This is a genomic window from Haloarcula amylolytica JCM 13557 (genome assembly GCF_000336615.1).
Taxonomy (GTDB): domain Archaea; phylum Halobacteriota; class Halobacteria; order Halobacteriales; family Haloarculaceae; genus Haloarcula; species Haloarcula amylolytica.
This window is the reverse complement of sequence record NZ_AOLW01000019.1, coordinates 112,798-154,856: the sequence shown is the minus strand read 5'-3', so window position 1 is coordinate 154,856 and position 42,059 is coordinate 112,798. Positions and strand designations below refer to the sequence as shown.

The following is a 42,059-nucleotide window of genomic DNA, read 5'->3' as shown; positions in this document are numbered from 1 at the left end:
CACGGCCCGCCCGGCACCGGGAAGACGATGCTGGCGAAGGCCGTCGCCAACGAGACCGACGCGACGTTCATCAAGATGGCCGGCTCCGAGCTGGTACACAAGTTCATCGGCGAGGGCGCGAAGCTCGTCCGCGACCTGTTCGAACTGGCCCGTCAGGAGGAGCCCGCCGTCGTCTTCATCGACGAAATCGACGCCATCGCAGCCAAGCGAACGGAGTCAAAGACCTCCGGCGACGCCGAGGTCCAGCGGACGATGATGCAGCTGCTCTCGGAGATGGACGGCTTCGACGACCGCGGCGACATCCGCATCATCGCGGCGACGAACCGCTTCGATATGCTCGACCGCGCCATCCTCCGCCCCGGCCGCTTCGACCGCCTCATCGAAGTCCCGAACCCCGACGTCGAGGGCCGCGAGCAGATCTTCAAGATCCACACCCGAAGCATGAACGTCGCCGACGACGTAGACTTCGAGGCGCTGGCCGAGGAGATAACGGACGCCTCCGGTGCTGACGTGAAGGCTATCTGTACCGAGGCCGGGATGTTCGCCATCCGCGACGACCGCACTGAGGTCACGATGGCGGACTTCCACAACGCCTGGGAGAAGATCCAGCAGGAGGAGACCGACGACGAGGACGTCTCCCGGACCTTCGCCTGATTCGGCCACGCTTCTATTGCAGTTCTTTTCTGTTTTCCGAGTCAGCAGCCACTGCTCCGGCCCGCAATCGCGCTGTCGTTCTCGTCCGTTTCAGAACACAGTTACCACTCCGGTCCTGAACTGTTGCTATGGCCGTCGCAGACACACTCCAGTCGCGTGCCCGCGCTCGTCCGCGGCTCGTCACCGCTGTCGTCTCGGTCGTTGGCTACGCGCTCGTGTTCGGCGCGTTCGGTGGCGTATTACCCCTCCCCGAGTTCTCGAACGACACCGTCATCCTGCTGGGTGACGCAATCGCCGTCGTCAACAGTATCGCCTTGCTCGCAATCGTCGCCGGCGTCTACTTCATCAAGAACGACCAAGTACAGAAACACCGCGCGGCGATGCTAACCGCCTTCACCCTCATCATGGTGTTTCTGGCCCTGTACATCCTCAAGGTCGGCGGCGGCTTCGAGAAGGAAATCGTCGCCGAGGGCTTCGTCTGGACGGCGTACATCGTGATGCTCGCCATCCATATCCTGCTGTCCGCGGTGTCCGTGCCCGTCGTCGTTCACGCCGTCGTCCTCGGGCTGACACACTCCCCTGCGGAACTCAGGGAGACGGTCCACGCCCGCGTGGGCCGCATCGCCGTCTCCGCCTGGGGGCTGAGCCTCTTTCTCGGGCTCGTCACCTACGTCATGCTGAACCACATCTACGGCTGGGTTCCCCGGTAGCAACAGGAGTCGTGGCGCGTGTTCGAGTTGTGTTTCGTTTAGCAGGACTGGACGCAAAGAGCCAGAAGACCCCCTTTCAACCCTACCCATACCGGCTGACCAACCGGCTACGGGTGGGACTGAAAGGGGCGGCTGGCTTCGGGAAGACGGCCGAAGTAAGCACCGCAACGCAGTGAGGAGCACAGCGAGGCCCTCGACCGAAGCCAGCCGGGGCTTTCTGACTGTCCACACACTGATTTGCTTAACAAACACTACACGCGTTCGGTGGCGAACGATTTTGCCGGCCGCCGTCGTAGGCCACGGCAATGACCACAATCAAGGACAGCGTCCACGACCACATCGAGGTTCAGGGCGTCGCGGCGGCGTTGCTCGACACGCCGCCGGTCCAGCGGCTCCGGCATATCTCACAGCTCGGCACGGTGACGCTCGTCTACCCCTCGGCGAACCACACCAGATTCGAGCACTCGCTTGGGGTGTACCACCTCGCGGACCGGGCGCTGTCGCATCTCGGAATCGAGGGCCAGCAGGCCGAACGGGTCCGCGCGGCGGCGCTCCTCCACGACGTGGGACATTCGCCGTACAGCCACAACGTCGAGGCGCTTATCCACCGTCGGACAGGCAAGTACCACGACGACGTGGACGAACTGCTGGGCGACGGTCCGGTCGCGCGGGTTCTCTCGGAGCACGGCCTCAACCCCGACCGCGTGGCCGGTCTGGTCGCCGGCGAGGGCGAACTCGGCCAGCTCGTCTCCGGCGAACTGGACGTCGACCGAATGGACTACCTTGTCCGTGACGCCCACCACACGGGCGTGCCCTACGGGACGATCGACCACGAGCGGCTGGTCCGGGAGCTGTGTTTCGTCGACGGCGAACTCGTCCTGGACGAGGGGAACGTCCAGACAGCCGAGTCGCTCCTGCTCGCGCGGGCGCTGATGAACCCCACCGTCTACCAGCACCACGTCGCCCGAATCGCCAAGTCGATGCTGCGCCGGGGGACGGAGGAACTGCTCGCCGCGACGGACGCGACGGCCGAGACGCTGCGCCGGTGGGACGACAGCGACCTGCTCGTGGCGCTCCGGCAGTGTGACGCGACGGCGGCGTACGCGCGGCGGCTGACCCAGCGGGACCTGTACAAGCGCGCCGTCTGGGCGGAGTGGGGGGCCGTGCCCGACGAGGTTCTGGCGGCCGACCACGAAGCGGTCGGCGCGATGGAGCAGGCTATCGCCGACGAAGCGAACGTCGACAGCGACGCTGTTGTGCTCGATATCCCGCCCGAACCGTCGATGACCGAGTCGAGCAGCCGCGTCCTCGTCAACGGCGACGTCCGCCGGCTCGGCGAGCAGTCGACACTGGTCAACGCCATCCGCGCCGCCCAGCGCGACCAGTGGCGGCTCGGCGTCTACGCGCCGGCGGACGAGAGCGAGCGGGTCGGTGCGGCGGCGATCCGCGAACTCGGACTCGATCTCGACGGGGCCAGAGTCCGGGACGTGCGGACGGGCATCCATGCCACCCTCGATGAGTTTAACTGAGAGAACAGGCGAACGGAGAGTATGATTCTCGAAGGGACGATTCTGACGGGACGGTCGTTCGAGGCTGTTGAGGGCCGTGTCGTGGTCGAAGACGGGGAGATAGCCGCCGTCGAGGAAACCGCGGTCGACAGCGACGACATCGTGGTGCCGGCGTTCGTCAACGCCCACACGCACATCGGCGATTCAATCGCCAAGGAGGCTGGGGAGGGACTCTCGCTGGAAGAACTGGTCGCGCCGCCGGACGGTCTGAAACACCGGTTGCTTCGCGATGCCAGCCGGGACGAACTGGTGGCCGCGATGGCACGGACGCTGTCGTTCATGGAGCAGTCCGGGACTGGCGCGTTCATCGAGTTCCGGGAGGGCGGCGTCGAGGGCGTCCGCGCGATACAGGACGCGCTGGCGGGTTCAGACCTCGACAGCGTAATTCTCGGGCGCGAGACGACGGATGCGATGGAACTGGCCGACGGGTTCGGCGCGAGCGGGGCCAACGACGGCGAGTTCGGGGCGGAGCGGCGCACGACCCAGGAGGCCGGGAAGCTGTTCGGCATCCACGCGGGCGAGGTCGACAGCTCCGACATCAACCCCGCGCTCGATCTGGACCCGGACTTCCTCGTCCACATGGTTCACGCCGAGTCGCTGCATCTCGAACGGGTCGCCGACAGCGAGATCCCCGTCGTCGTCTGTCCCCGGTCGAACATCGTCACCGACGTTGGCCGTCCGCCGGTCGAAGAACTGGCCGACCGGACGACAGTCGCGCTCGGGACGGACAATGTCATGCTCAACAGCCCGTCGATGTTCCGCGAGATGGAGTTCACCGCGAAGCTGTACGACATTTCCGCCCGAGAGGTGTTACGGATGGCCACGGTCAATGGGGCCGAAATCGCTGGGCTTGGCGGCGGTCTGGTCAAGCCCGGGCAGCCAGCACGCCTGCTCGTTCTCGACGGTGACTCGGATAACCTCACCGGGGCGCAAAATCCCGTCCGGGCTGTCGTTCGCCGGGCGGAGACGGCCGACGTTCGGCGGGTCGTCCACCCCAAGACTGAATAATTCTTATCACTGCGGGAATAGTATCCTTGGACGATGCCCTCCACCACCGACCGCGCCCTGAGCACACCGGCGAAGATACTCCTGTACGGCCTGCTCGGCGTCGTCTCGCTGATCGTCGTCCTCACCGTCGTGAGTTTCGTGTTCGAACTGCTGTGGGGCCTTATCGGGCTCCTGTTCGGTATCGTTGCTCTGGCTGCCACCATCGGCGTCCTGGCGGCTATCGGCTACGCCGTGTACTGGCTCGCTTCGAGCATCACCGGTCAGGACGAGGCGACGCCGTCGACCACCGATGTGTCAGAGACGCGGGCTACCGACACGGCAGGTGTGACCAGCGCCGACGAGACAGACTCCGTCGAACGACTCTCCGAACGCTACGCCAACGGGGAGATAACCGAAACCGAACTGGAACGCCGGCTCGAACAGGCCCTCGACGAACCGGCGCTGGATGGCTCCGGGGCAACAGAGTACGAACGGGACCGAGAGCTGAACTGAGCTCTATCCTGCTCGGTTGTTGTATGTTGTCTGTTACCAAACTATATCACCTCAGCCAGACAATAGTACGGCATGTACGACAGGATACTGGTGCCGACAGACGGCTCGCCGGGGTCGGAAGCGGTACTCACACACGCTGAAACACTCGCGACGACCCACGACAGCGAGATTCACGCGCTGTACGTCGTCGACACCGGCCGGTTCTCGACGCTCCCGCACGAACCGACGTGGGAGAGCGTCACCGACTCGCTCCACCGCGAGGGCGAGATGGCCCTGGACATGGTGGAGCGTCTCGTCGCCGACGACGTGACTGTCACGCGAGCCACAGCCGAGGGAAGCCCGAGCCAGGAAATCGTCGACTACGCGAACCAGCACGGTTGTGACCTCATCGTGATGGGAACCCACGGGCGTGGCGGCATCGACCGCCTGCTGCTGGGGAGCGTCGCCGAACGGGTCGTCCGGTCGGCCCACGTCCCGGTCGTTACCGTTCCGGTGGAGACAACGCTGCAAGATATCTCGGAGGACGAACAGCCTACCGGCGTCCCACAGTGACGTGTCTCCTGTCGTCGCCCTCACTCCGTAACCGGACGGAGATGTTCGCAATCTCCCGCTGAAACGACTTCTGTACCGGATTCTGTCTCGATGACGAGCGCGCCCGGGAACTGGATATCAACAGCTTCGCCCTCGATGGGGCCGCCCGGCGTCTCGACCCGGACCTGTTGTCCCAGCGTCGTCGCGTACTCCCGCCACGCCTCGACGACCTGCTCCGTGTCCTGGCGCAGTGAGTCGAACTCCTCCAGCAATCGCTGGGTGAACAGCCGTCTGTCGACCGGTTCGCCGCGTTCGGCCGAGAGGCTCGTCGGGTTCGCCTCGTCGGGTAAGTCCGCGGGGTCGACGTTCGCGTTGACGCCGATGCCCACGACGACCCACGAGACGCGGTCGGCCTCGCCTTCCATCTCGGTGAGGATGCCGACTAGCTTGCGTTCTTCCTCGCCGCGCCGGACGAGCACGTCGTTTGGCCACTTGATGCTGGCCTCGACACCGGCCTCGCGAGCGGCCCGCGTCACCGCCACGGCCGACGCAAGTGTAAACACCGGCGCGTGGGCCATCGGGACGTCGGGCCGGAACAGCACCGAGAGCCAGACCCCGCCGCTCGGCGAGTGCCAATCGCGGTCGAGTCGCCCCCGGCCGCCGGTCTGCTCGTCGGCCAGCACCACGATGTCCGACGCGCCCTCCGCCGCAAGGTCTCGGGCGCGTGCGTTCGTGCTGGGAATGCTGTCGTGGTACTCGACCGAAAAGGGCGCATCGAGGCCGTATTCGACCGCGCTTGCCCCGAACTCAGGTACCGAATCGAGGACGTAACCCGCGTCGTCGCTCCGGACCTCGAACCCCTCGTCGCGGAGGGCTTCGACGTGCTTCCAGACCGCGGAGCGCGAGATATCCAGTTCGTCGGCGAGGGTCGGCCCCGAGACGGGGCCGTCCGCCAGTGCGTCGAGCACCCGGTGGCGTGTCTCGTTCATATGCGGGGCTTCGACCGGCCGGAATAAAAGGCGTCTGCAGAAGCGATTCGGAATGGGGCGGCGTGATGCCCGGCCCCGACCTCACCCAATCACGAACAGCAGGTCGCCCATGTCGACGGACTCGCCCTCGCTGACGGCCACGTCGTTGATCGTGCCGCCGCGTTCGGCGACGATGTCGTTCTCCATCTTCATCGCTTCGAGCACACAGAGGACGTCGCCGGCCTCCACTTCGTCGCCTTCCTCGACGTTGACCTCTAGAATCGTCCCCTGCATCTCCGCGGCGACCTCCTGGCCCTCAGCGGCGGTGGCACTGCCGCCCCCGCCGTCGGAACTACTGCCGCCCTGTGGCCGCTGTGGCTGGCTCCCGCCGTCGGCGTCCACGTCGCCGACGTTGATCGGGGGTGCGCCGCGCTCTTCGAGGTCGACCTGGAACCGCTTGCCGTTGACCTCCACGGTAAACTCGCGCTCGACGACTTCCTCGTCCTCGTCGCCGTCGGATTCGGTGACGGTGCCCCACTTCTCCTGGGCCTCCTCGACACGCGTCCGGTCGAGTTGCTCGTCGAGGTACTTCGTGGTGTGTGTGCCGCCGACGAACTTCTCGTCGGTGAGCATCAGGCGGTGGAACGGGATGACGGTCGGAATGCCGTCGATGTCGAAGTCCTTGAGCGCCCGTTTCCCGCGCTCGATACACTCCTCGCGGTCCCCACCGTAGGTGATGAGTTTCGCGATCATCGAGTCGTAGTCGGTGACGAGGTCGTCGCCCTGCCGGAGCGCGTCGTCGAGGCGGACGCCGATACCGCCCGGCGGGTCGTAGGTGTCGAGGCTGCCGCCGGTCGCGGGCGCGAAGTCGTCCGCGGCGTTCTCGGCGTTGATGCGGAACTCCATCGCGTGACCTTCGATCTCCACGTCGTCCTGTGCGAAAGTGATCTCCTCGTCCATCGCCACCCGCAGTTGCCACTTGACGATGTCGATGTCGGTGATCTCCTCGGTGACGCAGTGCTCGACCTGAATACGGGTGTTCACTTCGAGGAAGTAGAAGTTCGCGTCCTCGCCGAGCAGTTCACCCGGCTCGCGGTCGGTGTCCTCTTCGACGAGGAACTCGACGGTCCCGGCGTTGTAGTAGTCCGATTCGCGGACGCCGCGGCGGGCGGCGTCGCCGATTTTCTCCCGGAGAGCGTCGTTCAGGGCCGGCGATGGCCCCTCCTCGATGACCTTCTGGTGGCGGCGCTGGAGCGAGCAGTCACGCTCGCCCAGATGCCGGACGTTGCCGTGGTGGTCGGCGATGATCTGGACCTCGATGTGGCGGGGGTTCTCAAGATACCGTTCGAGATACACCGAATCGTTCGAGAAGTACGCCTCACCCTCCCGCTTTGCGCTTTCGAGTTGCTCCTCGGCTTCCTCGGGATCGTGGACGATCTTCATCCCACGGCCGCCACCGCCGCCCTCGGCCTTGATGGCAACCGGGAAGCCGTTTTCCTCGCCGAACTCGACGACCTCCTCGGGGTCCTCGACCGGGTCGGTCGTTCCCGGGACGATTGGCACGTCGGCCGACTGCATGATCTTGCGGGCCTTCGTCTTCTCGCCCAGCGCCTCCATCGACTCGCTCTCGGGGCCGACCCAGGTGACGCCGTCCGTCTCTTGGACGCGCGCGGCGAAGTCGGCGTTCTCCGCGAGGAAGCCGTACCCGGGATGGATGGCGTCGGCGTCGGCCTGCTTGGCAGCGTCGATAATCGCTTCCTGATCGAGATAGGAGTCCGCAGCACGGGCCGGACCGACGTTGTACGCCTCGTCAGCGTATCGGACGTGGCCGGCGTGCTTGTCGGCGTCAGAGTAGACGGCCACTGTGCCGATGCCCAACTCCTCGCATGCGCGCATCACGCGCACCGCTATCTCCCCGCGATTAGCGACGAGCACCTTATCGAACATACGCCCTCATACTGAGAGTCGGCCCATAAAACTATGCGCAGATAGCGGCCAAACTTACATATATAATCATGTTAGTATGGGACATGGCCGCAAATCCAGATAGGGCACCGCCAACTGATACGGATTGGTGTAGATTATTTCCGGATAGCTCCGACACCGGGGTCGGAGCATACCAATAAATCGCTCCACCAATCCGTATAACAGAAGAACTGTCCGTGGTCAGAACCGTTCGGTGCGGCCGGCGGCGCTCCAGGGGTCGGTCGGCGCGTCCGTGCGGACTCGAACGGACCGTTTCTGCGTAGCTTCGACGCGCCCGGAGAACGACCACTGTTTGCCGTCCCAGGAGTCCTCGTCGCCTGCCGCCGCGGCCGCCGCGGCCGCTGCCGCCGCGCGCTGGCGGTCGGTGAGGTGCGCGCCGACAGCGACGGCAATGGCGGCCGCCTCGTCCGTCGAGGCGTCGTCGAGCTGTGCGGCGATCTCCGCGACCAGTTCGGCGTCGACAGCCGAGTCAGTGTCTGCCGCCATCGTTACAGTGGGATGTTGCCGTGCTTGCGGTCAGGCTGGTCCTTGCGTTTCCCCCTGAGGAGGTCCAGGTCGTCGATGAGCCGCGGGCGGGTCTCCTGCGGTTCGATGACGTCGTCGACGAAGCCGCGCTTGGCCGCCGTGTAGGGGTTCGCGAAGGCGTCGCGGTACTCGTCGATGAGTTGCTGCCGGCGGGCCTCCACGTCGTCGGCGTCTTCCAGTTCGTCGTCGTAGAGGACGTTCACCGCGCCCTTCGGCCCCATCACGGCGATTTCGGCGGTCGGCCAGGCGTAGTTCATGTCCGCGCCGATGTGCTTCGACGCCATCACGTCGTAGGCCCCGCCGTAGGCTTTCCGCGTGATGACGGTCACCAGCGGGACGGTGGCCTCCGAGTAGGCGTACAGGAGCTTCGCGCCGTGGTTGATGATGGCGTTGCGCTCCTGGTCCTTGCCGGGCATGAACCCGGGCACGTCGACGAACGTGAGAATCGGGATGTTGAACGCGTCACAGAACCGGACGAAGCGCGCGCCCTTCCGCGAGGCGTTGATGTCCAGCGTCCCGGCGTTGACCCGCGGTTGGTTGCCGACGACGCCGACGCTGTGGCCGTCCATGCGGGCGAACCCGATGACGATGTTGCGCGCGAAGTCCTCGGCGACCTCGAAGAAGGAGTCCTCGTCGACGATGTGCCCGACGACGTCCGTCATGTCGTAGGGCTTCTGCGGTGCGTCGGGGACGGCCGTCTTCAGCCCCTCGTCCCGGCGGTCAGGGTCGTCCCAGGGCTCGACCCGCGGCGGGTCCTCGACGTTGTTCTGGGGGAGATACGAGAGGAGATACCGGATATCGTCCATCGCGTCCTTCTCGTCGGCGGCCGTGAAGTGGGCCACCCCGGACTCGGAGGCGTGGGTCTTCGCCCCGCCGAGTTCGTCGAAGCCGACCTCCTCGCCGGTCACCGTCTCGATGACGTCCGGCCCGGTGATGAACATGTGGCTGGTCTCCTCGACCATGTAGACGAAGTCCGTAATGGACGGCGAGTACACCGCGCCGCCGGCACACGGCCCCATGATGGCCGAAATCTGCGGGACGACACCGCTGGCCTGCTGATTGCGGTGGAAGATGTCGGCGTAGCCCGCCAGCGAGTCGATGCCCTCCTGAATCCGCGCGCCGGCGGAGTCGTTCAGGCCGATGATGGGCGCACCCGTCTCGATGGCCTTGTCCATCACTTTACAGACTTTCTGTGCGAACGCCTCGCCCAGCGACCCACCGAAGACGGTGAAGTCGTGGGCGAAGACGTACACCCGGCGGCCGTCGACCTTTCCGTAGCCGACGACGACGCCGTCGCCTGGTACCTTCTTGTCTGCCATATCGAAGTTCGTCGAGCGGTGTTCACGGAGCGAGTCGATCTCGACGAAGGTACCGTCGTCGAGGAAGTAGTCGATGCGCTCACGAGCGGTGAGTTTCCCGCGGTCGTGTTGCGCCTCGATCCGTTCCTCGCCGCCGCCCCGCTCGGCCTCGGCTTTTCGTTCTCGAAGGTCCTCGACACGGTCATCGTGGCTCACGCGATATCACTTCTCCCGGACCGGAGCATATCCGACTCCTTGCGGGCATCCGAGAAAAGCGTTATCAAACTTCACCATTATTTCTCGTATTCGATAACCGAAACCGGCGGAGTTTTGAGCGATGGCCCGTTGAGTTCGCGCGTGAAGAACGTCACGGCCCGCCAGCACAACCCCTTCGGCTTCGACGCACCGTGTGAGCCGTTCGTGCCCGGGTACGGCGACGCCAACGCCCACTTCCACGTCATCGGCGACCATCCGGGTGTCCACGGTGGCGAAACGTCCGGCATCCCCTTTACCGACAACGCCGCGGGCGAACGTCTCCAGCGGGCGCTCGTCGAGGCCGGACTGCTGGCCGAAGCCGGTACGCCACCGACCGTCGAAAAGACGTATCTGTCGTATCTGTACATGTGCGGCGGCGAACCGCCGACCGAGTCGGACTACGACGACCTGGAACCGCTGTTCGACACGGAACTCCGGGCCATCACCGCCCACGTTCTCCTGCCCGTCGGCGAGCGCGCCACGCGACATGTGTTCGCGAACACGACATCGGAGCCGACCGAGTCCATAGACATGGACGCGCGCCACGCCACGGAGGTCGTCGGGAGCGGCTGGCTCGTCTACCCCATCAAAGAGCCCGCGGAGTGGACCGCTGACGAGGAGGACGCCCTCGTCGACGCGCTGACCGCGCTGCTGGAGACGGACTACCGCCGCGAGGCGGACCTCGGACGGTTCATGCCGGGCGAGGACCCGTATCTGGTGCGGTAGCTGCGCCTCGACTGATTTCTCTGGCGGTCGCGGTTCCCGGTGACTCGAAACAACGGAATTACAGCGACCACTCGTCCGAGAGCGGGTCCGCGGACGCCCAGTACGTGTCGAACGTCTCGATAGCCCACTCGCGGACGGCCGGCGCGGTCGTGTCGATTGACGCCTGCAGGACTCCGTTGCCATCCCGCAGCAGGAGGTGGACCACGTCGTCGGCAATCATCACAGCGAGTGGCACGCCGTCGCTCCGGACCCGGACTGAAGCGTCCGGCTCGACACGGAGCGATTCGAGCCGACGCCGGAGTCGGTCGTCCGCCGCGAGCGCGTCGATGGCGCTTGGCGAGAACACGCCCGAGAACCGCTGCTCCCCCGCGCTGACTCGTTCCTGAACGACCCGAATCGCCTGGTCGTTGAACGCGTGTGAGAAGGTCCGGACCTCCTCGGCGTCCCGAAGCAGGTCAAGCAGCCGCTGGACCGGCGCGTTCGGGCGCGTCTGGCTCGGGACGGTTATCGTGGCGTCGGCCAGATGTTGCAGGTCGAAGTCTATCGCGTCGGTGGGAAGGTACTGGACGATGTTGCGCAGCCGGCGCTCGGTTTCGAGGCTGTCGAGCAGGTCGGTGAACCCGTCGGCGACGATGCGGCCCGTCGCCGTTGCGACGTACTCGCCGCCCGTTCGGCGTATCCACGACCGCTCTTCGAAGTCCGCGATGATACGCCCGAGCGTCGCCTGTGACGCACCGGTTTCGGCCGCGAGTTCCCCGCGCGAGTGGGGGTCCGCCGCCAGAAGCCGTAACACCTCGACCCGGTTCGACGAGAGCGCGAGGAACTCGATCTCTTCGAGCGCCGATTCCATACCGCCGCGTTGGGGAGTCCGTCCTAAAGCGCTTTCGCAGTGTGAAATAATTTCACACCGTGAATATCCGCCACGGGTGTTCGGCCGTTTCGCGTTATGTAAGATTTTCTAAACGGCCCTATAAGCCTCGATCCCGTACCGTAGAGTACGATGACTCAGGTTTCTCCACGCCCTCTCTCTGTCGGCTGTGCAGATATTTCAGAAATTAAATACGAGGTGGCGGCATGATTTCGCGCCGCACGCTCGCCCTCGCTACGGTTGCCAGCGTCCTGCTCGGTGGGACCTTCGTCGGAGCGAAGGCAGGCCTCTCGTACCTCCCACCGCTTCTGTTCGTCGCCCTTCGGTTCGACATCGCCGCCGTCGTGCTCCTCGGCTACGTCGTCGTGACCCGGTCCCGGGACGAACTGCTCCCGCGAACCCGTGGCGACGTGCTGGCGATTCTCTCGACGGGTCTATTCGCGCTCGGCCTCGCGAACGCGCTGATATTCGTGGGCCAGCAGTCCGCCACCAGCGCGGTCGCGGCCATCGTGTTCAGTCTCAACCCGATACTGACGCCGGTGTTCGCCGCCATTCTGCTCTCCGACGAGCGGCTCTCGGCCCGCGGCGGCCTCGGGATGGTCATCGGCCTGCTCGGCGTCGGCCTCGTCGTCAGCCCCGACCCGGCGATGCTCCTGAGCGGGGGCATCGGCAAGCTCATTCTGTTCGCTGGCGCGACCAGCGCCGCGCTGGGCAGCGTCCTCATCCGGTGGTCCGGCGGCGACCTGTCGAGTACGGTCCGGACCGCGTGGGCGCTCCCCGTCGCCGCCGCGCTCTCTCACGCGCTGAGCATCGGCATGGGCGAATCGGCGGCCACGGCGGTCTGGTCTCCGACCGCGATAGCGGCCCTGCTGTACGTCGGTATCTTCGCCGGGGCAATCGCCTACATCGCCTACTTCGGCCTGCTCGATGTCACCGGTGCGATCCAGGCCAACCTCATCTTCTACGTGGTCCCCGTCGTGTCGACGCTTGGCGGGTGGGCCGTGCTCGGTGAGACTATCACCTCGACCGCAGTGGTGGGCTTTCTGACCATCTTCACGGGATTCGCGGTGCTTGGCAGCGAGTCGGTCGATATCCACGCACTGCTCCCGGGTACCGCTGACGAGGGTGACACTGCGTCCGAGAGTCTCGGCATCGCGGACGAACCACGCGGGTTCGAATCCGACTGAGATTGGCTGTTAGGGTGTCGTATAGCTGCTGTCAACCGGTCAGCCGGGTTGTTGAAAAGCGGGTCTGCATCCGCCGGAAACCGATACCGTACGTCGGTTATATCGGCGGGATGATCGCCGGGTCCTCGGCGAGGAACAGCGTCTGCAGGCCGAGCGCCAGCGTCAGGATGACGCCGAGGATGACCACCGTTCGGACCATCCAGAGCCAGGTCGGGCCGAACGCCCGGAGTCCACCCGTCCCCTGTCGAAGCTCGGCAACTGCGTCAGAGGAGAGCACCCAGCCGACGAACACCAGAACGAGCAGCACCGACAGCGGGAGGAACAGCTTGTACGCGAGCGTGTCGAACCAGCCGAACCACGCCAGGTCCCAGGCTGATGGGAATCCGAGAACGAACAGCACAACTCCGAGCATCGCCGACAGAGACACTCGCGAGTACGACGTGTTGTCGACGCCGTAGGAGACTGCAACTTCGAGCAGGCTGATCGCGGAGGAGATCGCGGCGATGAGGACAACGCCGAAGAACACGATACCGAGGAGTCGCCCCCCGGGGAGCTGTGGGAACGCCGACGCCATCGCGACGAAGATGGCGGACGGGCCGCTGGTGTCGGGACTGATGTTGATGGCGAAGAGAATCGGGAACACGACGAGACCCGCCAGCACACCGACGAGCGTGTTCGTCACGACGATGATGCCACCGTCGACCGGGAGGCTCTCGTCGTCACCGATGTACGAGGAGTAGGTGATCATGGCTGCCATCCCCAGCGAGAGGGTGAAAAACGCCTGTCCAACTGCGAACGGGATCAGGTCGCCGGCGTTCGCCGCCAGCGTGGAGAAGTCCGGCGAGAGGAAGTAGCTGTAGCCAGCGCCTGCTCCCTCGAGTGTGGTGACCCAGGCCGCCATCCCGATCATGAGGATGACGATGCTGGGGACCATCACCTTCGTCGCCTTCTCGATACCGTCCTCGACACCCACTGCGACGATGCCGACACAGATTAGCAGGAACAGCGCCTGCCCGGCGACGGCCTCTGGACCACTGGAGATAGCGCCGAAGTACTCCGCGGAGTTGCCGAAGTATGCGCCCGTCGCGCTACCGAGGATATACCGCATGACCCACCCGCCGACGACGTTGTAATACGAGAGGATCCAGAATCCCGTAAAGACGCCCAGGCCACCGACGACCCGCCACTGCTTGAACCCGAGTTCTGCGAACGCGTCGACGGCATTACGGTTCGTTCGCCGACCGATGATGAACTCCGCCAGCATTGCCGGGAAGCCGATGAGCAACACGGCGGCGAGGTAAAAGACGAGGAACACTGCGCCGCCGTTTGTCGCGGTCTTGAACGGGAACTGCCAGATGTTTCCGAGACCGACTGCGCTACCGATCGCTGCGAGAAGGAACCCGAGCCGTGAGGCCCACGTTTCTCTGTCACTCATTGTGATGCGGCATATTCTTCTGGGGTATAAAAACCACCGTGATTCCGGTTCGCAATACCATCCGATAGTATGACCAGTCTGACATCATTTGCGACGGCGAACAGCAGCAGCCGAGAGGTCCACACTGACACCTCCTTGCTGGTCATTTCTCGACAGCGCGGATATGTGACTTCGAATCTACCTATCTGACCACGTCTGGAATCTGTATCTCAAATAATCAAAAACAAACCCACGATGAAAATTGTTGGGTTTGATTCATGTTCGCCGCGTACTGTGGAACGTAGAGACCGAACCTCCGGTTCTCGGACAACAGACATGGACTATTCAGATACAGAGCGGATTGTTGATGAATCGCTCGAGTTCCCAGCGACGCATACGGCTGTGATTGAACAGATCGGTGCCATTGAAATAACGTCTCCCTCCGGTAACTCGGTGACTATTCAAGAGACGTTAGACCCGGTCGAAGAGGAGAGTTATCTGACCGCGGATGCGCTTTACACCTCGATTATCGGCAATCTCGACGAGACATTCATTGGACGCAAGTACTATGATGACCGCGGGGGGATCGCAATCGGAACTGAGATCAGAGACGAATCTACCGTCTCCTTCTGACGATTGCTCCCGCTCATCCAGACTCCCGGTCGCCGTTCTGGACACGATATCGGTGGGTGACCAGGCAATCACATCGATACCCAGAATAGTCACCCGTGACGTGGTGGACCGTACTGCCGGTAGACGACACTGTCCGACGGTCCAGCCAGCAGCATCAGACCTCGCCGTACACCGGCACCGCTGCGCCGCTGGTCACGGTGGCGGCGTCCGAACAGAGGAACAACATCACGTCCGCGATGTCTTTCGGGTCGACCCACGTTTCGAAGTCGGAGTCGGGCATCATCTCGCGGTTCATCGGGGTGTCGATGACGCTCGGCATCACGGCGTTGGCTCGCACGGCCCCGAGGTTCTCCGCCGCGATGGTCTCGGTCAGTAGTCGGACGCCGGCTTTCGATGCGCGGTAGATACCGTCGCCGTCACCGCCCTCCAGTGACGACCGCGCGGAGACGGAGACGATTGCGCCCTCGGCAGCCCGCAAGTGTGGAATCGCGTGTTTCGACGCCAGAAACATCGTCTTCAGGTTCACGTCGAACAGGAAGTCGAACGTGTCCGCGTCCGTCTCGTGGATCGGTGTGCCACCCCGCCACGTCCCGGCGATGTTCAGCAAGTAGTCCAGCCGCCCGTGTTCGTCAACGACTGCGTCGACAGTCTCGGCGACAGCCTCCTCGTCGCTGAAGTCCGCCTGGTAGAAATCCACGCTGTCGGGATCGGACAACAGGAAGTCCTCGGTGTTCGGTTCGATGATGTCGCTGCCACAGACGGTCGTCCCGGCTTCGAGGAACGCGTTTGCGACCGCGCTGCCCAGCGCCCCGCCGATACCCGTAACCAGTGCTACCTCGCCGTCGAAATTAAACTCTGCTGACATACATCTGTCAACGGATAGCGGGGGGATAAATGCCCATCCCCGGAAACGCGAGGGCCGGGCCGGTAAACCGACGACGGGGTCCGCAGTAGCCGGTCTACGGCGTGACGACGAGTTTGCCGAGGAAGCTGTCGTTCAGTACGTCGTCGTGGGCGGCCGGGACGTCGTCGAGGTCGTACCGGCGGGCGACGACCGGCGTCAGGTCGTCGTCGGCCATGAGCGTCGCCAGCCGGGAAAGCACCGCGCCGAACTCCGGCGTGTTGAACATCGAGACGTGGTGGACGCTGAGGGCTTTGGCCCGGCAGCGCGGGACGTTCTCGAACGTCGCCGCGAGGTCGGTGTTCCCGATAGCGGCGATTCGCGCGCCCTGCGCGGCAACCTCGGCGTCGAACGCGAGGTAGTCGTCGAGCCGGTGGTCGAGAATCACGTCCGGCGCGCCGGCCTCGACCACCGCGTCGGCGAGGTCGTCCCGGCTGTAGTCGAACACGTCGTCCGCGCCGAGGTCGGCCAGTTGGTTGTGGTAAGCCGGCGATGCTGTCGTCGTCACCTGCGCCCCGTTCGCCGCAGCCAACTGGACTGCAACGTGGCCCACGCCGCCGCTCCCGCCGTGAATCAGCGCCCGCTCGGCCGGCTCCAGCGAGCAGGCGTCGACGAGCGTCTGCCAGGCGGTGACGCCGACGAGCGCGACGGCTGCGCCCGCCTCGGCGGACACCCCGTCGGGGAGTCGCGCCAGATGCGACTCCGGAACAGTGACGTACTCCGCGCAGGTCCCCTGGAGCCAGTTCCCCAGTCCAGTCGCGAACGCCCGGTCGCCCTCGGTGACGGTGGCCACGCGCTCGCCGGTCGCGGCGACGGTCCCGGCACAGTCGGAGCCGGGTATCCAGGGCAGTTCGCCCGGTTCGTAATCGCCGGTCCGGAAGTACGTATCGACCGGATTGACCGCCGCTGCCTCGACTTCGAGCAGGACCTCCTCCGGACCTGGTGTGGGTCGTTCGATGTCGTCGACGCGGAGCACGTCCGTCCCGCCGTATTCGTGGAATCGTACAGCACGCATTGGGGTATGCGTCAGGTGGTATCGGCAAAACCTTTGCCCATGGATTGAGCGGTCCCGAATACGGTCCGCAATATATCGCAGTACGCGGCGAGACATCGCCGACAGCGACCAAGTCAGGTCGGTGATCATCCCGGCGACTGCAGAGAGTGTCATCTGAGCGATAGAAGCTACCAACGTTAGCTGTGTCGAGGCGATGGATTTCCACAGTTTGCCGTGCTGTTTATCATCGGTGAAAATTGCGTAACAACCCTTTATTAGCACGTTTGCGTAGCACTGGATGATGGAACCAGATAGGGACTCGCCACTCCCGAGTTTTATTGCTGGCAGTTACGCCGCCAGACTCGGGTTGGCGCTTTCATTCGCGATAATTGTTATTATCGCCGCCGGGGTCCTGACAAGCGTGCAGGCGTCCGCCACTCTCGAGGACGACGTTGCGGACGACATCACGGCGCTGTCAGAGACGCAGGCCGCACAGTTGGACGAATGGTTGACGACATCGCAGCGGGATGTCCGATCAACGTCGCGACTCCCCGTGTTCACTGACGGGACGAACACGGAGAAACAGCAACGACTGGAGGAGTTACGGTCCAACGAGGAACTCCCGCCCGGTGTCGTCGCAGTGCACTACTTCGACACCGAGACAAACGAGATTCGCGCCAGTTCGAACCAGGACTTCATCGGGGTCAACGCTGCCGAGCAGGGCGCACCGTTCGCTACGGACCCGCCGCAGTTCGACGGTCCCGACGACACGCATGTGACGGAGCCGTTCTCTGTCTCGGTCGTCGACCATCCGATAGTGGCCGTCGTTTCGCCGGTCCCCGGTGACGAAGACAGAGCGCTCGTGTACATGATCGACCTCCGGGAGAAGGCCGATCAGATATCGAACCAGCGCGATGGGTCGTTTACCACGGTCGTCAACACTGACGGCGAGTTCGTCTCCCACCCCAACACCTCGATGATCGGGTCGACGGCACCGATCTCGGAGATGGAGTCGAACCTGCTGGGGACGCTCGAACCCGGCGAGAGCGCCTTCCACGAAACGGACAGTATGCTGATGGGACTGAACCGACTCGAATCACAGGACTGGGTCGTTATGGTCCACGCTGATCGCCAGAACGCGTACGCCCTGAGCGACCAGATCAACTCCGACCTCATCGGGCTCATTTTGCTTGCCGTCGTCAACCTCGGACTCATCGGAGTCACGATCGGCGGAAACACGATCGCTTCGCTGCGACGGCTTTCGGTGAAGGCCGAAGCGATGGCCGAGGGGGAACTCGACGTCGACCTCAGCACGTCACGCGAGGACGAGTTCGGAACGCTGTACGCCGCCTTCGACAATATGCGGGCGAACCTCCGGACGCAGATATCCGAAGCCGAAACCGCACGGCAGGAAGCCGAGGAGGCCAAAGAGCAGGCACAGACGGCCCGTGAGGAGGTCGAATCCGAACGCAACGAGATGGAGGCGCTGACCGGCCACCTCGAACTCAAGGCACAGCAGTACAGCGACGCGCTCGCCGCCGCCGCTAACGGTGACCTCACCGCACGGGTAGATACGGACAGTATGAACGAGGCGATGGCGGAGGTCGGCGAGGACATCAACACGACGCTGGATGCGCTCGAAGACACCATTGCCGACATGAAGGCGTTCGCGGCCAACGTCATCCAGTCCAGCGACCGCGTCAACTCGAACGCGGAGCGGGTCGACCAGGCCAGCAAGCAAGTGTCGAAGTCGATAAACGAGATTTTCGAAGGCACGACCGAGCAAAACGAGGGGCTGGAATCGGCGGCCGCCGAGATGCAGAACCTCTCGGCGACTGCACAGCAGGTCGCCTCCTCCGCTCAGCAGGTTGCCGACACGTCCCAGTCGGCCGCCGAAGTCGGTGAGGACGGCCGCGAAGCCGCACAGGAGGCCATCGCGGAGATGAGCGCCATCGAGGACGAGACCGGCGAGACCGTCGAAGAGATCAACGCGCTCGACGACGAACTCGACGAGATCGGCGAGATCGTCGGCGTCATCACGAGCATCGTCGAGCAGACGAACATGCTCGCGCTGAACGCCTCCATCGAGGCCGCCCACGCTGACGGTGACGGCGAAGGGTTCGCCGTCGTCGCTGACGAGATCAAGGGCCTCGCAGAGGAGACCAAGGAGGCCGCCGCCGACATCGAGCAGCGCATCGAAGGCATCCAAGAGCAGGCCGGCGACACCGTCGAGACGATGGAGTCGACCAGTAACCGGATTACTGAAGGCGTCTCGACGGTCGAGGAGACCGTCGACGCGCTGGAGACCATCGTCGAGTACACTGAAGAGGTCGACACCGGTATCCAGGAAATCGACCGGGCGACCGAGGAGCAGGCCCGTACCGCACAGGACGTGATGGGGACAATCGACGACCTGACGACGATCAGTCAGCAGACGGCGACGGAGGCAGATACTGTGGCCGGCGCGGCACAGGACCAGTCCGCGTCCATCGACGAAGTGTCGGACTCCGCGACGGAACTCAGGCAGCGGGCTGACGACCTCGAATCGCTCCTGGACCGCTTCACTGTCGAAAACTCAGCTGGGACGGACACCGACAGCACGGCTGCGGTGGGGGACGACTAACAATGGCAACCATAACGACCTGGTTCACGCTGGGACTACTGGGTGAACTGCTCGGGACGGCCGTGCTGGCGTACGGCTACACGCTCGTCCCCGAAGAGATGCGGAAGCGATACCTGCTGTTGATCGCCATCCCAGGTATCGCCATCGTCGCCTACGCCCTGATGGCGCTCGGCTTCGGCTCGATACAGAGTGGCGGCCACACGGTGTACGTGATCCGCTACATTGACTGGCTGTTGACGACGCCGCTCAACGTCTGGTTCCTGGCGCTCCTCGCCGGTGCAAGTCGGGAGGACACGGTGAAACTCGTCGTCCTGCAGGCGTTGACTATCGTCTTCGGGTTCGCCGGTGCTGTCACGCCATCGCCGATTAGCTACGCGCTGTTCGCGGTCGGCGCAGCGCTGTTCGGTGGCGTCATCTACCTCCTCTACCGGAACATTGCGGCAGCTGCGAAGTCGACCCTGTCCGACATAGAGATCAGCCTGTACCGCACGCTCCGGAACTTCGTCGTCGTCCTCTGGATGGTGTATCCGGTCGTGTGGCTGCTCGGTGCGGCAGGAGTGGGCCTCATGGATGTCGAGACTGCGACACTCGTGATCGTGTACCTCGACGTGGTCACGAAAGTCGGCTTCGGCGTCATTGCCTTGCTAGCGATGATGGACCTCGGGTCGGTCGGCGAGACTGCCGAGGAGCCGACAGCGGTTGCAGGGGACTAGCGAGGGGCGCGAACGAAGCGAGGGGCGCGAACGAAGCGAGGGGCGCGAACAGAGTGAGCGGCCCTCGTTGTCGCGAGCGGGGAGGAACGATCCGCGAGCAGTGAGCGGCCCTCGTTGTCGCGAGCGGGGAGGAACGATCCGCGAGCAGTGAGNGCGGGGAGGAACGATCCGCGAGCAGTGAGCGGCCCTCGTTGTCGCGAGCGGGGAGGAACGATCCGCGAGCAGTGAGCGGCCCTCGTTGTTGCGAGCGGGGACGGAAGGAGCCGTGAGCACTGAGTTGCCCTCAAAAATGCGGGCGGGGAGGAACGACCCGCGAGCACTGAGTCGGCCTCGTTGACGCGGTCGGCGGCCGAAAACCCGCGAGCGGTCCCGATTTTGCGAGAAACTCACGGCACGTCGTTGTGTCGCCTCAGCAGTGCCGGTCTTTCAGGACCGGTCCTCATTGACGCCACCAGACGGCTCTGCTTCGTCAGTCGCGTCGGCTGCCTCGGTCTCCTCGACAGTATCGAGTGCCTCCGGAAGCTGGTTCTCAATCAGCCAGAACGTCAACCGGTAGACGCCGTAGCCGAGCAGGACGAACAGCACTAAGTCGATGAGATACAGTTCGACGAATTCGAGGAGCGAAATTTCGCTGAGCGCGAGGTCACCGGACAGGATGAGAAACTCCAGCGTGGCGACGACGAACAGCGCGGGTGCAAAGAGGATCACCAGTCCGATGACGAGAAGTGCGATCCGTTTCTGCGACGAGGAGACAGGCATACTTACGGTATCGGTGTCCAGACAGATAGTTCTGCACGCCTGTCGTTCCCAGTCCGGTAACGAACGTATAAGCTGCACTACCGGTGCCAGTACCTGCATAATGAGAGCGAACAGAGAACGACGCTACCGCACAACAGGGAACGCGGCCAGTCAGTGGATGCCCATCGCTTCGATCTGCTCCTGATACCGGTTCCGGATGGTGACCTCTGTCACCTGGGCCACGTCGGCGACCTCGCGCTGGGTCTTCTTCTCGTTGCACAGCAGCGAGGCGGCGTAGATGGCCGCGGCGGCGTAGCCGGTGGGTGATTTCCCCGAGAGCAGGCCCTGCTCGGCGGTCGTGTCGATGATCTCGTTGGCCTTGGACTGGACCTCTTCGGAGAGTTCCAGTTCGGAGGCAAAACGCGGGACGTACTGCTTGGGGTCGACCGGCTCCATCTTCAGTTCGAGTTCCTGGGCGACGTACCGATACGTCCGCCCGATCTCCTTCTGCTCGACCCGGGAGACGTCCGAGACCTCCTCCAGGCTCCGTGGGATACCTTCCTGTCGACAGGCCGCGTACAGACAGGCCGTGGCGACGCCCTCGATGGAGCGACCGCGGATGAGGTCCTCGTTGAGCGCGCGTCGGTAGATGACCGACGCGACCTCTCGAACCGAGCGGGGGACGCCCAGTGCGCTGGCCATGCGGTCGATCTCCGACAGCGCGAACTGCAGGTTCCGTTCGCCGGCGTCTTTCGTTCGGATGCGTTCCTGCCACTTCCGGAGGCGGTGCATCTGGCTCCGCTTCTCCGAGGAGAGTGACCGACCGTAGGCGTCCTTGTCCTTCCAGTCGATCTGTGTGGTCAGCCCCTTGTCGTGCATCGTCTGGGTCGTGGGGGCTCCGACGCGTGACTTGGACTGGCGTTCGGAGTGATTGAACGCCCGCCACTCCGGCCCGCGGTCGATGTTCTCGTCCTCGATGACGAGGCCACAGTCCTCGCAGACGAGTTCACCACCGCCGTCGCTAGATATGGACTCCGACTCACACTCGGGGCAGGTCTGCTGGCCCGTGCTCTCGGACTCCTCCTCGCGTTCCTCCTGGTCAGAATCCCGCTGGCGCGTCGGCCGTTCCATGTGTTCTTTTACGGAGAAAAGCCAATCACGTATAAATGTTTGGGCGAGACCAACAGATTTGCCGGATCTGGATGCTGGCCGCGGATGCTAGCTGGAATAATCATGTTAAATTTAGCTAGAACTGTCTATGTTTCGAACGAGCGGTGGGTGTAACCGGCTGACACACCCCGTTTACACTCCGCGATGATGATGGAGCGCGGACGGATCGGTAGCGGTCGACCGGCATATCGCGCTCTTTTAGTCCGGGACTCTCCCACTCTGACGTATGAGCAAGGTCAATATCGGGCTTCGTGGCTGGCGCTTCGACGAGGACGTACTCGGGCCGGACGGACGGGTCCGGCCGCTCAAGACGATGGAACCGGAAACCCGGCAGCGGCTGCTGGTGCTCGCAGAGCGGGTCGTCGACCCCTGTGACGCCTGCTGGCTGATTCACGGCGACGAAGACATCGAGCAGTGCAACGTCGCGGATGCTATTTACGGGGAGCCGATGGGCGAGGTGGTCGTCTGCTCGGACCACGAGACGGACTTCATCTACTGGTTCCGCGAGGAGGGCGGCGAGGCCCACGCCGGAGAGACGGACCTGGCCTCGTCCTTCCACGAGTGGTTCCTCGACGGGAACCGAGCTCCCGAGGGATATGTCGGCCTCGAACACGTCGAGGAGGACCCGACAGCGCTGCCGGAGGCCCCCGACAGGGACGAAGCGATTCCGGGACTCGAAGAAGAAGTCGAGCAGATGGACGAGGAAGACCTCGACACGATTGATATGGACCTCAGCGACCTGGACGTATGATATCGGTCGCCGTCGTCGACGCGGAGACGCCGGGCAACGTCGGCACCATCGCCCGGTCGATGAAGAACTTCGGCCTGTCGGAGCTGTTACTTGTCGACCCGCCGAAACTGGACCCCGATGGCGAAGCATACGGCTTTGCCGGACAGGCCCGCGACGACATCCTCCCGAACGCCCGGACGGTGACGTTCGACGAGATCGTCGAGAATTATCACACCGTCGCCTGCACGGCGACGACGAACGAGGACCCCGCCAACCACGTCCGGTATCCGGCGACGACGCCAGCCGACCTGGCCGACTCGCTTCAGGATGTCGAGGGCGACATCTGCGTCGTCTTCGGCCGCGAACGGGTCGGGCTCTCGAACGACGAACTCGCACGGCTGGACGTCATCTGCTCTATCCCGGCCAGCGCGTCGTATCCAGTGTTGAACCTCGGTCAGGCGGCCACCATCGTGCTCTACGAACTCCGCGAGCTAACTGTCGACGAGACCCAGCACCCCGAACAGCTGCACACGCTCGCCGAGACGCCGTCCGTCGAGGGGCTACACGAGGAGTTCGACCGCTTCCTCGGTGCTATCGGTCACCCCGAAGAGAAACAGCACAAGGCCCGCCGGCTGTTCCGCCGGGTGCTCGGGCGTGCACAACCCACTGGCCGGGAGACGAAGACCCTTCGCGGCCTGTTCCGGCAGGCCCGACAGCGAATCGAGCGTGCCGAAGACGAGTGAGGTTCAGTCGTGTTTCTCAGGTCCGGTTCCGGAGTCGAACAGCGCGCCGATGACGGCGTCGTGAGCCTTCCGCAGACGGTAGTGTAAGGTCGGCGCGGAGATGTCGAGCGTCGCAGCCAGTTCCTCGGCGGAGCTCCCTCGCGGCCAGTCGTAGTAGCCGCGTGCGTAGGCAGTCTTGAGTGCGGCGGCCTGTTTCGGCGTCAGCCGGTCGCGTATCCGCGTCTGGAAATCCGTGGCCGTCGAGACTGGCTGGTCGACGTACTGCTTGCTCCGCAGTTCTGTCCCGGGCGCGACCTCCTGAATCGCCTCGACGACGGCGCGGACGTTGATATCCGGTGCCATCTCCGCTGTGAACCGCAGGTCGCCGTCCGCTGCGACGGCCCGCCGCACGACCCCGCCGTAATCTGTGAGCGTGTCAAGCGGCGATGCGGATATCTCGTCGAGCGCGACTTCGAGCAGGGGCGCTCGGTTCTCCGCCGCCGTTTCCACGACGGTACAGGACTCGACCGACGGCGTCTCAGTGAGCGCCTGACACACCCGATCAGTGTCCACACCGCTGATGCGAACGTAGTGGAGGCAGTTCCCGGAACTGGTCGGGACGCGCCGTTCGAGCGTAAACGAACAGTCGTGCATCGCCGAGAGGCCGGCGAAGACGTCGTCGGAGTCCGGCGTCAGGAATTCGAGTTCGACCGTCGTCGCCGCCAGCAGTGACTGCTGACTGTGGACGCGCTGGATAGAAAGCGCGATAAGTCGCCCTAGATCGGCCAGAATACTCGACTCACGGCAGCCAATCGTGGCTTCTGTCGATGCGTACACCATCAGGACGCCGTACGTGGTCTCGCCAGTTGTCAGGGGAACAGCCGCGACGGAGCAGCGGTCTGTGAGTAGTGGGCGGTCCATCCCGGTGTCCGAGGGCGTCGACACGTCGGTGATATCCTCGACGACCTGTACCTCGCCGGTGTCGATGGCGTCGATGGCGAGACTGTGCTCGCCGGGCGAAATCTGCTCCGGCGTTGCCGTGTCGATCCCAGCGGCGGCACTCAGTGTTATCCTCGTGGCACTCCCGCGGCTCCCGGCCCACACGGCCTGGTACAGGTCCGATTCAGTGAGATGCGTACACACTGCCGATTCGATTTCCTCACGCGTCTGTGTGTCCTGTAGCGCCTTCGCGATCTCTCTGCCCAGCACGTTGAGCCGCTGTGTCTGTTCGAGTTCGTCACGCTGTCGTTCGAGTTCGGCCTGTCGGTCTTTGTGCGCAGTGATGTCCCGAGCGACGAAGATGACGGTGTCGAGGTCGTACGCGCGACTTTCCAGCGGCGCGACCCGCGCCTCGAACCACCGCTTGCCACTGGGAACCTGCAGTGTGTACTCCACGGACTGGAACGACCCGGTCCGCAGGGCCGCACGAACAGTCGCCAGTAGCGAATCAGCGGTCTTGTGTGGAAGACACTCGTGTAGCGTCTGACCGACAAGCGTGTCCGTATCGTCGACCGTCACCATCGTCTCGGGGTCGGTCAGACAGTCGAGAAATCGCCCTTCCGCATCAATGATGAAACTGGGGTCTGGGAGGGCAGTATTCAACGCGCTTCGCTGTTCCGTGTGGCGCTGTCGTTCGAGTTCGTAGCCCGCCCAGTCCGAGAGCAACCGGACGAACGTCAGATCCCACTGCGTGAACACTGTCTCGCGTGGTTCCAGCCCGTAGAAGCAGAACGTCCCGTACACGGCCCCGTCGACGACGACGGGCGCGCCGATGTAGTTCGCGATTCCCCACTCCGGGTCAGCGAGGTCCGGCGCGTCCGCAGCAACGTCGCTTATCGCGAGCGGTTCGCGGTGTTCGACGACGTGTCTGCAGTTCGGGAGGTCCTCGATGCTGGTCGTGCTGCCGGCTTCGAGGTCGGCAGTCGCCGGTGCAGTGACTGCCTCGAACACGTACTCGTCGCCGTGGACCCGGGAGAGCGTCCCAAACGACGTATCGAGCGTCTCACAGCCGAGCTCTAGCAGCGCGTCGAGTTGTTCTGTGAACGTCCGGTTCGCGTCGGTACAGATATCGTAGGCCGCTTCGAGCACTGACTCTCGTTGCTTCCGGGCCGTGATGTCGATATGTGCGATGGAGGCGTACCTCGTCCCATCGATGGTGAACGGAGCGGCGCACAACCGGAACCACTGTTTCGCCGACGTGGTGTGACACGGGTATTCGAGTTCGAACGAGGACTGGTCGCCGGCGAGGACGGTTCTGATCCCGTCGGCTGCCTGTTGCCCGGTCACGTCGTCAGCCATGTCAGCGACGTCGAGGTAGTTCACGCCCAGCGTATTCGGTGTCAGCTCTGTTCCGTTTGCCCGGCCGAACTCGCTCCACGTCTCGTTCGTCGAGAGGATCACCCCGGACTCGTCTACGATCGCAAACATGAGTGGGAGTGTATCCATGGCTGGCCCGTACAGGGCTGGGATATCATGGCCATCCATGACACTTGGGACCATGAGTCAAGTGTGGCGGCGAGCTACTTAACGCCCGGTGTCTGGTTAGAATAGTAATATTTTGTCGGGGCACACGTCTGTGGTGAATACTATGCAGAAATCGAACTCTAGAGCTGTATTCGGGCTGATTTGAACACAAGCTTGGCAAAACAACTAACAGATATTCACATACTAACCAATTACCGATTGACCCAGATATATCATCCATGAATCCGATTCGCCCCGATTTATTCTAGGGGCCTAGAGAGAGTGCTTAGGACAGTCAGCGCTGTAGCGAGGCACAGGATACTCAACATCTCACTATGGATTCCACTGCCAATCCGGTTCGCGTCGAACTGTTCGTCCGGTCCCTCTGTCCGGGAGATGCAACGCAACAACAGAACTACCTGATCGACCGGTTACACGCTCTCGAGGACGCGGGCTATATCGAGGACCTGTCGATATTAATCTGGGGGCGCCGGATCGAACCGCGGCTCGCACAGCGGACTGCGGAGGGACGACACCTGTTGGAGCGGCTTTCCATGTTCGAACAGTGGGAGCGCGACGCCGATGCCTCGCTTGCCGCCTTCGACTGGGAGCACCCGCTGACGAACATGGTTTCTGACGAATCGGTCAGCGTGATCACGCTGCCGACGCTTGCCCTCGCGGAATACGTTGACGATGACCTCACGCACGTCGCCCCCTGTACGCGGGATGGAACGGTCCACCGCGTCACCGACCGTGTCAACCGTCTCGCGGATACCGCAGACCTAGCCGACGAACTCGAGCACGAGCGTACCGTGGTACAATAGCGTTCGAACCGCCCCGAACCTGCCACGATAACTGTCCCCATCCAGCACCATACCAATCAAAATGAATACGAAACAAACTGAGATCCCCGACTCGCTCCCGCTGGACGACCGACTGTCGCTCCTGTCGTCGCACTACCGGCGGTACCTCCTGTACGGGCTTTCACAGTACACGACGCCGGTTTCACTAGCCGTGCTCACGGATACGGTGACCGAATTCGAACACGGGACACCGGCCGAACAGCACCGCGACGAGCGACTCAAGATTTACACGGCCCTCTATCACAACCACCTTCCGCGGCTGGTCGATGCCGGTGTCGTCCAGTACGACCAGTCGGAAGATATGGTCGATATCGGGCCGAACGCGCCGGCCCTCGTCTCGCTGCTCGAGTCGACGGTCGAACACGACCTGTCCGCGAGCGGTAACAGCCTGTCATCGAACGCCGTCGATATCGACTCGTTACAGCCCGAACAGAGCAATTAAGCCCGCTTCTGTATCTCCGAGCGCAACACGTCACTGACTGTATCGCCGTCAGCTTTGCCACGGAGTGCGCCCATGCACTCGCCCATCAGCGCCGAGAACGCCCCCATTCCCTCCTCGGCGACCTGGTCCTCGTGGCGCTCGACGACCTCGACAACGGCGTCCCGGACCTCCGACTCGTCGACGCCGCCCAGTCCCTCCTGCTCGACGGCTTCCTCGGCCGTCAGCGACGGGGTCTCGGCGAGTGCCGTCAGGAGGGCTTCCATCCCCTCGCGCGGCACGTCTCCGCCGTCGACCAGCAAGATTGCGTCCCGCAGGTGCTCGTCGGTGAGGTTCCCGACAGGCACGTCGTCGCGGCGGAGTTCGGTCAGCGTCGACTCCAGCGTGCCGGCGGCCAGCGTCGGGTCGACGCCCTCGCCCTCCACCAGCGCCTCGAACAGCGGCCATCGCTGGCCGTAGGCGACCTGCTCGGCGAGGCCGGAGCCGAGGTCGAACTCGCGCTCGTACCGGTCGACCTTCTCGGTGAGTAGCTCCGGGGTCTCGACTTCGGTCACGTCAGGTTCGACGGGCGGCACGTCCGTCTCGGGGTACATCCGGGCCGCGCCGGGGAGCGGACGGAGGTACCGCGACGTGGCGTCCTCGTTCGCATCGCGGGTCTCCTCGGGGACGCCTTCGAGCGCCGTCTCGGCCCGTTCGGCAACGGCGTCGATAGCCAGTTCGGCGGTTTCGGGGTCGTCGGCGACGATGGCGACAGCGTCCTCGGGGCCGGCCCCAACAGCGTCCCGCAGCGCCTCGACTTCCGCCTCAGTGACGCCGTAGGCCGGCAGTTCGTCGGTGTGGAAGATGCCGCCCGCGCCGTGGCGCTTGGCGTGGTCGGACAGTTCCGTCCCGAGCCGCCGGTCGGGCTGAATCTCGTGGCCGACGAGACCGTCGAAGCCGGACAGCAGGAGGCCCTGAACCTTGCCGCCTGAAGAGAGTGCACCTTCGATGACACCCGAATCCGTGTCCTCGAACACCTCGGTCACGTCCTGTGGCTCACCCACCGAAGCGTCACGGTCGGCGAGTTCCTCGGCGATGTCCAGCAGTTCGACCTGCCGACGGACCTCGTTGCGGACGAGGTCGTCGATATCGTCGAGGCTCTGAACGCCTTTCAGTTCGATTCGTGCGCCCTCCGCAATGGAGACGTTCACGTCCTGGCGGATGGTCCCGAGGCCGCGTTTGACCTTCCCGGTGGAACGGAGGAGCATCCCGATGCGCTCGGCGGCCTCGCGGGCCTGCTCGGGCGAACTGATGTCGGGTTTCGTCCCGATTTCGACCAGCGGGATGCCGAGTCGGTCCAGCGAGAACCGGACGCCGTCGTCGGTCTCTTCGACGCGCTGGCAGGACTCCTCCTCCAGTAGCATGTCCTCGATACCGACCGGGCCGGCGCTCGTCTCGATGGCCCCGTCGTTGGCGACCAGCATCGAGCGCTGGAACCCCGTGGTGTTCGAGCCGTCGACGACGATCTTGCGCATGACGTTCACCTGGTCGACGACGGACATGTCCAGTAGCTGGGCGATTTCGAGCGTCGTCTCCATCGCCTCGCGGTCGACCCGGTGGGGCGGCTCGTCGTCCTCCTCGACGAGGCAGGTCGTGTCGTAGGCCAGGTACTCGAACTCCCGGTCGACCATGCTCTCCTCTAAGGCCGCCTGGTCGATCTCCCCGAGTTCGCTCTTGGTCGGGTGCAGATAGCGGGTAAAGGAGCGCTCGCTCTCCTCGGGTTCGCGGATCGCCGTCGGACAGTCACAGAACAGTTTCGTCGCGGTGTCGAGTTGCTGGTGGATCTCCAGCCCGGCGACGAGCCCCAGCTCCTCGTAGTCGTACTCAGTCATTGTCGAGGTGTCCGGGACCGGGGGCCAAAAAACGCACCCTTCCCGCGCTCGCCGCCGTGCTTTTGGCCGTGTCTCCCTCACTGTCAGTATGCGCTGGCTGTCGACAGCCGCGGTGGCCGTCCTTCTCCTGACAGCCGGCTGTAGCGCCCTCATCGGCGCTGACGACACCGAAGGGGGCACCGTCACGCCGGCACCGGTTCCGACAGCGGCGGAGTCGGACACGGCAACGTCGCTGGACTCGCCGCCCGGCGTTACCACGGAACGGCTCGAAAACGTCGCGCTCCTGTCAGCGGCCCACCGGCAGGCGCTCAACGGCACTACCTACACCCTGAACGAACGCTACACCGAACTCACAATCGGGAACGACAGCACCTCTGTCCGGCGCACCGAGACTGTCGCCGTCGAATCACCGACGCGGTATCGCGACGAGATGGTCAGACTGACGACTGACTCGAACGGGACTGTCGAGCGGTACGAACAGTCGACCTACGCCGACGGCACCAACTGGTACGAACGACGGGACGACGGCACCGTCGAGCGCCAGCGTGGCGAGGTCCGATTCACCAGCGACAAGTACGCCTACCGGACGGCGTTCTACCTGAACCGCTACGCCGTGGTCAACCAGAGCGCCACGGCCGTCGTCACACGGGACGGCAGCCGCACCTACCGGATTCGCGGTTCCGGCGGCGAGATTCCGACCACAGAACGGCTGGCGGAGTTCCGAATCGAACTGCTGGTCGAACCTGCCGGCCTCGTCCGCCGATTCAGCGTCTGGTATCGCACCGAAGACCGCATCGTCGAATACAGCTTCTGGTACGAGGATATCGGCGAGACGACGGCGGAGCGGCCGGCGTGGCTCAACGAATCCGCATCGACGAACTGAGTGGGGCCAGCACGCGGCACCGCACACCCAGCGGCTACAGGCGGTCCGTTTCGGTTCGAACTTCGTCGGTTCCGGACGTGCTCCCGGCCCGGTCGTCGTAGTACTTCCGGCCGATGAAACCGTCGTCAAGGTTCCCGACGAGAGAGTTGTACAGCCCCTCTGCGGACTGGTACGTGGCTTCGCTGGTCCGAGCCAGTACCTCACTCATCTCTACGGAGTCGCCGTTCTGGGCGACCAGCTCGACGTCGCCGAGCTGGTGGACGATAGTGGCGTGGTCCGCGGGAAAATCACAGGCCTGGTCGAACAACTGTAACGTTTCGGAGTAACGCATCTGTATCAGATACTCAAGTCCATAATTAAAAAGCATTATGAATATGAATTGTCTGGTGATTGGTTTTGCCAGTCGGATCTGGCGGCGAAGGCGAAACCAAATACCTCAGTATCCCTTTGCGGGGAAAACATATCACTGATAATGACATACGTTTTCACATGACAATCAGACCAGCAACTTCGGACGATGTGACGGCCATCAATCAGGTGGCGACGGCGGCCTGGGAGACGGATTACCCGTTGCTCACCCAGGAAACAGTCGAAGACGGCGTTGGCGACTGGTATTCGCCCGAACAGATCGAATCGGAACTGGTCGAATCGCAGACCCTTCTGTTCGTCGCTGAGCGCGAAGAGCACGTCGTCGGGTTCGCACACGCGACGTGGCACGAAACCGACCGCGCGGGGTACATCCTCCGGCTGTACGTCCATCCCGACTACCGGCGCGAGGGGATCGGTCGGTCGCTGCTAGAACGGACCTGCGAGGAACTGTTCGAGCACGACATCGACCGGATTAACGCGATGGTCCTCTCGGCGAACGAGCCCGGAGTCGAGTTCTACCAGCAGTTCGGGTTCGAGTTCGCCGACGAGAGCGAAACCGAAATCGGCGGCGAGCGCTACCCCGAGAGCCGGTACGTTCTCGACGGCGAGTCGTGGACCTGAGCGACGAATCGCTCGCAGCGCCGCCGCCGCTCTCGAAGGCTCTCACCTCACGAGAGGTGCGTGACGAGTTCCGTGACGCGGCCACCCGGGTACTCGACCTCGTCGACCTCCTGCTCGACGACGTCACCGGCGAGGCCCGTCACGTTTGAGAGCGGGATAACGCGCTCCCGGCCGTCGTCCTCCGGTACGGCCCAGACGACGTTGCCCATGACTTTGGCTGTCGTACACTCGATACTGGTATCGCCGTCCATCGAACTGTCGAGGAACACTGTGGCGCTCATGTATTATCTTTTGACACGATAGGACATAACCGATACGGTCAGGTCGGGGTGTCGCTGATTATCCGAGCAGAACCGAACAGAAACTACTGAGTCACAGCGGAACTCTCTGCTGTTCGCGGCTCCTCACGTCGCCGTTCCGGTACGAGGGGCGCGAACGGAGTGAGCGGCCCTCGCTGCTCACGGGTCACTCCGTTCCCCGCTCGCATTTTCGAGGAAGCTCCCTACGGTCGCTTCCTCGCTACTCGCGGGTCGCTATCGCTCCCCGCTCGCTTATCCGAAGGCTTCGCTTCGCTCAGCCTTCGCTACTCGTCGCCGAGGATTCCACGCTTCGTCATCTTCTCGGGGTCGAGTACGTCGTCGACCTCGTCCTCGTCGAGATAGCCCTCTTCGAGGACGACCTCGCGGATGGTCTTTTCCTCGGCGAGGGCCTTCTTGGCGACCTTGCTCGCCTTGTCGTAGCCGATGGCGGGGTTGAGCGCCGTCGCCAGCGCCATGCTCTGCTCGACGCGCTCGGCGCAGTGCTCGGCGTCGGCTTCGAGCTTGGCGACGAACTTCTCGCCGAACACCGCGCTGCTGTTGGCGATAAGCTTGGCCGACTGCAGGAAGTTCGAGGCCAGCACGGGCTTGTAGAGGTTCAGGTCGATCTGGCCCTCCGCCGCGCCGGCCGAGACGGCGGCGTCGTTGCCGACGACCTGCTTGTGGACCTGATTGACTGCCTCGGCGACGACGGGGTTGATCTTCCCGGGCATGATCGAAGAGCCGGGCTGGTTCTCCGGCTGGTCGATCTCGCCCAGCCCGTTGCGGGGCCCGGACGCGAGCAGTCGGAGGTCGTTGGCGATCTTGTTCAGCGACCCGGCGACCGTCCGGAGCGCACCGTGGGCCTCGGACATCGCGTCGTGGGCGGCCTGGGCCTCGAAGTGGTTGTCGGCCTCGCGGAACTCCAGGCCGGTTTCCTCGCTGATGTACGCCGCCGCTTTCGCCGGGAACTCGGGATGGGTGTTCAGGCCGGTTCCGACCGCGGTTCCGCCGAGCGCGAGTTCGGCGAGACGGCCGTGAACGTCCTGTACGCGGGAGATGCCTTTCTCGACCTGCGTGCGGTAGCCGGAGAACTCCTGGCCCAGCGTCACCGGCGTCGCGTCCTGGAGATGGGTTCGACCGGTCTTGACGACGTTCTCGAACTCGTCTTCCTTGGCCTGGAGTTCGTCACGGAGCGTCTTCAGGCCCGGAATGACGTCCTTCTCGACGGCTTCCAGCGAGGCGACGTGCATCGCCGTCGGAATCACGTCGTTGCTGGACTGGCCGAAGTTGACGTGGTCGTTGGGGTGGATCTCCCGGGTCCCGATGTCACCGCCGTACAGTTCCGTGGCGCGGTTGGAAATGACCTCGTTGGCGTTCATGTTCGAGGACGTGCCCGAGCCAGTCTGGAACACGTCGACGGGGAACTGGTCGTCGTGTTCGCCGGCGATGACCTCGTCGGCGGCCTCGACGATACAGTCGGCTTTGTCTTCCGGTATCGTTCCGAGGTCGCGGTTCGCCTGTGCGGCCGCTTTCTTGACCACGCCGAGCGCTCGGATGAACCGCCGCCCGAAGGTCACGTCGCTGATCGGGAAGTTCTCGACGGCGCGCTGCGTTTGTGCGCCCCAGTACGCGTCGGCTGGCACCTGCATCTCACCGAGACTGTCCTGCTCTGTCCGGTACTCGTCGGTCATACGTCCGGGGGGTGGTCCGCCCGGTCGTAAAACCCACCGGTACGAGTCGGGACACCACTCGGCACAGGCCTGGGGCTGCCGGGACAGTCGCTCACTGAGCACCACGGGTCCCCGGTCCGACAGCGGAGACCGTGGGGCTCAGAACCCGTGACCTAGATAAACGTGTATTATCATTCGGAAATATTAAGTAGAATCTCTCTCCACTTACCATGAGTTCGACGCCACAGAGACGTTCATGACTGATGCCCCACAATGTCCGGTGACGGCGGTGTGTCGCTGCCGTCGTCGGCTGTCGGGGCCCGATGGGACACCGACGGACGTGACACATCGCGAACACTCGCAGCCGGTGTACCCGCCGCGTTGCAACCGCTCGCCCGCTCGGCACGACGACGGGATGGCACACCCGTCACCGTGCGTTCCCACGCCGCTTGCCAGCCTGTGTTGGTGCGACAGGCTGGCCGGGTCGCGTGGGCTACGCGCGTGCTGGCTGGCGAGACTATGTGACTGACGACACATCCGTCGGGACGATGGACGGCGAACTCACGTCGGCGAACGACTGACACAACCATGCGCGAGATACTCAGCAGACTCCTCGCCACCGGGGGTCGGCTCCGGTCGGCGGTATCGAGAGACGAATCGGACGGTGACCAACTGGCAACAGACGGGGGGGCGACCGTGAAGACGACCCGGGGCGACTCGCTCCGGAACTCACTGCCGGTCGAGTGGGAACTCGTCGAATCCGCCCCGTTCTGGCTCCCGCCAGTCCTGTTTGCGGGCTTTTTCGTCTACGGCGCTATCGCCTGGAACTTCCTCCTGTCGCTGACCGACTACAACGGCCTGGGCGGTGCGCAGTACGAGACCTTCGACCTCAGTATGTACAGCCGTATGCTGAACGATGGGGCGTTCTGGCAGGCGGCACAGAACACGGTGGTGTTACTCGTCGTGTTCACCGTCCTCTGTCTGGCACTTGGCCTGTTCGTGGCCATCCTCATCGACCAGCAGATACGCTTCGAGAACACGTTCCGAACGATATACCTGCTCCCGATGAGCCTCTCGTTCGTCGTCACGGCGACGATGTGGGCGTGGGTGTACAACGCCCGCAACGGCGTTCTCAATCAACTTCTCCGGGTATTCAATCTCGAAGGAGCCATCGTGGGACTACTCCGCCCGGCCGGGGTCAACGCCGAGGTCATTCAGTGGCTCTCCTGGAACACCACCGCACTGGCGGCGGTCATCTTCGCGCTGATCTGGCAGTTCAGCGGCTACGCGATGGTCGTCTTCCTCGCCGGCCTTCGAGCAATTCCGACCGAACACTACGAGGCCGCGCGGGTCGACGGTGCGTCGACGGTTCGTCTGTACGCGCGGGTCATCATCCCGCAGCTCCGTGCCTCCGCGGTGTCGGCGTCGGTGGTGCTGATGGTGTTTGCGCTGAAAGCGTTCGACTTCATCTACGCGCTCCGTGGCTCACAGCCGGGGGCGAACATGGACATTTTGGCGACGATGATGTATCGGGTCGCATTCGACAGCCTCCAGTGGGCGTACGGGTCAGCCGTCGCTATCGTGCTGTTTGCCCTCGCGCTGCTGGTCATCGGCCCGTACCTCTACAGCGAATACCGACGAGGTGAACTATGAGTATCAGAGGCGGCAATTTCATCGACGAACTCCGCAGTACAGAGAACAGTCGTATCGGCCTGTATGCCCTCCTGCTGGCGGGCATCGCCTTCTACCTCTTCCCGGTAGAGACGGCCGTGATGACGATGTTCAAGACCGAGAGCGCGTTCGCCCGGACGCTCCCGTTCGCGCCGCCGGGCGCTGACGGCTTCACGCTCGACGCGCTCAGTACCGCCTGGAACACGCTCCGCCCGGGACTGATAAACTCGCTGTTGATGGCGATTCCGGCGACGATTATGTCGGCGCTGCTGGGAAGCCTGACCGCGTACGGACTGACGACGATTAGCTGGCGCGGCCAGGTCGGTGTCGTCGTCCTCATCATCGCGGGCATCTTCATCCCCTACCAGGCCGTGCTCGTCCCGCTCTCACAGTTCTGGTTCCGGGTGTTCCCGGGTCTGGCCGAAGGGTTCATCAACACCCTCTTCGGCTTCATTACGGGCGGCAGTTGGCAGTATCCGAGCCGTAACGGCTACGTACAGTTGCTGCAGCTGTCGGTTACCCACGCGGCGTACGGGATTCCGATCTGTACGCTGCTGTTCCGGTCGTACTACCAGAGCATCTCCGAGGAGATGATCGAGGCCGCTCGCCTCGACGGCGCGAGCGCGTTCAGCATCTACCGCAACATCATCCTCCCGCTGTCGCTGCCGATGTTCGCGGTGACGCTCATCTACCAGTTCACGCAGGTGTACAACGACCTGCTGTTCGCGCTGGTGCTCATCAACGAACCGGCCTCGCAGGTGGCGACCCAGCGCCTCGCGGCGCTCACTGGCGGGGTCGTCCAGTCGTTCAACACCACGATGGCAGGGGCCATCGTCGCAGCACTGCCGACGCTGCTCGTCTACATCGTGTTCGGCGAACAGTTCGCGAAAGGCGTCGCTGGAGAGTAATCACGGAGGTATTCACAATGGCACAACTCACACTGGACGAGGTAACGAAGACGTTCCAAGACGACGACGGCGAAATCATCGCGGTTGACGAGGTATCGGTCGACATCGAGGACGGCGAGTTCCTCTGTGTCGTCGGCCCATCGGGCTGTGGGAAATCGACCACGCTGCGGATGATCGCCGGGCTCGAAGACATCACGCGCGGCGAGATCCGACTGGACGGTCAGATCATCAACGACCAGCCGCCGGCCCGCCGGAACGTGGCGATGGTGTTCCAGTCCTACGCCCTGTACCCACACATGACCGTGCGGGAGAACATGGCGTTCGGGCTGGAGGAATCGACGGACATGCCCGACGACGAGATCAACGAGCGCGTCGAGCAGGCGTGCAGAGATATGGACATCTTCGAACTCATCGACCGCAAGCCCGGGGAACTCTCCGGCGGTCAGCAACAGCGCGTGGCGCTCGGCCGCGCTATCGTCCGGGACCCCGAAGTGTTCCTGATGGACGAGCCGCTGGCGAACCTGGACGCGAAGCTCAAAGCCGAGATGCGGACGGAACTCCAGGAGCTCCAGCAGGATCTCGACGTCACCACTGTCTACGTCACCCACGACCAGACGGAGGCGATGACGATGAGCGACCGTATCGCCATTCTCAACGACGGCGTCCTCCAGCAATGTGCGACGCCGCTCGAGTGTTACCACGAGCCGAACAACCTCTTCGTCGCCGGCTTCATCGGCGAGCCGTCGATGAACTTCTTCCCAACGACTCTGGAGGGGTCGACGCTACGGGGCGAGTGGTTCGAGTACGAACTCAGCGACGAAACGGTCGCCGAAGTCGAGGGGACGACCGACATCACGCTCGGCATCCGGCCCGAAGACATCGAGTTCGTCCAGACTGACACCGGCCCGAACGTGTTCGATTCCACGGTCAACGTCGTCGAGCCACGCGGGAACGAGAACACGGCCCACCTGCAGTTCGACGAGACGATGGACGACCAGTTCATCGCGACGGTCGGCGGCATGAAACAGCTCAAGGCCGGACAGCGCGTCAAAGTCCGGTTCCCCGAGAACGCGATTCACCTCTTCGACACGGCTAGCGGCGAGGCCATCCGGAACCGCACGCTCGACGAGATCGAGACGGTCGAATCGGTCGTCTGAGCTGAAATCGTCCGCGGTCGTTTTTAGTGCGCTATTGGTCAGTCGTGGGTTTTCGCTGTCACGCCCAGCGGTCAAGCCCGGTCTGGACGACCGACTCGTCGATGCGCTCGAACCCGCGAGCGACCTCCTCGGCGTCGACCTCCCACTGCTCAGTGACGAACGCGCGGGCGGCGTCGACGTCCGGCTCGATGCTGTCCGGAATCTCGTAGTCGTCGGTGACTGCGGGGTCGAGAAACAGGTTCCGGATGCGGTCGGCGTGGTCGATGTGTTCGTCCCGGGCTTCGAGAACGGCGTAGAGGTCGCCGTGCTCGTGGAGTTCCGTCACGGCGGTCTTGGGACCGATGCCGGAGATCCCCTCGTTGAAGTCCGTCCCCATCAGGATGGCGGCGTCGACCAGTTGCTCCCAGGTGAGGTCGTGCTGTTCGAGTGTCGCCTCGAAGTCCATCAGTTCGGGGTCGCCCTTCGACGTAATCTGGCGGAGCGTCATCGGCGCACCGAACAGGAGCGCGTCGTAGTCCTCCGTCCCGACGTAGTCTACGTCACCCCGCCGGGCCATCACCGACGCCTGCCCCTCGCCTTCAGCGGGGGCGTCGACGATTGGCACGTCGAGCAGTTCCAGCAGGTCCCGCGTCGTGTCGACGATGGTCTCGGTCAGCCGCTGGGTCCGGGAGTCGAGCTTGGCAACGCGGGTGCTGTCGCCCGCTTTGCGGGCCGCCTCCAGCTCGGACTCGTATTTCTGGCGTTGCTCGCGGCGCTTCTCGACCTCGTCGTCTTTGAGGTCCGTGACCGCGCCGTCGAAGACGAACACCGGCGTGAGGTCGTGTTCGAAGAACTTCGGTAGCCCCTGGATGACGCCGATGAGGTTCGCCACCTCCTCGCCGTCGCCGGTGGTGTATTTCGACTCGCTAGTGAACTTCACCGTCGTCGTCAGATAGCGATAGAGCCAGTTGTGGGCGTCCACGGCGACGACGCTCCCGCCGAGGTCGCCGAACGACACGTCCGATAGCGCCGCGAGCGACCGTAAATCAGCGTTTCCCATTGGCAGGCCTTTGGCCGACAGCCGTTTGAATCTCCCGGAGATGGCACGGGGCTCCGGCAGGCCAGTCGACTCGATCGGGCCGATCAGCCTGATGTGGCTGTCCGTCCGGACGGCGGTTCGGCCCAGTCGTCGAGAACCGACGGCGGGTCGGCGTCGGCCTTCGCCGCGAGAAACGACTCTTCCTCTGGCGAGAGATCGCGCTCCCGAAACAGGTCCAGACCGGCCTGATACCGTTCGGTACTGCGGTCGCCCGGCCAGACGAGGTCGAGTTCGGCCATCCCCGACTCCGCGCCGCTGAAGCAAAACCCGGCCCGGTAGGCGGCCTGGTAGGAAAACGGATTGTTGACGCCGATGGACACGCGCTCGAAGTCCCGCTCCGTAGCGCGGTCCCGAACGAACCGGAGGAGGCGGGCACCGAGCCGGTCGCCCTGCCGGTCCTGCCGAACGGTGATATACCGGACACAGAGCGTGTCGGGGTCGGTCCGGTCGGCGTCGAACGCGGCCGCGGCCACCACGCCATCGTCCCCGACGACGGCCTTCCCGGTCGAGGTCATCACGAACTTGCCCGCGTACGCGAACTGCTCGTGGTCCAGCCGGAGCCGGTGGCCGTCCTCGGGCCAGCCGAGCAGCGTGAACTCCATACACCGACACTGGGGCCGCCCACTGTAATCAGTGCTGGTCCCTGTTCTAAGGTACCAACCGCCGTCGTCGAATCCGGGAGAGCGAAGTGCCCGGAGCCGGAACTACCTGTATGAGCGTCTCGACGGTGGGGAACGGTCGTATCGAACTGTCCGCTCGGACGGCGCTGGTCGCCGTCGGTGACCTGCTGGCGATTGCTTTGTTCGTCGGTATCGGGGAGTTGACCCACGGTATCAATCCGGTACTCAACCCGGGTCGGTTCGCCGGGACGCTGACCCCCTTTTACGTCGGCTGGCTCCTCGTCGCCGGACTCGGGGGGCTGTACACCGCCGCGGCGACCGGAACGGTTCGAGCGGCTCTCGGCCGCACTATCGTGGGGTGGGTACTAGCAGTCGGAATCGCGCAGGGACTCCGTTCGACGGCGCTATTCCCCGGCAATGCGGCAGTGACGTTCGCGCTCGTATCAGTACTCGTTGGTGGCACACTGTTGCTGTGCTGGCGCGGTGCGATTGCAGTCGCAAAATAAGCGGCCTGTAGCAGAGCTGCGGTGTCGCTGACGGACTATCGCAGGTCGGCGACTTCGAGCGATTCTGTCGACTGAATCCATGCCTGGTGGTTCTCCCGGTCGTAGATTACGAACTCTTCGTCGCCGATGTTCAGTTCTGCGTATCGTCGTTCTTGATCGTCGGTCGCGGCGTCCGTCGTGTTGTCCGTTGCGTTCGTGCTCATTGTCTCGTTTGGGAATCGGCGTTCCGTTTTTCTCCGATTCAACGTCTCTTGGCGTACCTAATAAGCACATGGACCCAGTTATCATCGGAGAAAATAGGGGGCATTACCACACCATGAATCCCCTAATCTAGTTCTCAAATTCTGAAAACGGGTGATTCGGAGGGCTCTATCACGAGAAACAGAGAACCGTCACAGCAGTCATCGTATCCCGGCCGGCAAACACCGCATTCCAGTTTGTGGTGAAATATCATATCCTGCGTACGACTGCGGGCCAGCAACAACGGGTCGTCCCTGCCCTTATATTGTGAACAGTCCACAAGAATAGGCCTATATTACTCTTTCCCCAAAATCCAATCCATAACTTATGAGTTTGTTACTCAGCGGGTACTGAATAAATTCGTAGGGGCCATTGAGTGTATTATCCCGTATTTTAGGGAAACATTCATATACTCCGCTACCGTAGAATAATTCATACTTATGACGGGATATTACGACATCATTCTCGGACTCATTCCGCTCGCCATGGCCGGCATCACCGCCTCTCTGTTCGTTGTCGGCTTCGAACTGACGACGGCGATTCCGATGGCCTCTGTCGTAACAGTCGGCCTCATCGGCCACGCGATGTTCGTCCGTGCCCCCGTCGACCCGGTTCCGAACGACACGTCGACCCAACAGAACCCGCAGTCGGACCCGCTACAGACTGCGGATTAGGCGCTTTCCTGCCCGTCTACTCTCCCGTTTTCGATAGATATCCGGTAACCGGTCCCCGGTCGTACAGATTGGCACCGCCGGGCAGTATAAGAGTCGGTCGCCCAAACGACGGAGTATGACGACAGATGCGACAGCGCTGTTCCTGCAGAGCGACGAAGTAGCTGACCTCGCCGAACCCACCGAGTACGTCGACGCCGTCAGAGAGGGGTATCGCCAGCGTGGCGAGGGTGCCCCGGCGACTCCCAGAACAACGCTGTTCTCGGACGAGCCTGCGGGAATGTTGACGGGCTATCTCGCGATCCTCCCCGACACCGGCGCGATGGGCGGGTACACCTACGCGGCCGGTTTCGGCGGGCGAGACGCGCACTTCACGCTCCCGATCTTCGACTCCGACAGTGGCGACCCGCTCGCTGTTCTCGACGGTGCGAGCATGAACCCGCACAAGACTGGCGCGGCCGGGGCAGTCGGTGTCGACGCACTGGCCCGCCGGGACGCCAGCGACCTCGCAGTCATCGGCAGTGGCGCACAGGCCCGCGGCCAGGTCCGTGCGACGGCGACAGTCCGAGACTTCGACCGCATCGAGGTGTACTCCCCGACGGCCAGTAGCCGGGAGTCCTTCGCCGCGGAGATGAACGACGCGCTGGACCCGACAGTGGCTGCCGTCGCGTCCCCGGCCGCAGCAATCGAGGGGGCCGATGTCGTTATCACGGCGACCAGCGCGAGCGACCCGGTGTTCGACGGCGACCTGCTCGAACCGGGAACTCACGTAACCGCGATGGGTCAGTACCACCCCGAGAAGCACGAACTGGACGCGACGACGATCGAACGCGCCACGTACGTTCCGGACTTGCGCGAGCGGGTGACACAGGACGCCGGGTCGTTCATCAACGCCCTCGATGCGGGCGTCATCGACGAGGACCACGTCCACGCCGAGCTAGGTGATATCGTCGCCGGCAACGCGCCCGGGCGGCAGTCACCCGAGGAGATTACAGTCTTCGACTCCGGCGGCACGGCCATCGAAACCGTCGCTGCGGGCCACATGTTGTACGAACGGGCGAAGGCCGAGGGTCGCGGTGAGGAGATCGATTTCTCGCCCGCGAGCAAGGCCCTGACCGGACGGTAGCGGCTACAGGAGAATTAGAGGTACGGGCCGAGACCGAGGGCGTCTACCAGACTGATACCGGCGGCGAGTGCGCCGACGATGTAGCCGGCGATGGTTCCACCGTTTAGAAGCGGGAGTCCTGCGTGTGCGCGCCCCTTCAGAACCATCCAGAGCAGTATCGTCAGGCCGACGTAGGACCCGAGCATCGCGGTCAGCGCCGGCAACGGGACACCGAACACCGACAGTACGTCCGACGAAGCGAAGAACGCGGCGCTGGCGACGAGTATCGACGGGATGATGGCGTCACCGAGACCGATAAACAGCGCGTCGCGCTCTAGGGGGTCAGTGTGACTGCTGTCACTCTCGTCTGTTTCGCCGGCGCCCGTCGCTTCGTCGGGGCGTTCCCCCGGCTGGCTCCCATCCGCAACCGCCGGACTGTCCGCGTCGGCTCCGGGTTCTGTGGTCGCAGGCTCCTCGGTCGCGTCGTCCGCCGCCGTTGCGTCGTCGTCAGTCTCGTCTTCTGCTACCGAGTCCGCCGCCGTTGCGTCGAGATAGGAGTACGACAGCGTCATCGGGATCACGAGGACGACGGGGACCTTGAGGTCCATGACGCCCGAGGCCAGCGTGAGCATGTGCTCAGTTCCGTAGACACTGATCGCATCGTACACGGCGAGTACAGTCAGCAGGACGAGCGCTGGCAACACCCCGAAACTGATGCCGAACAGGCCAGCGGCGGCAGCCCCCATCACCGCACCGGCGGCGTCGATGACGTACCACTCGGGATAGACCAGCAGTGCCGTCCCCAGGCCCAGCGCCAACAGGACGGCAACGACGTTGAGGCCGGCGTACGTGAGCACCGGCGGCACCAGCACCTGGAACACGTATAGAGAGAGCCAGGCCGAGGAGAAGACAATGAGCCCGCGAATGAGCTGGTCCACGTCGTAGCGGAAGGCAAGCAACATAACTGCCGTTGCGACCAGGATCGCCCCGACGTACATGAGGCTGTTCGTGGGGTCAGACGGGTCTTCGACGGCCTGGTAACCAGCCGATTCGAAGGGCTGGACCAGCGCCAGCGCGCCGAGTTGGACGAACAGGAAGATACCAGCGATAAGGCCACAACCGCCGAGGAGTCGCCACCGTCGCTCCATGCACACACGTCCTGCAGGAACCGGTTTGAGCGTTACGAAGCAGATGTTGACAGACGTCGGCGG

At 63.8% G+C, this 42,059-nt stretch carries 42 protein-coding genes; 23 read left to right on the top strand and 19 right to left on the bottom strand.

The genetic code is table 11. From position 1 onward, the window contains the following. From C442_RS11175 to C442_RS11150, 6 genes are all read left to right on the top strand, one after another. On the top strand, positions 1–654 hold a 654-nt coding region (locus C442_RS11175; protein ID WP_008310475.1), incomplete at its 5' end, for an AAA family ATPase. A 128-nt stretch (positions 655–782) separates the two neighbouring features. Then, positions 783–1,364, top strand: a complete 582-nt coding sequence (locus C442_RS11170; RefSeq protein ID WP_008310473.1) for a DUF420 domain-containing protein — start codon at positions 783–785, stop codon at positions 1,362–1,364. 305 nt (positions 1,365–1,669) lie between these two features. Continuing rightward, positions 1,670–2,893, top strand: a complete 1,224-nt coding sequence (locus tag C442_RS11165) for an HD domain-containing protein (RefSeq protein ID WP_008310470.1) — start codon at positions 1,670–1,672, stop codon at positions 2,891–2,893. Positions 2,894–2,914: 21 nt separating this feature from the next. Next, positions 2,915–3,940, top strand: a complete 1,026-nt coding sequence (locus tag C442_RS11160) for an amidohydrolase family protein (protein WP_008310468.1) — start codon at positions 2,915–2,917, stop codon at positions 3,938–3,940. A gap of 33 nt (positions 3,941–3,973) precedes the next feature. Next, complete coding sequence (locus C442_RS11155) at positions 3,974–4,432, top strand: SHOCT domain-containing protein (RefSeq protein WP_008310466.1); 459 nt, start codon at positions 3,974–3,976, stop codon at positions 4,430–4,432. 72 nt (positions 4,433–4,504) lie between these two features. After that, positions 4,505–4,984: a universal stress protein gene (locus tag C442_RS11150; protein WP_008310464.1), complete on the top strand. Its 480-nt coding sequence runs from the start codon at positions 4,505–4,507 to the stop codon at positions 4,982–4,984. A 20-nt stretch (positions 4,985–5,004) separates the two neighbouring features. On the opposite strand, the gene C442_RS11145 is transcribed toward C442_RS11150, so the two are convergent. From C442_RS11145 to C442_RS11130, 4 genes are all read right to left on the bottom strand, one after another. Further along, on the bottom strand, positions 5,005–5,952 hold the full coding sequence (locus C442_RS11145) for a biotin--[acetyl-CoA-carboxylase] ligase (protein WP_008310462.1): 948 nt from the start codon (positions 5,950–5,952) through the stop codon (positions 5,005–5,007). Between the two features lie 81 nt (positions 5,953–6,033). Beyond that, a complete protein-coding gene (locus C442_RS11140; protein WP_008310461.1) occupies positions 6,034–7,878 on the bottom strand; it encodes an acetyl-CoA carboxylase biotin carboxylase subunit in 1,845 nt (614 codons plus the stop codon). Between the two features lie 219 nt (positions 7,879–8,097). Beyond that, the gene (locus C442_RS11135) at positions 8,098–8,403 is read right to left on the bottom strand and encodes a hypothetical protein (RefSeq protein WP_008310458.1); all 306 of its coding nucleotides are present in this window, start codon (positions 8,401–8,403) and stop codon (positions 8,098–8,100) included. Positions 8,404–8,405: 2 nt separating this feature from the next. Beyond that, positions 8,406–9,956, bottom strand: coding sequence for an acyl-CoA carboxylase subunit beta (locus C442_RS11130; protein ID WP_008310456.1), 1,551 nt, complete (start codon positions 9,954–9,956; stop codon positions 8,406–8,408). Between the two features lie 141 nt (positions 9,957–10,097). On the opposite strand from C442_RS11130, the gene C442_RS11125 reads away from it, so the two are divergent. Then, a complete protein-coding gene (locus tag C442_RS11125; protein ID WP_008310455.1) occupies positions 10,098–10,721 on the top strand; it encodes a uracil-DNA glycosylase family protein in 624 nt (207 codons plus the stop codon). Between the two features lie 58 nt (positions 10,722–10,779). Here C442_RS11125 and C442_RS11120 read toward each other — a convergent pair whose 3' ends face one another. Continuing rightward, on the bottom strand, positions 10,780–11,571 hold the full coding sequence (locus C442_RS11120; RefSeq protein WP_008310454.1) for a helix-turn-helix transcriptional regulator: 792 nt from the start codon (positions 11,569–11,571) through the stop codon (positions 10,780–10,782). A 224-nt stretch (positions 11,572–11,795) separates the two neighbouring features. Here C442_RS11120 and C442_RS11115 point away from each other — a divergent pair, with 224 nt between their 5' ends. After that, positions 11,796–12,776 carry a DMT family transporter gene (locus tag C442_RS11115; protein WP_008310453.1) on the top strand — a complete coding sequence of 327 codons (981 nt, stop codon included), beginning with the start codon at positions 11,796–11,798 and terminating at the stop codon, positions 12,774–12,776. 97 nt (positions 12,777–12,873) lie between these two features. Here C442_RS11115 and C442_RS11110 read toward each other — a convergent pair whose 3' ends face one another. Then, positions 12,874–14,211 carry a sodium-dependent transporter gene (locus C442_RS11110; RefSeq protein ID WP_008310452.1) on the bottom strand — a complete coding sequence of 446 codons (1,338 nt, stop codon included), beginning with the start codon at positions 14,209–14,211 and terminating at the stop codon, positions 12,874–12,876. A 315-nt stretch (positions 14,212–14,526) separates the two neighbouring features. Between C442_RS11110 and C442_RS11105 the strand changes: the two genes are divergently transcribed. After that, entirely contained in the window at positions 14,527–14,823 is a 297-nt protein-coding gene (locus tag C442_RS11105; RefSeq protein WP_008310451.1) for a DUF5789 family protein, read from the top strand. Positions 14,824–14,977: 154 nt separating this feature from the next. Here the strand turns inward: C442_RS11105 and C442_RS11100 are convergent, their stop codons facing one another. Both C442_RS11100 and C442_RS11095 read right to left on the bottom strand, forming a co-directional pair. Further along, positions 14,978–15,688 (bottom strand): SDR family oxidoreductase, encoded by a 711-nt coding sequence (locus C442_RS11100; RefSeq protein ID WP_008310450.1) that lies wholly within the window; start codon positions 15,686–15,688, stop codon positions 14,978–14,980. A 94-nt stretch (positions 15,689–15,782) separates the two neighbouring features. Then, complete coding sequence (locus tag C442_RS11095) at positions 15,783–16,739, bottom strand: NADPH:quinone reductase (protein ID WP_008310449.1); 957 nt, start codon at positions 16,737–16,739, stop codon at positions 15,783–15,785. A gap of 400 nt (positions 16,740–17,139) precedes the next feature. On the opposite strand from C442_RS11095, the gene C442_RS11090 reads away from it, so the two are divergent. Further along, the gene (locus C442_RS11090) at positions 17,140–19,341 is read left to right on the top strand and encodes a methyl-accepting chemotaxis protein (protein ID WP_008310447.1); all 2,202 of its coding nucleotides are present in this window, start codon (positions 17,140–17,142) and stop codon (positions 19,339–19,341) included. A 2-nt stretch (positions 19,342–19,343) separates the two neighbouring features. Next, a complete protein-coding gene (gene sop2, locus C442_RS11085) occupies positions 19,344–20,054 on the top strand; it encodes a sensory rhodopsin II (RefSeq protein ID WP_008310445.1) in 711 nt (236 codons plus the stop codon). A gap of 426 nt (positions 20,055–20,480) precedes the next feature. Here the strand turns inward: sop2 and C442_RS11080 are convergent, their stop codons facing one another. Beyond that, complete coding sequence (locus tag C442_RS11080) at positions 20,481–20,813, bottom strand: hypothetical protein (protein WP_008310443.1); 333 nt, start codon at positions 20,811–20,813, stop codon at positions 20,481–20,483. A 150-nt stretch (positions 20,814–20,963) separates the two neighbouring features. Beyond that, the gene (locus tag C442_RS11075) at positions 20,964–21,923 is read right to left on the bottom strand and encodes a transcription initiation factor IIB (RefSeq protein WP_008310442.1); all 960 of its coding nucleotides are present in this window, start codon (positions 21,921–21,923) and stop codon (positions 20,964–20,966) included. A 265-nt stretch (positions 21,924–22,188) separates the two neighbouring features. On the opposite strand from C442_RS11075, the gene C442_RS11070 reads away from it, so the two are divergent. Together C442_RS11070 and C442_RS11065 are read left to right on the top strand one after the other, a co-directional pair. Next, entirely contained in the window at positions 22,189–22,713 is a 525-nt protein-coding gene (locus C442_RS11070) for a hypothetical protein (protein ID WP_008310438.1), read from the top strand. Beyond that, positions 22,710–23,435, top strand: coding sequence for an RNA methyltransferase (locus C442_RS11065; protein WP_008310435.1), 726 nt, complete (start codon positions 22,710–22,712; stop codon positions 23,433–23,435). Before C442_RS11070 ends, C442_RS11065 begins: the two co-directional genes overlap by 4 nt. Positions 23,436–23,438: 3 nt before the next feature. Here C442_RS11065 and C442_RS11060 read toward each other — a convergent pair whose 3' ends face one another. Then, complete coding sequence (locus tag C442_RS11060) at positions 23,439–25,913, bottom strand: bacterio-opsin activator domain-containing protein (RefSeq protein ID WP_049942946.1); 2,475 nt, start codon at positions 25,911–25,913, stop codon at positions 23,439–23,441. Between the two features lie 299 nt (positions 25,914–26,212). Between C442_RS11060 and C442_RS11055 the strand changes: the two genes are divergently transcribed. Together C442_RS11055 and C442_RS11050 are read left to right on the top strand one after the other, a co-directional pair. Then, positions 26,213–26,701, top strand: coding sequence for an HTH domain-containing protein (locus C442_RS11055; RefSeq protein ID WP_008310431.1), 489 nt, complete (start codon positions 26,213–26,215; stop codon positions 26,699–26,701). Positions 26,702–26,762: 61 nt separating this feature from the next. Beyond that, positions 26,763–27,182, top strand: a complete 420-nt coding sequence (locus tag C442_RS11050; protein ID WP_008310429.1) for a DUF7344 domain-containing protein — start codon at positions 26,763–26,765, stop codon at positions 27,180–27,182. On the opposite strand, the gene gatE is transcribed toward C442_RS11050, so the two are convergent. Further along, positions 27,179–29,050 (bottom strand): Glu-tRNA(Gln) amidotransferase subunit GatE, encoded by a 1,872-nt coding sequence (gene gatE / locus C442_RS11045; RefSeq protein ID WP_008310427.1) that lies wholly within the window; start codon positions 29,048–29,050, stop codon positions 27,179–27,181. The two genes, C442_RS11050 and gatE, sit on opposite strands and share 4 nt — an antisense overlap. A gap of 88 nt (positions 29,051–29,138) precedes the next feature. On the opposite strand from gatE, the gene C442_RS11040 reads away from it, so the two are divergent. After that, positions 29,139–29,933, top strand: a complete 795-nt coding sequence (locus C442_RS11040; protein WP_008310425.1) for a DUF7537 family lipoprotein — start codon at positions 29,139–29,141, stop codon at positions 29,931–29,933. Positions 29,934–29,967: 34 nt separating this feature from the next. Here the strand turns inward: C442_RS11040 and C442_RS11035 are convergent, their stop codons facing one another. Next, positions 29,968–30,264, bottom strand: a complete 297-nt coding sequence (locus C442_RS11035) for a DUF5789 family protein (protein WP_008310423.1) — start codon at positions 30,262–30,264, stop codon at positions 29,968–29,970. 158 nt (positions 30,265–30,422) lie between these two features. On the opposite strand from C442_RS11035, the gene C442_RS11030 reads away from it, so the two are divergent. Continuing rightward, positions 30,423–30,923 (top strand): GNAT family N-acetyltransferase, encoded by a 501-nt coding sequence (locus C442_RS11030; protein WP_008310421.1) that lies wholly within the window; start codon positions 30,423–30,425, stop codon positions 30,921–30,923. A 47-nt stretch (positions 30,924–30,970) separates the two neighbouring features. On the opposite strand, the gene C442_RS11025 is transcribed toward C442_RS11030, so the two are convergent. Both C442_RS11025 and C442_RS11020 read right to left on the bottom strand, forming a co-directional pair. Further along, complete coding sequence (locus tag C442_RS11025; protein WP_008310419.1) at positions 30,971–31,204, bottom strand: hypothetical protein; 234 nt, start codon at positions 31,202–31,204, stop codon at positions 30,971–30,973. Between the two features lie 302 nt (positions 31,205–31,506). Continuing rightward, on the bottom strand, positions 31,507–32,913 hold the full coding sequence (locus C442_RS11020; RefSeq protein WP_008310418.1) for a class II fumarate hydratase: 1,407 nt from the start codon (positions 32,911–32,913) through the stop codon (positions 31,507–31,509). A 567-nt stretch (positions 32,914–33,480) separates the two neighbouring features. Here C442_RS11020 and C442_RS11015 point away from each other — a divergent pair. Genes C442_RS11015 through C442_RS11005 form a run of 3 tightly spaced genes read left to right on the top strand, consistent with a single transcriptional unit; the run spans position 33,481 to position 36,628 of the window. Then, on the top strand, positions 33,481–34,545 hold the full coding sequence (locus C442_RS11015) for a carbohydrate ABC transporter permease (RefSeq protein WP_008310417.1): 1,065 nt from the start codon (positions 33,481–33,483) through the stop codon (positions 34,543–34,545). Then, a complete protein-coding gene (locus C442_RS11010; protein ID WP_008310416.1) occupies positions 34,542–35,471 on the top strand; it encodes a carbohydrate ABC transporter permease in 930 nt (309 codons plus the stop codon). Before C442_RS11015 ends, C442_RS11010 begins: the two co-directional genes overlap by 4 nt. 17 nt (positions 35,472–35,488) lie before the next feature. Continuing rightward, complete coding sequence (locus tag C442_RS11005; protein ID WP_008310415.1) at positions 35,489–36,628, top strand: ABC transporter ATP-binding protein; 1,140 nt, start codon at positions 35,489–35,491, stop codon at positions 36,626–36,628. Positions 36,629–36,686: 58 nt separating this feature from the next. On the opposite strand, the gene fen is transcribed toward C442_RS11005, so the two are convergent. Next, a complete protein-coding gene (gene fen, locus C442_RS11000) occupies positions 36,687–37,667 on the bottom strand; it encodes a flap endonuclease-1 (RefSeq protein ID WP_008310414.1) in 981 nt (326 codons plus the stop codon). Between the two features lie 83 nt (positions 37,668–37,750). Beyond that, positions 37,751–38,308: a GNAT family N-acetyltransferase gene (locus C442_RS10995; protein ID WP_008310413.1), complete on the bottom strand. Its 558-nt coding sequence runs from the start codon at positions 38,306–38,308 to the stop codon at positions 37,751–37,753. 110 nt (positions 38,309–38,418) lie between these two features. Between C442_RS10995 and C442_RS10990 the strand changes: the two genes are divergently transcribed. Further along, on the top strand, positions 38,419–38,832 hold the full coding sequence (locus C442_RS10990) for a DUF3054 domain-containing protein (protein WP_008310412.1): 414 nt from the start codon (positions 38,419–38,421) through the stop codon (positions 38,830–38,832). 35 nt (positions 38,833–38,867) lie between these two features. On the opposite strand, the gene C442_RS22145 is transcribed toward C442_RS10990, so the two are convergent. After that, on the bottom strand, positions 38,868–39,035 hold the full coding sequence (locus C442_RS22145) for a DUF7331 family protein (RefSeq protein ID WP_004518770.1): 168 nt from the start codon (positions 39,033–39,035) through the stop codon (positions 38,868–38,870). A gap of 477 nt (positions 39,036–39,512) precedes the next feature. Here C442_RS22145 and C442_RS10985 point away from each other — a divergent pair, with 477 nt between their 5' ends. Next, positions 39,513–39,746, top strand: coding sequence for a hypothetical protein (locus C442_RS10985; RefSeq protein WP_008310405.1), 234 nt, complete (start codon positions 39,513–39,515; stop codon positions 39,744–39,746). A gap of 115 nt (positions 39,747–39,861) precedes the next feature. Beyond that, positions 39,862–40,869, top strand: a complete 1,008-nt coding sequence (locus C442_RS10980; RefSeq protein WP_008310403.1) for an ornithine cyclodeaminase family protein — start codon at positions 39,862–39,864, stop codon at positions 40,867–40,869. Positions 40,870–40,883: 14 nt separating this feature from the next. On the opposite strand, the gene C442_RS10975 is transcribed toward C442_RS10980, so the two are convergent. Continuing rightward, entirely contained in the window at positions 40,884–41,996 is a 1,113-nt protein-coding gene (locus tag C442_RS10975; protein ID WP_008310401.1) for a presenilin family intramembrane aspartyl protease PSH, read from the bottom strand. Between the last annotated feature and the right edge of the window lie 63 nt (positions 41,997–42,059).

What these genes read in the sequence shown, in the direction of transcription:
- C442_RS11170 (WP_008310473.1), top strand. Translation starts at nt 783, where the DNA reads ATGGCCGTCGCAGACACACTCCAGTCGCGTGCCCGCGCTCGTCCGCGG.
- C442_RS11165 (WP_008310470.1), top strand. Translation starts at nt 1,670, where the DNA reads ATGACCACAATCAAGGACAGCGTCCACGACCACATCGAGGTTCAGGGC.
- C442_RS11160 (WP_008310468.1), top strand. Translation starts at nt 2,915, where the DNA reads ATGATTCTCGAAGGGACGATTCTGACGGGACGGTCGTTCGAGGCTGTT.
- C442_RS11155 (WP_008310466.1), top strand. Translation starts at nt 3,974, where the DNA reads ATGCCCTCCACCACCGACCGCGCCCTGAGCACACCGGCGAAGATACTC.
- C442_RS11150 (WP_008310464.1), top strand. Translation starts at nt 4,505, where the DNA reads ATGTACGACAGGATACTGGTGCCGACAGACGGCTCGCCGGGGTCGGAA.
- C442_RS11145 (WP_008310462.1), bottom strand. Translation starts at nt 5,952, where the DNA reads ATGAACGAGACACGCCACCGGGTGCTCGACGCACTGGCGGACGGCCCC.
- C442_RS11140 (WP_008310461.1), bottom strand. Translation starts at nt 7,878, where the DNA reads ATGTTCGATAAGGTGCTCGTCGCTAATCGCGGGGAGATAGCGGTGCGC.
- C442_RS11135 (WP_008310458.1), bottom strand. Translation starts at nt 8,403, where the DNA reads ATGGCGGCAGACACTGACTCGGCTGTCGACGCCGAACTGGTCGCGGAG.
- C442_RS11120 (WP_008310454.1), bottom strand. Translation starts at nt 11,571, where the DNA reads ATGGAATCGGCGCTCGAAGAGATCGAGTTCCTCGCGCTCTCGTCGAAC.
- C442_RS11115 (WP_008310453.1), top strand. Translation starts at nt 11,796, where the DNA reads ATGATTTCGCGCCGCACGCTCGCCCTCGCTACGGTTGCCAGCGTCCTG.
- C442_RS11110 (WP_008310452.1), bottom strand. Translation starts at nt 14,211, where the DNA reads ATGAGTGACAGAGAAACGTGGGCCTCACGGCTCGGGTTCCTTCTCGCA.
- C442_RS11105 (WP_008310451.1), top strand. Translation starts at nt 14,527, where the DNA reads ATGGACTATTCAGATACAGAGCGGATTGTTGATGAATCGCTCGAGTTC.
- C442_RS11100 (WP_008310450.1), bottom strand. Translation starts at nt 15,688, where the DNA reads ATGTCAGCAGAGTTTAATTTCGACGGCGAGGTAGCACTGGTTACGGGT.
- C442_RS11095 (WP_008310449.1), bottom strand. Translation starts at nt 16,739, where the DNA reads ATGCGTGCTGTACGATTCCACGAATACGGCGGGACGGACGTGCTCCGC.
- sop2 (WP_008310445.1), top strand. Translation starts at nt 19,344, where the DNA reads ATGGCAACCATAACGACCTGGTTCACGCTGGGACTACTGGGTGAACTG.
- C442_RS11080 (WP_008310443.1), bottom strand. Translation starts at nt 20,813, where the DNA reads ATGCCTGTCTCCTCGTCGCAGAAACGGATCGCACTTCTCGTCATCGGA.
- C442_RS11075 (WP_008310442.1), bottom strand. Translation starts at nt 21,923, where the DNA reads ATGGAACGGCCGACGCGCCAGCGGGATTCTGACCAGGAGGAACGCGAG.
- C442_RS11070 (WP_008310438.1), top strand. Translation starts at nt 22,189, where the DNA reads ATGAGCAAGGTCAATATCGGGCTTCGTGGCTGGCGCTTCGACGAGGAC.
- C442_RS11065 (WP_008310435.1), top strand. Translation starts at nt 22,710, where the DNA reads ATGATATCGGTCGCCGTCGTCGACGCGGAGACGCCGGGCAACGTCGGC.
- C442_RS11060 (WP_049942946.1), bottom strand. Translation starts at nt 25,913, where the DNA reads ATGGTCCCAAGTGTCATGGATGGCCATGATATCCCAGCCCTGTACGGG.
- C442_RS11055 (WP_008310431.1), top strand. Translation starts at nt 26,213, where the DNA reads ATGGATTCCACTGCCAATCCGGTTCGCGTCGAACTGTTCGTCCGGTCC.
- C442_RS11050 (WP_008310429.1), top strand. Translation starts at nt 26,763, where the DNA reads ATGAATACGAAACAAACTGAGATCCCCGACTCGCTCCCGCTGGACGAC.
- gatE (WP_008310427.1), bottom strand. Translation starts at nt 29,050, where the DNA reads ATGACTGAGTACGACTACGAGGAGCTGGGGCTCGTCGCCGGGCTGGAG.
- C442_RS11040 (WP_008310425.1), top strand. Translation starts at nt 29,139, where the DNA reads ATGCGCTGGCTGTCGACAGCCGCGGTGGCCGTCCTTCTCCTGACAGCC.
- C442_RS11035 (WP_008310423.1), bottom strand. Translation starts at nt 30,264, where the DNA reads ATGCGTTACTCCGAAACGTTACAGTTGTTCGACCAGGCCTGTGATTTT.
- C442_RS11030 (WP_008310421.1), top strand. Translation starts at nt 30,423, where the DNA reads ATGACAATCAGACCAGCAACTTCGGACGATGTGACGGCCATCAATCAG.
- C442_RS11025 (WP_008310419.1), bottom strand. Translation starts at nt 31,204, where the DNA reads ATGAGCGCCACAGTGTTCCTCGACAGTTCGATGGACGGCGATACCAGT.
- C442_RS11020 (WP_008310418.1), bottom strand. Translation starts at nt 32,913, where the DNA reads ATGACCGACGAGTACCGGACAGAGCAGGACAGTCTCGGTGAGATGCAG.
- C442_RS11015 (WP_008310417.1), top strand. Translation starts at nt 33,481, where the DNA reads ATGCGCGAGATACTCAGCAGACTCCTCGCCACCGGGGGTCGGCTCCGG.
- C442_RS11010 (WP_008310416.1), top strand. Translation starts at nt 34,542, where the DNA reads ATGAGTATCAGAGGCGGCAATTTCATCGACGAACTCCGCAGTACAGAG.
- C442_RS11005 (WP_008310415.1), top strand. Translation starts at nt 35,489, where the DNA reads ATGGCACAACTCACACTGGACGAGGTAACGAAGACGTTCCAAGACGAC.
- fen (WP_008310414.1), bottom strand. Translation starts at nt 37,667, where the DNA reads ATGGGAAACGCTGATTTACGGTCGCTCGCGGCGCTATCGGACGTGTCG.
- C442_RS10995 (WP_008310413.1), bottom strand. Translation starts at nt 38,308, where the DNA reads ATGGAGTTCACGCTGCTCGGCTGGCCCGAGGACGGCCACCGGCTCCGG.
- C442_RS10990 (WP_008310412.1), top strand. Translation starts at nt 38,419, where the DNA reads ATGAGCGTCTCGACGGTGGGGAACGGTCGTATCGAACTGTCCGCTCGG.
- C442_RS22145 (WP_004518770.1), bottom strand. Translation starts at nt 39,035, where the DNA reads ATGAGCACGAACGCAACGGACAACACGACGGACGCCGCGACCGACGAT.
- C442_RS10985 (WP_008310405.1), top strand. Translation starts at nt 39,513, where the DNA reads ATGACGGGATATTACGACATCATTCTCGGACTCATTCCGCTCGCCATG.
- C442_RS10980 (WP_008310403.1), top strand. Translation starts at nt 39,862, where the DNA reads ATGACGACAGATGCGACAGCGCTGTTCCTGCAGAGCGACGAAGTAGCT.
- C442_RS10975 (WP_008310401.1), bottom strand. Translation starts at nt 41,996, where the DNA reads ATGGAGCGACGGTGGCGACTCCTCGGCGGTTGTGGCCTTATCGCTGGT.